At 68.0% G+C, this 56002-nt stretch carries 52 protein-coding genes and 2 pseudogenes (1 of these 54 cut by a window edge); 33 read left to right on the top strand and 21 right to left on the bottom strand.

The window, feature by feature from the left end; all coding sequences use genetic code 11:
• Positions 1-910, top strand: the 3' portion of a protein-coding gene (gene coaBC, locus ACK5M9_RS10800; protein ID WP_416893161.1) for a bifunctional phosphopantothenoylcysteine decarboxylase/phosphopantothenate--cysteine ligase CoaBC. 353 nt of this gene lie to the left of the window's left edge; the window shows 910 of its 1263 coding nt (coding positions 354-1263); the start codon falls outside the window, past its left edge; the stop codon is at positions 908-910.
• A gap of 130 nt (positions 911-1040) precedes the next feature.
• The gene (gene metK / locus ACK5M9_RS10795; protein ID WP_416893160.1) at positions 1041-2252 is read left to right on the top strand and encodes a methionine adenosyltransferase; all 1212 of its coding nucleotides are present in this window, start codon (positions 1041-1043) and stop codon (positions 2250-2252) included.
• Here the strand turns inward: metK and ACK5M9_RS10790 are convergent.
• On the bottom strand, positions 2236-3213 hold the full coding sequence (locus ACK5M9_RS10790; protein ID WP_416893159.1) for an alpha/beta hydrolase: 978 nt from the start codon (positions 3211-3213) through the stop codon (positions 2236-2238). The genes metK and ACK5M9_RS10790 overlap by 17 nt on opposite strands.
• On the opposite strand from ACK5M9_RS10790, the gene ACK5M9_RS10785 reads away from it, so the two are divergent.
• The 3 genes from ACK5M9_RS10785 (at position 3212) to ACK5M9_RS10775 (ending at position 7173) form a co-directional block, all read left to right on the top strand.
• A complete protein-coding gene (locus tag ACK5M9_RS10785; RefSeq protein WP_416893184.1) occupies positions 3212-3955 on the top strand; it encodes a lysoplasmalogenase in 744 nt (247 codons plus the stop codon). The genes ACK5M9_RS10790 and ACK5M9_RS10785 overlap by 2 nt on opposite strands.
• Positions 3956-4052: 97 nt before the next feature.
• Positions 4053-6008 (top strand): primosomal protein N', encoded by a 1956-nt coding sequence (locus tag ACK5M9_RS10780; protein WP_416893183.1) that lies wholly within the window; start codon positions 4053-4055, stop codon positions 6006-6008.
• A 433-nt stretch (positions 6009-6441) separates the two neighbouring features.
• Positions 6442-7173 carry a hypothetical protein gene (locus ACK5M9_RS10775; protein WP_416893182.1) on the top strand — a complete coding sequence of 244 codons (732 nt, stop codon included), beginning with the start codon at positions 6442-6444 and terminating at the stop codon, positions 7171-7173.
• A gap of 24 nt (positions 7174-7197) precedes the next feature.
• Here ACK5M9_RS10775 and ACK5M9_RS10770 read toward each other — a convergent pair whose 3' ends face one another.
• On the bottom strand, positions 7198-7689 hold the full coding sequence (locus ACK5M9_RS10770) for a hypothetical protein (RefSeq protein ID WP_416893187.1): 492 nt from the start codon (positions 7687-7689) through the stop codon (positions 7198-7200).
• A 73-nt stretch (positions 7690-7762) separates the two neighbouring features.
• On the opposite strand from ACK5M9_RS10770, the gene ACK5M9_RS10765 reads away from it, so the two are divergent.
• Complete coding sequence (locus ACK5M9_RS10765) at positions 7763-8032, top strand: hypothetical protein (RefSeq protein WP_416893186.1); 270 nt, start codon at positions 7763-7765, stop codon at positions 8030-8032.
• Between the two features lie 399 nt (positions 8033-8431).
• On the opposite strand, the pseudogene ACK5M9_RS10760 reads toward ACK5M9_RS10765, so the two are convergent.
• Positions 8432-8650 (bottom strand): annotated as a pseudogene (locus ACK5M9_RS10760) (PE domain-containing protein); the annotation flags it as partial.
• A 308-nt stretch (positions 8651-8958) separates the two neighbouring features.
• Here ACK5M9_RS10760 and ACK5M9_RS10755 point away from each other — a divergent pair.
• From ACK5M9_RS10755 to ribD, 5 genes are read left to right on the top strand one after another with little or no spacing between them, the layout of a single operon-like run.
• Complete coding sequence (locus tag ACK5M9_RS10755; protein ID WP_416893158.1) at positions 8959-9444, top strand: MarR family winged helix-turn-helix transcriptional regulator; 486 nt, start codon at positions 8959-8961, stop codon at positions 9442-9444.
• Positions 9445-9500: 56 nt separating this feature from the next.
• The gene (fmt, locus tag ACK5M9_RS10750; protein WP_416893157.1) at positions 9501-10436 is read left to right on the top strand and encodes a methionyl-tRNA formyltransferase; all 936 of its coding nucleotides are present in this window, start codon (positions 9501-9503) and stop codon (positions 10434-10436) included.
• Positions 10433-11920 carry an RsmB/NOP family class I SAM-dependent RNA methyltransferase gene (locus tag ACK5M9_RS10745; RefSeq protein WP_416893156.1) on the top strand — a complete coding sequence of 496 codons (1488 nt, stop codon included), beginning with the start codon at positions 10433-10435 and terminating at the stop codon, positions 11918-11920. Before fmt ends, ACK5M9_RS10745 begins: the two co-directional genes overlap by 4 nt.
• Positions 11921-11930: 10 nt before the next feature.
• Entirely contained in the window at positions 11931-12626 is a 696-nt protein-coding gene (gene rpe / locus ACK5M9_RS10740; RefSeq protein WP_416893155.1) for a ribulose-phosphate 3-epimerase, read from the top strand.
• Positions 12626-13648, top strand: coding sequence for a bifunctional diaminohydroxyphosphoribosylaminopyrimidine deaminase/5-amino-6-(5-phosphoribosylamino)uracil reductase RibD (gene ribD / locus ACK5M9_RS10735; RefSeq protein WP_416893154.1), 1023 nt, complete (start codon positions 12626-12628; stop codon positions 13646-13648). Before rpe ends, ribD begins: the two co-directional genes overlap by 1 nt.
• On the opposite strand, the gene ACK5M9_RS10730 is transcribed toward ribD, so the two are convergent.
• Entirely contained in the window at positions 13629-15263 is a 1635-nt protein-coding gene (locus ACK5M9_RS10730; RefSeq protein WP_416893153.1) for an MFS transporter, read from the bottom strand. The genes ribD and ACK5M9_RS10730 overlap by 20 nt on opposite strands.
• A gap of 5 nt (positions 15264-15268) precedes the next feature.
• Positions 15269-15979: an LppX_LprAFG lipoprotein gene (locus tag ACK5M9_RS10725; protein ID WP_416893152.1), complete on the bottom strand. Its 711-nt coding sequence runs from the start codon at positions 15977-15979 to the stop codon at positions 15269-15271.
• Between the two features lie 75 nt (positions 15980-16054).
• Between ACK5M9_RS10725 and ACK5M9_RS10720 the strand changes: the two genes are divergently transcribed.
• From ACK5M9_RS10720 to ACK5M9_RS10680, 9 genes are all read left to right on the top strand, one after another.
• Positions 16055-16675, top strand: a complete 621-nt coding sequence (locus ACK5M9_RS10720) for a riboflavin synthase (RefSeq protein ID WP_416893151.1) — start codon at positions 16055-16057, stop codon at positions 16673-16675.
• 79 nt (positions 16676-16754) lie between these two features.
• On the top strand, positions 16755-18032 hold the full coding sequence (locus ACK5M9_RS10715; protein ID WP_416893150.1) for a bifunctional 3,4-dihydroxy-2-butanone-4-phosphate synthase/GTP cyclohydrolase II: 1278 nt from the start codon (positions 16755-16757) through the stop codon (positions 18030-18032).
• Between the two features lie 114 nt (positions 18033-18146).
• The gene (gene ribH / locus ACK5M9_RS10710) at positions 18147-18629 is read left to right on the top strand and encodes a 6,7-dimethyl-8-ribityllumazine synthase (RefSeq protein ID WP_416893149.1); all 483 of its coding nucleotides are present in this window, start codon (positions 18147-18149) and stop codon (positions 18627-18629) included.
• A complete protein-coding gene (locus ACK5M9_RS10705; protein ID WP_416893148.1) occupies positions 18626-19096 on the top strand; it encodes a PH domain-containing protein in 471 nt (156 codons plus the stop codon). Before ribH ends, ACK5M9_RS10705 begins: the two co-directional genes overlap by 4 nt.
• Before the next feature lie 61 nt (positions 19097-19157).
• Positions 19158-21113 carry an excinuclease ABC subunit UvrC gene (uvrC, locus tag ACK5M9_RS10700; protein WP_416893147.1) on the top strand — a complete coding sequence of 652 codons (1956 nt, stop codon included), beginning with the start codon at positions 19158-19160 and terminating at the stop codon, positions 21111-21113.
• Positions 21110-21997, top strand: coding sequence for an RNase adapter RapZ (gene rapZ / locus ACK5M9_RS10695; protein WP_416893146.1), 888 nt, complete (start codon positions 21110-21112; stop codon positions 21995-21997). Before uvrC ends, rapZ begins: the two co-directional genes overlap by 4 nt.
• Positions 21994-23025, top strand: coding sequence for a uridine diphosphate-N-acetylglucosamine-binding protein YvcK (gene yvcK, locus ACK5M9_RS10690; protein WP_416893145.1), 1032 nt, complete (start codon positions 21994-21996; stop codon positions 23023-23025). The genes rapZ and yvcK overlap by 4 nt, the downstream gene beginning before the upstream one ends.
• Positions 23022-23999: a DNA-binding protein WhiA gene (whiA, locus tag ACK5M9_RS10685; protein WP_416893144.1), complete on the top strand. Its 978-nt coding sequence runs from the start codon at positions 23022-23024 to the stop codon at positions 23997-23999. The genes yvcK and whiA overlap by 4 nt, the downstream gene beginning before the upstream one ends.
• Before the next feature lie 145 nt (positions 24000-24144).
• Positions 24145-25527, top strand: coding sequence for a WS/DGAT/MGAT family O-acyltransferase (locus tag ACK5M9_RS10680; RefSeq protein WP_416893143.1), 1383 nt, complete (start codon positions 24145-24147; stop codon positions 25525-25527).
• Position 25528: 1 nt separating this feature from the next.
• Here the strand turns inward: ACK5M9_RS10680 and ACK5M9_RS10675 are convergent, their stop codons facing one another.
• From ACK5M9_RS10675 to ACK5M9_RS10665, 3 genes are all read right to left on the bottom strand, one after another.
• Complete coding sequence (locus ACK5M9_RS10675; protein ID WP_416893142.1) at positions 25529-26800, bottom strand: alpha/beta hydrolase fold domain-containing protein; 1272 nt, start codon at positions 26798-26800, stop codon at positions 25529-25531.
• 41 nt (positions 26801-26841) lie between these two features.
• A complete protein-coding gene (locus ACK5M9_RS10670; RefSeq protein WP_416893181.1) occupies positions 26842-27585 on the bottom strand; it encodes a 1-acyl-sn-glycerol-3-phosphate acyltransferase in 744 nt (247 codons plus the stop codon).
• A 245-nt stretch (positions 27586-27830) separates the two neighbouring features.
• Entirely contained in the window at positions 27831-28454 is a 624-nt protein-coding gene (locus ACK5M9_RS10665; RefSeq protein WP_416893141.1) for a beta-xylosidase, read from the bottom strand.
• A 281-nt stretch (positions 28455-28735) separates the two neighbouring features.
• On the opposite strand from ACK5M9_RS10665, the gene gap reads away from it, so the two are divergent.
• The 3 genes from gap to tpiA are packed head-to-tail and all read left to right on the top strand — an operon-like array spanning position 28736 to position 31789.
• Positions 28736-29755, top strand: coding sequence for a type I glyceraldehyde-3-phosphate dehydrogenase (gene gap / locus ACK5M9_RS10660; RefSeq protein WP_416893140.1), 1020 nt, complete (start codon positions 28736-28738; stop codon positions 29753-29755).
• Positions 29756-29757: 2 nt separating this feature from the next.
• Entirely contained in the window at positions 29758-30990 is a 1233-nt protein-coding gene (locus tag ACK5M9_RS10655; RefSeq protein ID WP_416893139.1) for a phosphoglycerate kinase, read from the top strand.
• A gap of 13 nt (positions 30991-31003) precedes the next feature.
• Positions 31004-31789: a triose-phosphate isomerase gene (tpiA, locus tag ACK5M9_RS10650; RefSeq protein WP_416893138.1), complete on the top strand. Its 786-nt coding sequence runs from the start codon at positions 31004-31006 to the stop codon at positions 31787-31789.
• A 65-nt stretch (positions 31790-31854) separates the two neighbouring features.
• On the opposite strand, the gene secG is transcribed toward tpiA, so the two are convergent.
• The 8 genes from secG to tkt form a co-directional block, all read right to left on the bottom strand.
• Positions 31855-32088, bottom strand: coding sequence for a preprotein translocase subunit SecG (secG, locus tag ACK5M9_RS10645; RefSeq protein WP_416893137.1), 234 nt, complete (start codon positions 32086-32088; stop codon positions 31855-31857).
• Between the two features lie 324 nt (positions 32089-32412).
• Positions 32413-33198 carry a PIG-L deacetylase family protein gene (locus tag ACK5M9_RS10640; protein WP_416893136.1) on the bottom strand — a complete coding sequence of 262 codons (786 nt, stop codon included), beginning with the start codon at positions 33196-33198 and terminating at the stop codon, positions 32413-32415.
• Positions 33199-33269: 71 nt separating this feature from the next.
• The gene (locus ACK5M9_RS10635) at positions 33270-33671 is read right to left on the bottom strand and encodes an ATPase (RefSeq protein ID WP_416893135.1); all 402 of its coding nucleotides are present in this window, start codon (positions 33669-33671) and stop codon (positions 33270-33272) included.
• A 116-nt stretch (positions 33672-33787) separates the two neighbouring features.
• Positions 33788-34531, bottom strand: a complete 744-nt coding sequence (gene pgl / locus ACK5M9_RS10630) for a 6-phosphogluconolactonase (RefSeq protein WP_416893134.1) — start codon at positions 34529-34531, stop codon at positions 33788-33790.
• Positions 34528-35439, bottom strand: coding sequence for a glucose-6-phosphate dehydrogenase assembly protein OpcA (gene opcA / locus ACK5M9_RS10625; protein ID WP_416893133.1), 912 nt, complete (start codon positions 35437-35439; stop codon positions 34528-34530). The genes pgl and opcA overlap by 4 nt, the downstream gene beginning before the upstream one ends.
• A 37-nt stretch (positions 35440-35476) precedes the next feature.
• Positions 35477-37042: a glucose-6-phosphate dehydrogenase gene (zwf, locus tag ACK5M9_RS10620; RefSeq protein ID WP_416893132.1), complete on the bottom strand. Its 1566-nt coding sequence runs from the start codon at positions 37040-37042 to the stop codon at positions 35477-35479.
• Positions 37039-38157 (bottom strand): transaldolase, encoded by a 1119-nt coding sequence (tal, locus tag ACK5M9_RS10615; protein WP_416893131.1) that lies wholly within the window; start codon positions 38155-38157, stop codon positions 37039-37041. The genes zwf and tal overlap by 4 nt, the downstream gene beginning before the upstream one ends.
• Positions 38158-38172: 15 nt before the next feature.
• Positions 38173-40266 carry a transketolase gene (gene tkt / locus ACK5M9_RS10610; RefSeq protein ID WP_416893130.1) on the bottom strand — a complete coding sequence of 698 codons (2094 nt, stop codon included), beginning with the start codon at positions 40264-40266 and terminating at the stop codon, positions 38173-38175.
• A gap of 292 nt (positions 40267-40558) precedes the next feature.
• On the opposite strand from tkt, the gene ACK5M9_RS10605 reads away from it, so the two are divergent.
• Entirely contained in the window at positions 40559-41467 is a 909-nt protein-coding gene (locus ACK5M9_RS10605; protein ID WP_416893180.1) for a heme o synthase, read from the top strand.
• Between the two features lie 70 nt (positions 41468-41537).
• On the opposite strand, the gene ACK5M9_RS10600 is transcribed toward ACK5M9_RS10605, so the two are convergent.
• On the bottom strand, positions 41538-42530 hold the full coding sequence (locus ACK5M9_RS10600; RefSeq protein ID WP_416893179.1) for a quinone oxidoreductase family protein: 993 nt from the start codon (positions 42528-42530) through the stop codon (positions 41538-41540).
• A gap of 19 nt (positions 42531-42549) precedes the next feature.
• Between ACK5M9_RS10600 and ACK5M9_RS10595 the strand changes: the two genes are divergently transcribed.
• Positions 42550-43389, top strand: coding sequence for a hypothetical protein (locus ACK5M9_RS10595; RefSeq protein WP_416893129.1), 840 nt, complete (start codon positions 42550-42552; stop codon positions 43387-43389).
• Here ACK5M9_RS10595 and ACK5M9_RS10590 read toward each other — a convergent pair.
• The 4 genes from ACK5M9_RS10590 to mptB form a co-directional block, all read right to left on the bottom strand.
• Positions 43339-44286: a COX15/CtaA family protein gene (locus tag ACK5M9_RS10590; RefSeq protein WP_416893178.1), complete on the bottom strand. Its 948-nt coding sequence runs from the start codon at positions 44284-44286 to the stop codon at positions 43339-43341. The two genes, ACK5M9_RS10595 and ACK5M9_RS10590, sit on opposite strands and share 51 nt — an antisense overlap.
• 125 nt (positions 44287-44411) lie before the next feature.
• Entirely contained in the window at positions 44412-45182 is a 771-nt protein-coding gene (locus ACK5M9_RS10585) for an ABC transporter permease (RefSeq protein ID WP_416893177.1), read from the bottom strand.
• Between the two features lie 14 nt (positions 45183-45196).
• On the bottom strand, positions 45197-46150 hold the full coding sequence (locus ACK5M9_RS10580; protein WP_416893128.1) for an ABC transporter ATP-binding protein: 954 nt from the start codon (positions 46148-46150) through the stop codon (positions 45197-45199).
• The gene (gene mptB / locus ACK5M9_RS10575) at positions 46147-47877 is read right to left on the bottom strand and encodes a polyprenol phosphomannose-dependent alpha 1,6 mannosyltransferase MptB (protein WP_416893127.1); all 1731 of its coding nucleotides are present in this window, start codon (positions 47875-47877) and stop codon (positions 46147-46149) included. The genes ACK5M9_RS10580 and mptB overlap by 4 nt, the downstream gene beginning before the upstream one ends.
• A gap of 85 nt (positions 47878-47962) precedes the next feature.
• Between mptB and ACK5M9_RS10570 the strand changes: the two genes are divergently transcribed.
• From ACK5M9_RS10570 to ACK5M9_RS10535, 8 genes and pseudogenes are all read left to right on the top strand, one after another.
• Positions 47963-48742, top strand: coding sequence for a helix-turn-helix transcriptional regulator (locus ACK5M9_RS10570; protein WP_416893176.1), 780 nt, complete (start codon positions 47963-47965; stop codon positions 48740-48742).
• Positions 48739-51312, top strand: a complete 2574-nt coding sequence (gene sufB, locus ACK5M9_RS10565; protein ID WP_416893126.1) for a Fe-S cluster assembly protein SufB — start codon at positions 48739-48741, stop codon at positions 51310-51312. Before ACK5M9_RS10570 ends, sufB begins: the two co-directional genes overlap by 4 nt.
• Positions 51309-52502, top strand: coding sequence for a Fe-S cluster assembly protein SufD (gene sufD / locus ACK5M9_RS10560; protein WP_416893125.1), 1194 nt, complete (start codon positions 51309-51311; stop codon positions 52500-52502). The genes sufB and sufD overlap by 4 nt, the downstream gene beginning before the upstream one ends.
• The gene (sufC, locus tag ACK5M9_RS10555; RefSeq protein WP_416893124.1) at positions 52499-53314 is read left to right on the top strand and encodes a Fe-S cluster assembly ATPase SufC; all 816 of its coding nucleotides are present in this window, start codon (positions 52499-52501) and stop codon (positions 53312-53314) included. The genes sufD and sufC overlap by 4 nt, the downstream gene beginning before the upstream one ends.
• A gap of 1 nt (position 53315) precedes the next feature.
• Entirely contained in the window at positions 53316-54569 is a 1254-nt protein-coding gene (locus ACK5M9_RS10550) for a cysteine desulfurase (protein WP_416893123.1), read from the top strand.
• A pseudogene (gene sufU / locus ACK5M9_RS10545) lies at positions 54566-55046 on the top strand (Fe-S cluster assembly sulfur transfer protein SufU); the annotation flags it as partial. The gene ACK5M9_RS10550 and the pseudogene sufU, both read left to right, overlap by 4 nt.
• Positions 55030-55398: a metal-sulfur cluster assembly factor gene (locus tag ACK5M9_RS10540; RefSeq protein WP_416893122.1), complete on the top strand. Its 369-nt coding sequence runs from the start codon at positions 55030-55032 to the stop codon at positions 55396-55398. The pseudogene sufU and the gene ACK5M9_RS10540, both read left to right, overlap by 17 nt.
• Before the next feature lie 67 nt (positions 55399-55465).
• Positions 55466-56002 (top strand): PE family protein (locus ACK5M9_RS10535; protein ID WP_416893121.1); only part of this gene is annotated, 537 nt, incomplete at its 3' end.

Here is a 56002-nt window from a genome sequence, read left to right as displayed (position 1 = left end):
GGCAATGCACACCGAGATGTGGACGCACCCGGCCACCGCCGACAACGTCGCCGCCTTGCGCCGCCGGGGCGCGGTGGTTCTGGAGCCGGCATCCGGGCGTCTGACCGGCGCGGACAGCGGCGCCGGCCGCCTGCCCGAGGCAGAGGAGATCACCACCCTCGCGCAGCTGCTGCTGGAACGCCCGGATGCCCTGCCCCACGATCTGGCGGGCCGCAAGGTGCTGGTGACGGCGGGGGGCACCCGCGAGGCGATCGACCCGGTGCGCTTCATCGGCAATCGCAGCTCCGGCAAGCAGGGCTACGCGGTGGCCCGGGTGGCCGCCCAGCGTGGCGCCGAGGTCACGCTGATCGCCGGGCATACCGTCGGGCTCATCGACCCGGCCGGCGTCGACGTGGTGCGGGTGAGTTCGGCGCAGCAACTCGGCGACGCGGTATCCGAGCATGCCCGGGAGGCGGACGTACTGGTGATGGCCGCGGCGGTCGCGGATTTCCGGCCGGCACAGGTGGCCACCGCAAAAATCAAGAAGCGTGCCGGTGAGCAGGCCGTGCCGCCGCCGATAGACCTGCTGCGCACCGGCGACGTGCTGGCCGCGGCGGTGCGGGCGCGCACGAACGGGCAGCTGCGGGCTATGCGCGCCATCGTCGGCTTCGCCGCGGAAACCGGCGACGCCGATGGAGACGTGTTGTTCCACGCCCGCGCGAAACTCGAACGCAAGGGCTGCGATCTGCTGGTCGTCAACGCGGTGGGCGAAGGCAGGGCATTCGAGGTGGATAGCAACGACGGCTGGCTGCTGGCGTCCGACGGCACCGAATCGGCGCTGCGCCACGGGTCGAAGACGCTGATGGCGAGCCGTATCGTTGATGCCATTGTCACAGTGCTTTCCCGGGACGGCGGGCGAAGCTGCGGCTAACGTGTACCGGGCAGCGCGACCGTAGACCCCCGGGTTTGTGTGGCGCCGGGATGGTCCGGTTTGCTAGGGGCAAGGCAATAATTCGACTGACTAACGGTCGGGCCGGGAACGTCAGGAAAGGACGGACAGGGTGAGCGAGCGAGGTCGGCTATTTACCAGCGAGTCGGTGACCGAGGGGCATCCGGACAAGATCTGTGACGCGATCAGCGACTCGGTGCTCGACGCGCTGCTTGCCGACGACCCGCGCTCCCGTGTCGCCGTCGAGACACTGGTGACCACCGGGCAGGTCCATGTCGTCGGGGAGGTGACGACGACGGCGAGGGAGGCGTTCGCCGGCATCACCAACATCGTGCGCAAACGCATCCTCGACATCGGCTACGACTCGTCCGACAAGGGCTTCGACGGCCAGACGTGCGGGGTGAACATCGGTATCGGCGCCCAGTCGCCCGATATCGCGCAAGGGGTCGACACCGCGCACGAGGCGCGCGTCGAGGGTGCCGCGGACCCGCTGGACTCCCAGGGCGCGGGCGACCAGGGCCTGATGTTCGGTTACGCGATCGACGACACCCCGGAACTGATGCCGCTGCCGATAGCCCTGGCCCACCGGTTGTCCCGGCGGCTGACCGAGGTGCGCAAGAACGGCACCCTGCCCTACCTGCGACCGGACGGCAAGACCCAGGTCACCATCGCCTACGAGGACAACGTTCCGGTGCGGCTGGACACCGTGGTCGTCTCCACCCAGCATGCCGACGGCATCGATCTGGTCAACACCCTGGACCCCGATATCCGCCGGCACGTCCTGGACACCGTGCTGACGGATCTGGCCCACGAAACGCTGGACTCCGCGTCGACGCGGGTGCTGGTCAATCCGACGGGAAAGTTCGTCCTGGGCGGTCCGATGGGTGACGCGGGGCTGACCGGTCGCAAGATCATCGTCGACACCTACGGCGGCTGGGCCCGCCACGGTGGCGGCGCGTTCTCCGGCAAGGATCCCTCCAAGGTGGACCGGTCGGCGGCGTACGCGATGCGCTGGGTGGCCAAGAACATCGTCGCGGCCGGCCTCGCGCAGCGGGTCGAGGTGCAGGTGGCCTACGCGATCGGCAAAGCCGCCCCGGTGGGGTTGTTCATCGAGACCTTCGGCACCGAGACGATCGACCCGGTGAAGATCGAGAAAGTCGTCCCCGAGGTGTTCGATCTGCGGCCCGGAGCGATCATCCGCGACTTGGATCTATTGCGGCCGATCTATGCGCAGACCGCGGCCTACGGTCATTTCGGACGTACGGACGTCGAGCTGCCCTGGGAGCGGCTGGACAAGGTCGACGACCTCAAGCGCGCGATCTGACCCCCAGCGCCGCGCGCAACGCCGCCAACCCCCGGTCCATCGCCGCGGTGGCGGCAGGCACCACGCCGGCGTAGCCAAGATAGCCGTGCACCATCGTCTCGGCGTTGTGCACCTCGACCGGGACACCGGCGGCGGTCAGCAGTTCCCCGTACCGGATGCCGTCGTCGCGCAGCGGGTCGTGCCCGGCGACGGCGATGTAGGCACCCGGCAGGGCGGACAGATCCGCCGCCCGGCCCGGCGCCATCCCGGCCGGCGGATCGGACATGTCGGTATCGCCGGCGTACCACCGGGAGAAGTCGGCGACGGCTTTGGCGTCCAGGATCTGCGCGTCGGTGTTCTCGGTGAACGACGGCAGGGTGGCATCCCACATCGTGGACGGATACCACAGCAGCTGGAAGGTGATCGGCGGCGCGCCTTCGTCACGGGCGCGCTGGGCGGTCACCGCCGCGATGGTGCCCCCCGCGGAGTCGCCGGCCACCGCGATGCGGCTGGGATCGGCGCCGATCTCTGATGCGTGACCGGCAACCCACCGCGTCGCCGCCCAGGCGTCCTCGATGGCGGCCGGGTAGGGGTGTTCGGGAGCCAACCGGTAGTCCACGGACACCACGATCACACCGGCTCCGGCGGCGTGCTGACGTGCCGTCCCGTCGTGGGTGTCCAGATCGCCCATCACGAACCCGCCGCCGTGGAAGAACAGCACCACCGGGGCTGGCATACCACGCCCGGAATCGTCCGGCGGCCAATATATCCGGATGCCGATCCGGCCGGCAGGCCCCTCGATCGTCCGGTCCTCGACCCGCATGTCCGGATGCAGTGCCCGGCGCGGCAGGTCGCGCAGGCGTTGCCGGGTGGCCTCGAGTCCGTCTTCGGTCGATAGCCGAAAGGGGACGGCATCCAGTACCTTCAGCAGGATGGGGTCGACACCCGGTTTCTCAGCGGCGGCGTTGTCCAAGTCGGGCATGGACGTACCCTACGCATCCCGGTTGATGGTTCGCGGCTGGGTGGCCGCCGGGTGGGCGGGGATCGCCTACGGCGTCTCCCTGACGGTGATCGCGCTGAGGTCGTCGCCGGGGAGCGAGCTGACCGGGAACTGGGTTCTGCAGCCGTTGTTCAAGGCGTCGATGGCGTTGCTGCTGACGCTGGCCGCACTGGCCCATCCGGTGGCACGGGAGCGCCGCTGGCTGGTGCCGGCGCTGCTGTTCTCGGCCGTCGGCGACTGGCTGCTGGCGATCCCGTGGTGGACGATGTCCTTCGTCCTGGGGCTGGGATCGTTCCTGCTGGCGCACATCTGTTTTCTGGCTGCGTTGTTACCCCATGCCGCGGTATCGCGGACGAGGGCGGGCGCTGCCGCGGTGATGGTGGCGGCCTCGGTTTCGATGCTGGTCTGGTTCTGGCCGCATCTGGACAGCGGCACCGAAAATCTGACCATTCCGGTCACCGTGTACATCACGGTGCTGTCGGCGATGGTGTGTACCGCGCTGTTGGCGCGACTTCCGACCATCTGGACCGCGGTGGGTGCGGTGTGCTTCGCGGTGTCGGATTCGATGATCGCGATCGGACGGTTCATCCTGGGTAGTGAGGCGCTGGCGGTGCCCGTCTGGTGGTCCTATGCGGCGGCCGAAATCCTGATCACGGCGGGGTTCTTCTTCGGCCGCAGCGACGTCGACGATGCTGCCGGTGGCGCTGCATCGCATCCGCAGTGACCGGAACCGCCTTTTGACTTCGAAGACATCCGACGGCGCATCCCGGGGTGTCACCCGGATCCCGGCCGAGGTGGAACCCATTGCGCGGGTGCTGCCGATGCTGTCGGTGCCGCACCTGGATCGTGGGTTCGACTACCTGGTGTCGCCCGAACAGTCCGACGATGCGCAGCCCGGCGTGCGGGTTCGGGTCCGCTTCCATGGCCGGCTGGTCGACGGCTTCGTGCTGGAGCGCCGCCACGACACCGATCACCGGGGCAAGCTGGGCTGGCTCGATCGAGTGGTGTCGGCCGAAGTCGTGCTGACTCCGGAGATCCGCCGGCTGGTCGAGGCAGTGGCGGCCCGCTACGCCGGCACTCGGCCGGATGTGCTGAGGCTGGCGATCCCCGCCCGGCACGCCGGAGTGGAGAAAGAGGCCGGTGTTGCTGCGGTTCCGGCGTCGGTGCGCCCGGTGGACCCGGCTGGCTGGGAGACCTACAGCCGTGGCGGCGGGTTCCTGGCCGCCCTGACCGAATCGCGTGCCGCCCGGGCGGTATGGCAGGCACTGCCCGGCGAACAGTGGGCCCACCGATTCGCCGAGGCCGCCGCGCACACCGTGTCCGCCGGCCGTTCGGTGTTGGCGATTGTTCCCGATCAGCGGGATCTGGATGCGTTGCGGGAGGCCATGGTTGCCCACATCGACGGCACCAGTGTGGTGGCGCTGTCCGCCGGGCTGGGCCCCGCAGCGCGGTATCGCAGATGGCTGGCCGCGCTGCGCGGCGGTGCGCGGGTGGTGATCGGCACCCGCAGTGCGGTGTTCGCCCCCGCGGTCGATCTGGGGTTGGTCCTGGTCTGGTCCGACGGCGACGACAGCCTGGCCGAGCCGCGGGCGCCCTATCCGCACGCGCGGGAGGTGGCGATGCTGCGCGCGCACCAGGCCCGGTGTGCGGCCCTGATCGGCGGCTACGCCCGCACGGCGGAAGCTCACGCGCTGGTGCGCAGCGGTTGGGCACACGACGTGGTGGCCCCCAGGCCGGTGGTGCGCTCGCGTGCGCCCCGTATCGCGGCGCTCGATGGCAGCGCCTATATCGACGAGCGTGACCCGGCGGCACGTACTGCGCGCCTGCCTTCGATCGCGTTGCGCACGGCACGGGTCGCGCTGCAAGCCGGCCTGCCGGTGCTGGTCCAGGTGCCGCGACGGGGGTACGTGCCGTCGCTGGCCTGCGGTGGCTGCCGGGCGATAGCCCGCTGCCGCCAGTGCACCGGGCCGCTGTCGCAGACCCAGCGGGATGGCGCCGCGGTGTGCCGGTGGTGCGGACGGATCGACACCGCGTCGCGGTGCGCGCGCTGCGGTTCGGCGGCGCTGCGGGCAGTCGTCGTCGGCGCCCGTCGCACGGCTGAGGAATTGGGCCGGGCGTTCCCCGGCACACCGGTGGTGACGTCGTCGGGCGACCTTGTCGTTTCCGAGGTGCCCGCCCGCGCCGCCCTGGTGGTCGCGACGCCCGGAGCCGAACCCCGCGCGCCGGGCGGATACGGGGCGGCGCTGCTGCTCGATACCTGGGCATTGCTCGGGCGGCAGGACCTGCGGGCAGCCGAGGAGGCGCTGTGGCGGTGGATGGCCGCAGCCGCGCTGGTGCGATCTCGGGGGGACGGGGGAGTGGTCAGTGTGGTTGCCGAATCTTCGCTCCCGACAGTGCAATCGTTGATCCGGTGGGATCCGGTCGGTCACGCCGAGGCCGAGCTTGCGGCCCGGACGGCAGTCGGCCTGCCACCGAGCGTGCACCTTGCTGCGCTCGACGGCACCCCGCGCGCTGTGAGCGCGCTGCTGGCCGAGGCACGGTTGGACGATCACGAGTTGCTCGACGCCGAGTTGCTCGGTCCGGTGGAGTTGCCGGTGGGTGCGCGGCGGCCGCCGGGAATACCCGGCGACGTCGCCGTCACCAGGATGCTGGTGCGTGTTCCGCGGGAGCAGGGCGCGGTCCTGGCGGCTTCCCTGCGGGGTGCGGTCGGGGTGCTCAGTGCCCGGCAGAGCGGTGATCCGGTGCGGGTCCAAATCGATCCGTTGAACATCGGCTGAGGGATCTGGCGGTTCGAAATTTTGAGCACCGGGAAACGACGGTCGGGCCGGATCACGGCCCCGGCCGGTGAATCCGGAGACGATTTGCGCCAACGGGTGGCCGGATTCACTAAGCTGATCGGGCAGTACACGGGCAATACACGATGACGAAAGTTGAGTTCGTACCGTGAGTGACGACGTCCGCGACGACGACCTGGCAGTGACGGATTCCCTCGGGGAATCCGACGCGACGGTCGACGTCCACGCCACTGACGAGACGCAGATGGCCATACCCGTCGTCAGGCCCCCGGTGGATGAGTATGCCGTTGACGAGACGCGGATGGCCATCCCTGTCGTCAGGCCTCCGGCGGATGTGCATGCCGTTGACGAGACGCGGATGGCCATCCCTGTCGTCAGGCCTCCGGCGGATGTGCATGCCGTTGACGAGACGCGGATGGCCCTGCCGGTTACGGATTTCCCGATCACCGACGTCCACACCGGTGACGCGCTTGAGGATCTCGCACCTGCCGATGCCGACTTCCTCGACGTCGCAGATGCCAGCGACATCACCGACATCACCGACGTCATCGCGGTTCCGGTCCCCGATGACACCCGGACCGGTGCGACCGAGGTCCTGGCGCCCGCGGGTCGTTCAGCCCGGCCAACGCTGAACCGGCCGGGTGCTTTCTGGCAGCGCCGAATCTACGTGGGACCGGTCTCACTGGTTCTGGCCGTTCTGCTAGTGGCCACCGGTTGTTCCGCGACGTGGCTGTATGCGCAGTATTATCGGCCCGACCAGCAGACGAGCCACGCCGTCCGGCGGGCGGCGATCGACGCGGCCACCGATGGCACAGTTGCGTTGCTGTCGTACTCGTCCGACACCCTGGAGCAGGACTTTGCTGCCGCCAGGTCGTACCTGTCCGGGGACTTCCTGTCCTACTACAAGCAGTTCACCCAGCAGATCGTGATGCCCTCGGCCACACAGAAGTCGCTGAAGACGAGCGCCCGGGTCGTGCGCGCCGCGGCGCAGGAGTTGTATCCGACGTCTGCGGTCGTGTTGCTGTTCGTCGATCAAAGTACGACGGACAACGACGATTCCACGCCTGCGATGGAGGCCCGCAGCGTCGTGGTGAATCTGGCTTTAATCGACGGGAAGTGGCTGATCACCAAGTTCACCCCCGTGTAGTGGGTTTGACGGCCACGCGGTGTGTCAGTTGGTGATCGAGTCTGCCAGCGTCCGTGCGCCGGTAATCGCCGCAAACTGCGCGAGCCCACCGAATCTGGTGCCGCCCAGCGTCAGTTCGATGGGGCTTTCGTTGTCCAGCAGGGTGATCGGCACCGTCGCGGTAAGCGGATGCGGTGGAACGAGCAGCCCGTCGAACGGCACATGAGCCACGACCGGGATCTTGACCGAGCCCAGGACGGGCAGGTCGAACTTCACCGGCAGCGGCATATCGACGAGCACTTCGCCGTTGAGCAACCCGTCGAGGATCAACGCGGGCGAATCCAGCACACCGCCGAGGATCATTGCCGGGTTGGTGGTGGCCACTCCGGTTCCGATGATCTTTGCGGCGGTGGCCAACCCGTCGAGCGCGCCGACCGGTGCGCCGGCCACAGCGAACAGCAGCGACACCGGTAGGCCGAAATTCGCGGAGACCTGCGGGGTACCACTCGGCGGCGGGAAGCTGATCTCGGTCGTCACGGTCGTCGATATATCGACATCGAACAGCGTGGTCAAGAAGCTGCCCAGGTTGGGTCATCTGCGCCGGAATGGAATGACCGATCATGAGGGTGCTCAGTCCGGTCATTTGCTGGCCCGGCAGGCTCAGGATCGGCAGCAGGTTGCGCACTGCCCCGAACAGCGTGACGTCGGCCAGATCGCCACTGCCCAAGCCGCCCAGGAAGAGGCCGAGGGCCGCGTCCGTTCCGTCGGTGACGGTGCCGTTGTAGTCGCCCGCGTTGATCGCCTCGACTACCTGTCCCCAGTCGGCGGGCAGGTCGGTCAGGGCACCCTGGAAGTCGACACTGAAGGCGAGAATCGATGAACTCGTCAGGCGCTGCGTGCCGGTCAGCCCGTCGAGGAAGATCTGCCCGTAGTAGGCGGGGTTGAAGGCGGACAGGCCGGCGACGGTGTTCTTGATGGTCAGCGGAATCCGTGGGATTTCCGAAGGCAGGTTTGCCAAAGCCACGCCGATGTCCGGACCTCCGAGGTTCGCATAGCCCTGCTGGTTGGCGATGACCTGCCGCAGGATCGGGAATGGGTCCGATGCGAAAGCCCGGTTCAGGGCTGCCACATTGGTTTCGGTGTTGACGAACAGTCGCCGCCAGGCCTGCCCGGGCGCATAGGGTGGCGGGGTGTCCGCGGCCGGCAGGGTCCGTTCCGCGTTGGCCAGCTCGGTACCGAGGTAGGAGGCCGCACTGTGACCCAACAGTCGCGTGAAATCGGCATAAAACAGTGCTGCCCGAGCATTGGTGGCTTGAAATTCTGAACCGTACGATTCGAACAGCCGCGACACCGCCGCCGATACTTCATCGGCCGCCGCGGCGGCGACGATGCTGGTCCGGGCTGCGTATGCGGCAGCGACCCGGCTCAGGGCCGACTCGATGCCCGCCAATTGCCCGGCGGCGGCACTGATTGCTTCGGGTGAAACTCCGACCGGCATCACTCCTCCCGTCTCGGGCCCGTCGCCCCACGCCCGTCGCCCGCCGCCTGCCTTCTCGACTCGCGGTCACTCCCTGTCGACCGGCCCGTCACCAGGATATTGCAAAACCGCCGGACCCGATCGATGCGGCGTGTCCCATGCGATGTCGTGAACGGTTCACCGCCATCGACAGGGAACTCCCGGTGGATTCCAGCCGTGACTGCCCCCTGGATTGTGACGTGCCGGAAACGGTTCATCGGCTCGCGCGCCTACAATGCGTGCAGCCCACAACCGCGAATCGCCCGCATGCACAGGAAAGGTGCCACGCCATGCCGACCAGTGACTCGACGACGGCGGACGAATCGCTGGATGCGATTACCGAGTCGCTACTGACTGCGTCCCGGCTGCTGGTGGCGATGTCGGCCCGGTCGATCGGGCACGTCGAAGACACGATGACCATCCCGCAATTCCGCACTCTGGTGATTCTGTCCAACCGGGGTCCGGTGAACCTGGCGACGCTGTCGAGTCTGGTGGGCGTGAAGCCATCGGCGACCGGCCGGATGGTCGACCGCCTGGTCGGCACCGGCATGATCGACCGCCGGCAGCATCCCAAATCGCGGCGGGAGCTGCTCGTCGCGTTGACCGACCAGGGTCGCAACCTGGTTCGCGAGGTGACCGGCTACCGGCGTGCCGAAATCGCCCGGGTCGTCGAGAAGATGCCGGAGGCCGAACGTCAGGGCCTGGTAGGTGCACTGCAGGCCTTCACCGCCGCCAGCAACGAACCCGACTTCCCGGTCGATGTCGACGAGGTGTAGGACGCTCCGGGTGCGTCCGGGATCCGGCCGGCCCGCGCCCTTTTTAGACTGAATCTGTGCGCATCGTCTTCGCCGGCACCCCGCAGCCCGCACTTCCCGCCCTGCGGCTGCTGGCCGAATCACCCGACCATTCGGTGATAGCGGTGTTGACCAGGCCTGACGCGGTATCGGGCAGACGTGGCAGGCCGATGCCGTCACCGGTGGCCTGCGAGGCGCTCGACCGCGGCATTCCCGTGTTGCGGCCGGCGCGCCCCAACGCCGAGGAGTTCGTCGCCGAACTAGCCGACTTGGCGCCCGAATGCTGTGCGGTGGTGGCCTACGGGGAGCTGCTCGGCGCGGGCCTGCTGGCCGTCCCCCCGCGCGGCTGGATCAACCTGCACTTCTCGCTGCTTCCGGCGTGGCGCGGTGCGGCACCGGTGCAGGCCGCGATTGCCGCTGGGGACACGGTCACCGGGGCGACTACGTTTCAGATCGAGCCGAGCCTGGACTCCGGGCCGGTTTACGGTGTGGCCACCGAGGCCATCCGCCCGGCCGACACTGCCGGTGATCTGCTCGACCGCCTTGCTGTTTCGGGCGCCGAACTGCTCTCGGCCACCCTGGACGGTATCGCCGCGAAATCGTTGACACCGCAGCCCCAGCCGGTCGAGGGCATCAGTCTGGCCCCGAAGATCACCGTGGCGCAGGCGCGGGTGAGCTGGGATCTGCCTGCGCACGCCGTTGAACGCAGGATCCGCGCGGTAACCCCTAATCCGGGGGCCTGGACGCTCATCGGTGACCTGCGTGTCAAGGTCGGGCCGGTGCGGATCGGTGGCCGGCAGGCGCCGGAGTCGTTGGGGCCGGGCAACATCCACGTCGATCGCAAGAACGTGTGGATCGGCACGGCCTCGGATCCGGTGTGCCTGGGTGAGATTCAGCCACCCGGTAAAAAGCCGATGACCGCCGCCGATTGGGCGCGGGGGGCCCGGCTCGATGCCGATGCCCGGGCGTCATGACGTCGTCCGCGGGCAAGCCGTACAGGAAACGGCCGGACCGCAAGCAGTCCCGGCCGGACCGCAAGCAGTCAGGGCCCAACGGCGGGCAGACCCGCCAGCGGCGAACGGGCCGGGCGCGCCGCAAGCCGCTGGACCCCGCGCGCCAGGCCGCCTTCGACGCGTTGCGGGCGGTGAGTGCCCGTGACGCCTACGCCAACCTGGTGCTGCCCGCCCTGCTGCGCGAACGCGGTATCGGCGGACGTGACGCGGCATTTGCCACCGAACTGACCTACGGCACCTGCCGGACCCGCGGGTTGCTCGACGCCGTCATCGGCGCGGCCGCCGGACGGGCGCCGGAGACCATCAGCCCGGTTCTGCTCGACCTGTTGCGCATGGGCGCCTACCAGCTGTTGCGAACCCGGGTGGACGCACACGCCGCGGTTTCCACCACCGTGGAACAGGCCGGTATCGAATTCGACTCGGCCAGAGCGGGATTCGTCAACGGCGTGCTGCGCACCATCGCCGGCCGGGATGAACGGTCCTGGGTGGCGGAACTCGCACCGGACAACGACCCGGTCGGCCGTACGGCGTTCGAACACGCACACCCGCGGTGGATCGCCCAGGCATTCGCCGATGCGCTGGGCACCGCCGCCGGAGAACTGGATGCGATGCTGGCCAGCGACGACGAGCGGCCCACGGTGCATTTGGCGGTCCGGCCCGGCGTGCTGTCCGTCGCCGAACTGGCCGAACGGGTCGGTGGCACGGTCGGTGAGTATTCGCCGTACGCGGTCTACCTGACCGGAGGCGGCGACCCGGGATCGCTGGACCCGGTTCGCGACGGGCAGGCGCTGGTGCAGGACGAGGGCAGCCAGCTGGTGGCCCGGGCGCTGACACTGGCGCCGGTCGAGGACGACGGCGGGCGCTGGCTCGACCTGTGCGCCGGGCCGGGCGGCAAGACGGCGCTGCTGGGTGCGCTCGCGGCGGAATCGGGTGCCCGGGTGACGGCCGTGGAGCCGACCCCGCACCGCGCCGACCTGGTGGTGGCCAACACCGGCGGGTTGCCGGTAGAGGTGCTGCGGGCCGACGGGCGCGACTCCGGTCTCGAGCCGGGCTTCGACCGGGTGCTGGTCGACGTGCCCTGCACGGGGCTGGGTGCGCTGCGCCGGCGGCCGGAAGCCCGCTGGCGGCGTCAGGCATCCGACGTCCCCGCCCTGGCCAGATTGCAGCGCGAATTGCTGGCCGCCGCCATCTCGTTGGCCCGCCCCGGGGGCGTGGTGCTGTATGCGACGTGTTCACCGCACCTGGCCGAGACGGTGGCGGTGGTCGCCGACGCACTGCGCCGCCATCCGGTGACGGCTTTGGACACCGGGCCGCTGTTCGCGCCGGTACCGCCGGATTCCTCCGGCGGATCGGCGGGCGGGCCGCATGTCCAGCTGTGGCCGCACCGGCACGGCACCGACGCGATGTTCGCAGTCGCGCTTCGCCGGCTCCCCGAACGTCAGTAAGGTGTCGCCCATGGGTTCTAGGGGTGGACCGCTGATCGCACCGTCGATCCTGGCGGCTGATTTCGCGCGGCTCGGCGAGGAAGCCGCCGCGGTGGACGGCGCCGACTGGCTGCACGTCGATGTGATGGACAACCATTTCGTGCCGAACCTGACCATCGGCCTGCCGGTGGTCGAGAGTCTGCTGGCGGTCACCGCCATACCGATGGATTGCCATCTGATGATCGAAGACCCGGACCGGTGGGCGCCCTCCTATGCCGAGGCCGGCGCCTACAACGTCACCTTCCATGCCGAGGCGACCGCCAATCCCATCGGGGTGGCCCGCGACATCCGGGCGGCCGGCGCCAAGGCCGGTATCAGCGTCAAGCCCGGCACCCCGCTGGAGCCGTATCTGGAAATCCTGCCGCACTTTGACACCCTGCTGGTGATGTCCGTCGAACCCGGATTCGGTGGGCAGAGTTTCATCCCCGAGGTGCTGACCAAGGTACGCACGGTGCGTCGGCTGGTCGATGCCGGAGAGCTGAGAATCGTGGTCGAGATAGACGGCGGCGTCAATGCGGACACCATCGAGCAGGCCGCCGAAGCCGGTGTCGACTGTTTCGTCGCCGGATCCGCGGTGTACGGCGCCGAGGATCCGGTTGCCGCGGTGGCGGCACTCCGGCGGCAGGCCGAATCCAGGTCGCCTCATCTGAGCCGCGTGAACCGCTGATGACCGGCGCGGAGCAGGTCAAGAACCTCGACGAGGCGATGCGCCTGGCGATTGAGGAGTCCTACCGGGTCAAGGGCACAACGTATCCCAATCCTCCGGTGGGAGCGGTCATCGTCAACCAGGAGGGCCGGGTCGTCGGTGCTGGCGCCACCCAGCCGGCCGGTGGCGACCACGCCGAGGTCATCGCATTGCGCCGGGCGGGCGGCGCGGCAGCCGGCGGTATCGCGGTGGTCACGATGGAGCCGTGCAACCACTACGGCAAGACACCGCCCTGTGTGAACGCGCTGATCGAAGCCAGGGTGGCTATCGTGGCCTACGGGGTCGCCGACCCGAACGGCATCGCCGGCGGCGGAGCCGGCCGGCTGAATGCGGCCGGAGTCCAGGTGCGCTCGGGTGTACTCGCGGACGCGGTCACCACCGGTCCGCTGCGGGAGTGGTTGTACAAGCAGCGCACCGGGCTTCCGCACGTAACCTGGAAGTACGCCACCAGCATCGACGGGCGCAGCGCGGCGGCGGACGGTTCCAGCCAGTGGATCTCCAGCGATGCCTCCCGAGCGAATCTGCACCGCCGGCGGGCGATCGCCGACGCGGTGATGGTCGGCACCGGAACGGTGCTCATCGACAATCCGGCCCTGACCGCCCGGAACGCGGACGGGTCACTCGCCCCGCAGCAGCCGTTGCGGGTGGTGGTCGGCCAGCGTGAGATACCCCCGGACGCAAAGGTGCTCAGCGCGGATTCCCGCACCACCGTGATCCGCAGCCGGGAGCCCGCCGAGGTCCTCAGGGCGCTCGCCGACCACACCGACGTCCTGTTGGAAGGCGGTCCGACCCTGGCCGGGGCTTTCCTGCGGGCCGGGGCGGTCAACCGGATCCTCGCCTACGTCGCCCCGATCCTGCTCGGGGGCCCGGTGACCGCCGTCGACGACATCGGGGTATTGAACATGGCGCAGGCGCTGCGCTGGCAGTTCGACAGTGTCGAGAAGGTCGGCCCGGATCTGCTGCTCAGCCTGGTCGCTCGGTAGCCGCCACCTGCGCCTGCGGCGTGATCCCGGGCGGCCCGGAGGCAGCCTGCTCCCCGGTGTCGGCGTGCTTGTGGCGGCCGCCGATCAACAGACCCAGCAGGGCCCCGAGAATACAGATGGCAACGGTCACCTTGAATATGTCGCTGTACATCAACGCGAAGGCATGCAGGTAGATCTGCCCCTGGGCGGCGACGCGCTCCAGCATGGTCGCATCGGGGGGGATGGCCGCGGTCAGGCCGGCGAGTATCTGGTTGAACCGGTACAGGCCCCAGGCGGTCAGTGCGGCGACTCCGATCAACATGCCGGTCATCCGGGCGACCACCACCGATGCGGATGCGATTCCGTGCTGAGCGGCGGGAACCACGCGCAGCACGGCCGCCGACAGCGGGCCGATCACCAGCCCCAGGCCCAGACCGGTGATCAGCAGATCGGAGTGCACAGCGGGCACGGTGAACAGCCCGAAGATATCGTGGCGCCGGCTCATCAGGTCGGTCCGCCAATAGGAGATGAGCCAGTACCCACCGGCGGCGACCAGCATTCCGACGAATGCCACCGCGCGGTCACCGACCCTGGTGGCGATCCAGCCGCCGAGCAGCGCACCCGTGGGCAGGCCGATCAGGAACCACAGCAGCAGGCCGGCCGCCTGCGTCTGGTTCATCATCAGCACGCCCTGACCGAACAGCTCCACGTTGACCAGGGTCACCATCAGTGCCGCGCCGGCGCAGACCGAGGAGCCCAGCGCCGCCAGGAAGGGGCGGAACCGCACCCCGGCCGGTTCGATGAGGCGGGTGCGGGCGAGCCGTTCCCAGGTGAAGAACCCCGCGGCGGCCACCACCGCCCCGATCACCAGCGGCAACCCGTAGCTCGGCAGCACGTGCTTTCCGTCGGGGCTCGGGTTGTACAGCCCGATGACGGCCAGGCCCAATGCCACGGCCAGCAGCAGGCCGCCGACGATGTCCACCCGCTCCGGATTTGCGCTGCTGTCGTGCGAGGGCAGGCTGAAGTGGATCATGACCATCGCGATCAGGGTCAGCGGGACGTTGATCCAGAACACGTCCCGCCAGTCGTGGAACAACCACACCACGAAGATGCCGTAGAGCGGACCCAGCACGCTGCCCAGTTCCTGCGCGGCGCCGATACCGCCGAGCACGCCGGCCCGGTTGCGCGTCGACCACAGATCGGCGCCCAGGGCCAGGGTGACCGGCAACAGGGCGCCGCTGGCGATGCCCTGAATGGTGCGGCCCGCGATCAGCACGTGGAAGGCCCGGTTCGGGTCCGGGTCGAGCAGCACGTAGTCACCGGCTTCCAGCGTCCAGGAGCCGATCTGGACCGACAGCGCGGTCACTATCGAACCGACGATGAACGTGGCCAGGCTGGCCTGCAGGACCAGCTTGCGCCCGAACCGGTCCGAAGCCCTGCCGAGCAGCGGCATCGCGGCGATGTAGCCCAGCAGGTACAGCGTGACGATCCAGGTGATCCGCTGCAGCTGGTTCACCGGGATGCCGACGCTGTTCATGATGTCGCGCATGATGGTGACCACGACATAGGTGTCCAACGCGCCGAGCAGCACCGCCAGGCTGCCTGCGCCTATCGCGATTCGACGTCCTGCCTGCATGGTCGTCAGTTCAGCGGGGGTTTGGTGACCTGGACCGGCTGGCCCCAGTTCGACAGTGTCATCTGCACGGAGTTGCCGGTGCCGCGTTCCAGCAGGGCCTGTGCCAGCTGATGGTCACCGGCCTCCTGGATCCACACGGTCGCCGGTACCGGTTCGGACGCGCTGAATGGCGGTGCGATCGCGTTGACCGCCTCGGGGCTGGCCTTTCCGCTGATCCGGATGGTGTCCTGCCCGTTGATGTTTTCTCGTCCCTCGGCCTTGGCGTCGGTGAAATTGGACAGCACGTTGGCCAGGCCCTTGTCCTGGCTGAGGATCTGGGAGACGTCGTAGACATCGGAGGCCTTGCCGAAATTGGACCACCGGTTCGGGGTGAGGGTGGCATACAAGGTTCCGTCGAGAACCACGAAGCCGGCCTCGAAGGCCGTTCCGGCCATGTTGAGCTTGACGTCGCCTTTGGCGGCGGTCGGGTCGGTGGTGAGGTCACCCTCGAGCGAGCTGATGGACAGGCCCGGGATCTCGCCGTTGACCGTGAGGACGATGTGCGCGCTCTTGACGGCGCGGGTGGTGTCGATGGACTGGGTTATCAATGCCTGCGCGTCCGGCAGGGGGCCGCCACTGTCCTTTTTGTGCGCGGAGCATCCCGCGACCAGGGTTGTCGCGGCGCATATCGCAATGAGGGCAGCGAAAAGACGACGAATGTTAGCCATACCCTGCATGGTAGAGGGTGTTGCGGGATTGGCCCGGTAGCCAGGCGGGTGCACACGGCGTGTGGTGTTCATTAACCTGGTGCGATGTTCACCGGGATCGTCGAAGAACTCGGCGTGGTAGACGGGCTGGAATCGCTGGCAGACGCCTCGCGGCTGACGATCCGCGGCCCGATCGTCACCGCCGACGCCGTCCGCGGCGATTCGATCGCGGTGAACGGGGTGTGCCTGACGGTTGTCGAAGTCCTGTCCGACGGCAGGTTCACCGCCGACGTGATGGCCGAGTCACTCGACCGATCCAACCTGGGGGCATTGCGGCCGGGATGCCGGGTGAACCTGGAGCGGGCGGCCGCGGTGAAGAGTCGGCTGGGCGGGCACATCGTGCAGGGGCACGTGGACGGCACCGGTCTGATCGTCGCCCGCGTGCCCTCGGAGCACTGGGAGGTGGTGCGCGTGGAGATGCCCGCCGCCGTCGCCCGCTACGTCGTGGAAAAGGGGTCGATCACCGTCGACGGGATTTCGCTGACGGTTTCGGGCCTGGGTGCGCACCCGCGCGACTGGTTCGAGGTGTCGCTTATCCCGACCACCCGTGAGTTGACCACATTGGGTTCGGCCCCGGTGGGCACCCCGGTGAACCTCGAGGTGGACGTGATCGCCAAGTACGTCGAGCGGTTGCTGCACGTGCCGCCCTCCGCGCATGGCCGATAACCGCGCTCCGGTGGTGGTTCATACTGAATACGGCACGGCGCTTCTCGTGGGCGCAGGCATTGACAGCAAGGTAGCAACGATGACGAGGCTGGATTCCGTCGAAACGGCGGTTGCCGACATTGCGGCGGGCAAGGCCGTGGTCGTCATCGACGACGAGGAACGCGAGAACGAGGGCGACCTGATCTTCGCTGCCGAGAAGGCGACCCCGGAACTGGTTGCCTTCATGGTTCGGTACACCTCGGGGTACCTCTGTGTGCCGTTGGACGGTGCGACCTGCGACCGGCTCGGTTTGCTGCCGATGTACGCGGTGAACCAGGACAAGCACGGCACCGCCTATACCGTCACCGTCGACGCGAAGGACGGGGTGGGAACCGGTATATCCGCTTCGGATCGGGCGACGACGATGCGGTTGCTGGCAGAGCCGGCGAGTGCGGCCGGGGACTTCACCCGGCCGGGGCACGTGGTTCCGCTACGGGCCAAGGACGGCGGGGTCCTGCGGCGCCCCGGTCACACCGAGGCGGCGGTCGACCTGGCTCGGATGGCGGGACTGCAACCGGCGGGTGCGATCTGCGAGATCGTCAGCCAAAAAGACGAGGGGTCGATGGCCCAGACGGACGAGCTGCGGGTCTTCGCCGACGAGCACGGGCTGGCCATGATCACCATCGCCGACCTCATCGAATGGCGGCGCAAGCATGAGAAGCACGTCGAGCGCATCGCCGAGGCCCGGATCCCGACCCGGCACGGCGAGTTCCGGGCGATCGGCTATTCCAGCATCTACGAGGACGTCGAACACGTCGCGCTGGTCCGCGGTGAGATCGCCGGTCCCGATGCCGACGGCGACGATGTGCTGGTCCGGGTGCACTCGGAATGCCTGACCGGTGATGTATTCGGGTCGCGACGTTGCGATTGCGGCCCGCAGTTGGATGCGGCGATGGCGATGGTCGCCCGGGAGGGGCGAGGTGTGGTGCTGTACATGCGCGGCCACGAAGGCCGCGGTATCGGGCTGATGCACAAGTTGCAGGCCTACCAGCTGCAGGATGCCGGCGACGACACCGTCGACGCGAACCTCAAGCTCGGGTTGCCCGCCGACGCCCGGGATTACGGGATCGGCGCGCAGATCCTGGTAGACCTCGGCGTTCGCTCGATGCGGCTGCTGACCAACAACCCCGCCAAGCGGGTCGGCCTGGACGGGTACGGGCTGCACATCCTTGAGCGGGTAGCGTTGCCGGTCCGGGCCAATGCGGAGAACATCCGCTATCTGATGACAAAACGCGACAAGATGGGCCATGACTTGGCGGGTCTCGACGATTTCCACGACTCCGCGCACTGGTCCGGTGAATTCGGCGGTGCGCTGTGATCTTTCGCGTTTGCCGCGATGTGATGGGGGTACCGCCCGCGTGCGGGGGAGAGTGGCGCCAATGACTCGCGCCGGCGACGATGCAGAGCGTAGCGATGAGAAGGAGTGGCGCCAATGACTCCAGCATCGGGAGCGCCCGACATCCCCGAGCTCGATGCGGCGGGTCTGCGGCTGGGGATCGTGGCCAGCACCTGGCACGACGAGATCTGCGATGCGCTGCTGGCCGGCGCCCGCCGGGTTGCCGCGGACGCCGGAGTGGGCAAACCGACGGTGGTGCGGGTTCTCGGAGCCATCGAAATTCCGGTGGTGGCCCAGGAGTTGGCCCGCAACCATGATGCGGTTGTGGCCTTGGGTGTGGTAATCCGTGGTGAGACACCACATTTCGATTATGTATGCGATGCAGTGACCCAGGGCCTGACCCGGGTTTCGCTGGATGCCGCCACTCCGGTTGCCAATGGGGTGCTGACCACCGACACCGAGCAGCAGGCGCTGGACCGGGCGGGGCTGCCGTCGTCCGCGGAGGACAAGGGTGCCCAGGCGACTGCCGCGGCGCTGATCTCCGCACTTACCCTGCGCGATCTGCGTGGCCGGTCATGATTGCCGAATCCGATTCCGACGAGTGGGATTTCGTCTGCCGTCCGCACTGGACGCCGATATTCGCCTATGTCGCGGCGGTTTTGATCATTTTGGCGCATGTCGGGGGCGGACTCGCGCTCAAGATCGGGTCCAGCGGCGTCGTGTTCCGGACTGCCGACCAGGTTGCGATCGCGCTGCTGGGTGTGGTTCTGGCGGGTGTTGTGCTGCTGTTGACCCGCTCGCGGCTGCGGGTGGGGCCGCGGGGTGTTTCGGTACGGAATACCGTGGGGGAAAGGCTCGTACCATGGGCCGACCTGGTCGGCGTGTCGTTTCCCGTCGGCAGCCGGTGGGCTCGAGTCGACCTGCCCGACGACGAGTACCTGCCGGTACTGGCCATCCAGGCCGTGGACAAGGATCTTGCCGTGGAGTCCATGGACGAACTCCGCGCGCTGGTTGCCCGGTACCGGCCCGATTTGGATGCCCGGTGAACACTCTCGGATCGGCTGGCGGGCGCCGCTGCGAGGACGGCTAGCGGCTAGCCTGGAAGATGTGCCAGACCCAGCCACCTACCGGCCCGCGCCCGGGTCGATCCCGGTCGAGCCCGGCGTGTACAGGTTCCGGGATGTGCATGACCGCGTCATCTACGTGGGCAAGGCCAAGAATCTGCGCACTCGGCTGACGTCGTACTTCGCCGACATTGCCGGCCTGCACCCGCGCACCCGGCAGCTGGTGACCACCGCGGCCAAGGTCGAGTGGACCGTGGTGAACACCGAAGTCGAGGCGCTGCAGCTGGAATACAACTGGATCAAGGAGTTCGACCCCCGTTTCAACGTCCGCTACCGCGACGACAAGTCGTATCCGGTGCTGGCCGTGACCGTCGGCGAGGAGTTCCCGAGGCTGATGGTCTACCGCGGGCCCAGGCGCAAGGGTGTGCGCTACTTCGGGCCGTACGCACACGCCTGGGCGATCCGCGAGACCGTGGATCTGCTTACCAGGGTGTTTCCCGCGCGAACCTGTTCGAACGGAGTTTTCAAGCGGCACAGCCAGATCGATCGTCCCTGCCTGCTCGGCTACATCGAGAAATGCTCAGCGCCGTGTGTCGGCCGGGTAACCGCCGAGCAGCACCGCCGGATCGTCGAGGATTTCTGCGACTTCCTGTCCGGCAGAACCGATCGGTACGCCCGCGAGTTGGAACGCCAGATGAGCACCGCAGCCGAGCAACTCGATTTCGAGCGGGCCGCGCGGCTGAGGGACGATCTGTCCTCCCTCAAGCGGGTGATGGAGAAGCAGGCGGTGGTGCTCGGCGACGGTACCGACGCCGACGTCATGGCGTTCGCCGACGATGATCTCGAGGCGGCGGTACAGGTATTCCACGTGCGCGGCGGACGGGTTCGCGGCCAGCGTGGGTGGATCGTCGAAAAATCAGGTAACCCCGACGATTCCGGTGCCCCGTTGTTGGTGGAGCAGTTCCTCACCCAGTTCTACGGGGACCAGGCCGAGTTGAGCCGCCAAACAGGCGCAGCGACAGACGAATCGGCCAACCCGGTGCCTCGCGAAGTGTTGGTTCCGGCGCTGCCGGCCAACCACGGTGAGCTCGCCGATTGGCTGTCCGGTCTGCGTGGCACCAAGGTAGCTCTGCGGGTGCCGCGGCGCGGCGACAAGCGCACTCTCGCCGATACGGTGGAACGCAACGCACAAGAAGCCCTGCAGCAGCACAAGCTCAAACGGGCGAGCGACTTCAACGCCAGATCCGCTGCCTTGCAGAACATCCAGGAATACCTCGGCCTTCCCGCCGCTCCGCTGCGGATCGAGTGCGTCGACATCAGCCACGTGCAGGGTACCGATGTCGTGGGCTCGCTCGTGGTGTTCGAGGACGGTTTACCGCGAAAGTCGGACTATCGGCACTTCGCGATCAAAGAAGCTGCCGGGCAAGGACACTCGGATGATGTCGCTTCCATCGCCGAAGTCACCCGCCGTCGTTTCCGCCACCGTCACAGTAGTGCCGGTGACGCGAATACGATGAACGCGGAAGGGAAATCGCGCAGGTTTGCCTACCCGCCGAACCTCTACGTCGTGGACGGCGGGGCGCCGCAGGTCAATGCCGCCAGTGCCGTGCTCGGAGAACTCGGCATCACCGATGTCGCCGTCATCGGCTTGGCCAAACGGCTGGAAGAGGTCTGGGTGCCCTCGGAACCGGATCCGATCATCATGCCGCGCAACAGCGAGGGACTGTACCTGCTGCAGCGGGTGCGCGACGAGGCTCACCGATTCGCCATCGCCTACCATCGCAGCAAACGATCCAAACGAATGACCGCCTCGGCACTGGACTCGGTGCCCGGATTGGGCGAGCATCGACGGAAGGCGCTGGTGACTCACTTCGGATCGATAGGCCGGCTCAAGGAGGCCACCATCGACCAGATCACCGCAGTTCCGGGTATCGGTGTCGCAACGGCCGCCGCCGTTCTCGAAGCCCTGCGCCCCGACTCGACGGGAGCCACTCGATGACGGACTCCGAGGATGCACCCGGCGGAATCGACGTGGTGCTGGTAACCGGATTGTCCGGTGCCGGCCGGGGTACCGCGGCCAAGGTTCTGGAGGATCTGGGCTGGTATGTCGCCGATAACCTGCCGCCCCAGTTGATCACCCGCATGGTGGATTTCGGTTTGGCGGCCGGGTCGCGGATCACCCAGCTGGCCGTCGTGATGGACGTGCGATCCCGTGGATTCACCGGCGACCTCGATGAGGTGCGCAATGAGCTGGCCACCCGCTACATCACACCGCGGGTGCTGTTCCTGGAGGCCTCCGATGACATGCTGGTGCGCCGTTACGAGAACAACCGCCGCAGCCACCCCCTGCAGGGCGAGCAAACCCTCGGCGAAGGGATAGCCGCCGAGCGCCGGATGCTGGCGCCGGTGCGCGCCACCGCAGACCTGATCATCGACACCTCCACGCTGTCGGTGCGCGAACTACGGGAGAGCATCGAGCTCGCGTTCGGTGGCAGCGCCGCCGCGACCACCAGCGTCACCGTCGAATCGTTCGGCTTCAAGTATGGCCTGCCGATGGACGCCGACATGGTGATGGACGTCCGATTCCTGCCCAACCCGCACTGGGTGGACGAATTGCGCGCGCTCACCGGCCTGCATGAGCCGGTAAGCGACTACGTGCTCGGTCAGCCCGGTGCGGCCGAATTCCTGGAGACCTATCACCGGCTGCTGTCGCTGGTGGTCGAGGGCTATCGACGCGAGGGCAAGCGCTACATGACGGTCGCGGTCGGCTGCACCGGGGGAAAACACCGCAGCGTGGCCATCGCCGAGGCGCTGATGCGGGTGCTGGCGGCGGATCCGCAACTGGTGGTGCGGACACTGCACCGGGATCTGGGCCGCGAATGACCCACAGCATTGTCGCGCTGGGTGGCGGGCACGGCCTGTACGCGACGCTGTCGGCGGCGCGCCGGCTCACTCCGTACGTCACCGCTATAGTGACCGTCGCCGATGACGGCGGCTCCTCGGGCCGGCTTCGCGGCGAGCTCGACGTGATACCGCCGGGGGATCTGCGAATGGCACTGGCGGCGTTGGCATCCGACAGCCCACACGGGAGGTTGTGGGCGACCATCCTGCAACACCGATTCGGCGGCAGCGGTGCACTGGCCGGGCATCCGATTGGGAATCTGCTGGTGGCCGGCCTCTCGGAGGTACTGGCCGATCCGATCGCGGCACTCGACGAGATCGGGCGCGTTCTCGGAGTCAACGGCCGGGTGCTGCCCATGTGCCCGATCGCCCTGCACATCGAAGCCGACGTGTCCGGCCTGGAGTCCGATCCGCGGATGGTCCGGCTGATCCGGGGGCAGGTGGCGATCGCCACCACGCCGGGAAAGGTGCGCCGCGTTCGGTTGCTGCCTGCCGACCCCCCGGCGACCCGCCAGGCCGTCGACGCCATCATGTCCGCCGATCTGGTGGTCCTGGGGCCCGGATCCTGGTTCACCAGCGTGATTCCGCATGTGCTGGTTCCCGGCCTGTTGCGGGCGCTGCGGGCGACCGCCGCGCGCAAGGCGCTGGTGCTCAACCTGGTGGCCGAACCCGGGGAAACCGCCGGTTTCTCGGTGGAACGTCACCTGCATGTGCTGGCCCAGCACGCTCCCGATTTCACCGTCGACGACATCGTCATCGACGCCGGACGGGTACCGAGCGACCGGGAGCGTGACCAACTCCGCCGCACCGCAACCCTGCTCCGGGCGCAGGTCCACTTCGCCGATGTGGCCAGACCTGGTACACCTTTACATGACCCGGGGAAGCTGGCGGCCGCCCTGGACAGCATTGGCGACACCGGGCCTACCGGGCCTTTGGTGGCGACCACCGAGGAGATGCCGATCGACGGTGGTCGCGGGAACCGACCAAGGGGTGACAGCACGTGGCGATGACGACCGAAGTCAAGGATGAGCTGAGCCGTCTGCCGGTCAAATCGGTCAGCGCGCGCCGCGCCGAGGTCACTTCGCTGCTCAGATTCGCCGGTGGGTTGCAGATCGTATCCGGCCGGGTGATCGTCGAGGCCGACCTCGAACTGAGCAACATTGCCCGCCGGCTGCGCAAGGACATCTTCGATCTGTACGGCTACACCGCCGTCGTGCATGTGCTGTCCGCCAGCGGTATGCGCAAAAGCACCCGGTACGTACTGCGGGTGGCCAATGACGGCGAAGCGCTGGCCCGCCAGACCGGGTTGCTGGACATGCGGGGCCGCCCGGTGCGCGGACTGCCCGCCCAGGTTGTCGGCGGCAGTGTTGCCGATGCCGAAGCCGCGTGGCGGGGTGCATTTCTGGCCCACGGAGTGCTGACCGAACCGGGCCGCTCCTCGGCCCTGGAAGTGAGCTGCCCCGGGCCGGAGGCAGCGCTGGCTCTCGTCGGCGCGGCCCGCCGGTTGGGGGTCGGCGCCAAGGCCCGCGAGGTGCGCGGCGCTGACCGGGTGGTGGTGCGCGACGGCGAGGCGATCGGTGTGCTGCTGACCCGAATGGGCGCCCAGAACACCCGGGTGGTGTGGGAGGAGCGCCGGCAGCGCCGCGAGGTCAGGGCGTCGGCCAATCGACTGGCGAATTTCGACGACGCCAATCTGCGCCGCTCCGCGCGGGCCGCGGTGGCCGCGGCCGCCCGGGTTGAGCGTGCGCTGGAAATCCTCGCTGACACCGTGCCCGATCATCTGGCCACGGCCGGCCGGCTTCGTGTCGAGCACCGTCAGGCGTCGCTGGAGGAACTCGGTCGGCTCGCCGATCCGCCGATGACCAAAGATGCGGTTGCCGGCCGTATTCGGCGGCTGCTGTCGATGGCCGATCGCAAGGCCAAGGCGGACGGCATTCCCGACACCGAGTCGGCGGTGACACCGGACCTGCTGGAGGATGCCTGACCCGATGCTCCGGCCAGAGTCGGGGCGGGCTGGGCTCGCGAAATCCGGTTCCGGGCACACTCACCCGGGTCCGCCGTGGCATTCGGCGCCGTGAGATTTCCCGATGCGCTGGCTTCTTTCGGCGACGGGACGCTACCGTCGTGGCATGAAACGGCTCTCGAGTGTCGACGCGGCGTTCTGGTCAGCGGAAACACCAGGCTGGCACATGCATGTGGGTGCGTTGGCGATCTGCGATCCTCGGAAGGCCCCCGACTACAGCTTTCAGCTGCTTCGGCAGCTGCTCATCGACCGGCTTCCGGAGATCCCGCAGTTGCGCTGGCGGGTCACCGGAGCCCCGCTCGGCCTGGACCGGCCGTGGTTCGTCGAAGACGAAGAACTCGACATCGACTTCCACGTCCGTCGCATCGGTGTTCCGGCACCCGGTGGGCGCCACGAACTCGAGGAACTCGTCGGACGCCTGATGTCCTACAAGCTGGACCGCTCCCGGCCGCTGTGGGAGCTGTGGGTGATCGAGGGTGTCGAGGGTGGCCGTATCGCGACACTGACCAAGATGCATCATGCGATCGTCGACGGTGTTTCGGGGGCCGGGCTAGGCGAGATCCTGCTGGACATCACCCCGGAGCCGCGGCAAGCGCAGAAGGAGACCGTCGGATTCGTCGGATTCACCATCCCGGGTGTGGAACAACGCGCGATCAGCGCCCTGGTGAACGTCGGGATCAAGACGCCGTTCCGCATCGCCCGGTTGCTGGAACAGACCGTCCGGCAGCAGGTGGCGGTGCTGGGCGTCGCCAACAAGCCGCCGAGCTACTTCGACGCCCCCATGACCCGATTCAACGCCTCGGTATCGCCGCACCGGCGGATCACCGGCTCCCGTGTCGAACTCGACCGGGTCAAAGCCGTCAAGGATGCCTTCGGTGTCAAGCTCAACGACGTCGTGCTCGCGCTGGTGGCCGGCGCGGCTCGCGCCTACCTCCTCGAACGCGACGAGTTGCCCTACAAGCCGCTGATCGCCCAGATCCCGGTGTCCACCCGCACCGATGAGACCAAGGAGGACATCGGCAATCAGATCAGTTCGATGACGGCTTCGCTGGCCACCGATGTGGACGATCCGGCCGAACGGCTCAAGGCGATCCACGAAAGCACCCAAAGCGCCAAGGAGATGGCCAAAGCGCTGTCGGCGCACCAGATCATGGGCCTGACCGAGACCACCCCGCCGGGCCTTCTTCAGCTGGCGGCCCGCGCCTACACCGCTACCGGTCTCTCACACAACCTGGCGCCGATAAACCTGGTGGTCTCCAACGTTCCGGGGCCGTCCTTTCCGCTGTATATGGCCGGCGCCCAATTGGATTCGCTGGTACCGCTGGGCCCACCGGTGATGGACGTCGCGCTCAACATCACCTGCTTTTCCTACCGGGATTCCCTTGACTTCGGCTTCGTCACCACACCCGAAGTGGCCAACGACATCGACGATATGGCCGATGCCATCGAGCCGGCACTGGCCGAGCTCGAACGTGCCGCGGGTTTGTGACTCAGCGGCCACCGCGCTTCGTGTGGACCCAGGACAGGAATCGGGTGACCGCCTCGGCCGATCGGTTGGCCCGCGGCGACCCGAAGATGTCGAATGCGTGCTGCGCGTTGGGTAGTTCGGCATAGGCGACCGGGGCTTCGGATACCGAACGCAGCGCGGCGACGACTTCGCGGGCCTCGCCGACGGGGATCAGCGAGTCGTTGGTTCCGTGCAGGACGAAGAACGGCGGTGCGTCGACCCGCACGTGAGTGATCGGCGAGGCTTGGACGTAGACGTCGCGGTGCGTGCTGAGCTTCTTCTTGACGACCAGCCGGGCGAGAACCTTGAGGAACTCCGGTCGTCCGGGCTCGTCGATGGAGAACCAGTCGTAGCGGCCGTAGAACGGCACCGCGGCCACCACTGAGGTGTCGCCCTCCTCGAAACCCGGCTGGAATCGGGGGTCATTCTGCGTCAGGGCTGCCAGGGACGACAGATGGCCGCCGGCCGAACCGCCGCTTATCGCAACGAAATCCGGGTCGCCACCGTAGCCGGCGATATTCTCCTTGACCCACACCAACGCGCGCTTGACGTCGACGATGTGATCGGGCCAGGTGTGCCAGGGCGAGACCCGGTAGTTCATCGAGACACATATCCAGCCGCGTTCAACCAGATGTTCCATCAACGGATACGCCTGGGGGCGACGCCATCCGATGACCCACCCGCCGCCGGGCACCTGCAGCAGCACTGGAGCCTTGCCGTCCCGGGGCAGGTCGGGGTGGCGCCAGATGTCGGCGAGGTTGGAACGCCCGTGCGGGCCGTAGCGCACGACGTTCTCTTTGGCGACGTAGCGCCGCCGGGACGTGGCGGTGCGCAGCAGCGTGCCGCGCCAGGCCGGCTGTGTCGGGGCTATCGGACGGGTGCGCGAGTCGTCGGCGTCGTCCGGTCCCAGTGCTTCGGCCAGGGCGGTCTGGAGTATCGGGCCGGGAGTCTTGACACTGCGGTAGGCGATCGTGCCCAGCACCGCCCAGGATGCGGCCGTGATCGCCAGCGCCAGTCGGCCTTTCGGTCCGCTGAACGCGCCGCGGCGGCCGCGGCGCACTGCGTCGATCGCGGAAACGCCCGCATACAGTGCGGGCAGCTCGGAGGTCGGCCAACCCGGCCAGAACTCGAACACAGATGCCCATGGATTTCGGGAGATCGGGCGTAAACCGTTGGCGGCGTTGACGAATTCCACGATCGCTCGGGTTAGTGGACGGGGCCGGCGCAGTTGTTGCCGCAGGGGGCGGATGCTCATGAGCGGCTCGGGCCCGGAGTGTCTGCGAAAGATGTCATTGCTCAACCCAGGATCGGGAATCGACGTGCCGCGGCGAGCTTGTTGAGGCCCTCTTGCATCGCCGATCGCACGCGCCGGTCGACGTCGTCGATGTCGGGCTCGTCACCGAATTCCCTGGCGATATCGATAGGTTCCAGCACCTGTGTCACGATTTTGCTGGGCAGCGGCAGATTCGGCGGGATCGCGGTGGCCAGGCCGAACGGAAACCCGAAAGACAGCGGCAGGATCTCGCTGCGCAGCAAACGCTTGAGGCCGAGTTGCCGGGCGAGCCAGGTGCCGCGGCTCAGGTACAGCTGGGTTTCCTGGCCCCCGATGGACACCATGGGCACGATCGGCACTCCGGCCTCGATGGCGGTGCGCACGTAGCCCTTGCGGCCGTTGAAGTCGATCAGGTGTTCTGCCGCCGTCGGCCGGTAGGCGTCGTAGTCGCCGCCGGGGAAGACCACGACCACGCCGCCGGAGCGCAGTGCCGCGGCCGCGTTGTCCCGGTTGGCCCGGATGTAGCCGACTTTCCGGAAGAGATCCCCGGTCGGGCCCATGAAGAGTATGTCGTGACTCAGTGTCAGCACCGGGCGTTGGAAGCCGAACTGCTCATAGAAGTCGACACTGAAGATGGGGACGTCCATCGGGAACTGGCCGCCCGAGTGGTTGGCGACGACCAGCGCGCCGCCGGGCGGGAACGCATCGAGTCCGTGCACTTCGCTGCGGAAGTACGTCTTGAGCAGTGGGCGCAGGATCGCGATCATGCGCTGGGCTGCGACGGCATCGAATTTTTCGATGTCGTTTTCGTCGATGTCGTTTTCGCTCACGTGAGCTCCTTCGCCGACGGGTGCTTGGCGTGTCGATCGTATCGACCGTTGCCGGGCGTCGGCCCCCCGCTACCGGGCGCGGCCGCCCCTCGCCGCCCTTGCTCTTCGTCGAGTGTGAAACCACTGCGAAGAATCGGCGGTTTTTCCGCAGTAGTTACACGCTCGGCGGCGGGGCGAGTCGGTCAGCGGCCTGCGGGGCCGGGCTGAACGGGCTGACCTGGTGCGGGTCCGCCGGATGGAGCTGGGCTGGTGGGAACGCCCTTGCCGGTCCCGGACATGTCGATGATCGGAGCGGTAGCAGGCAACGCTCCCAGATCCACTAGCGGAGTGCCCGCGGGTATTACCGGTGCGACCGGTATTGGTGCCCCGACGGGCAGGGGTGCGCCGATGGGCAGGGGAGCCCCGATCGGCAGGGGTGCGCCGACGGGCACCGGAGCTCCGATCGGTAGGGGTGCGCCGACGGGCACCGGAGCTCCGATCGGCAGGGGTGCGCCGACGGGCACCGGAGCTCCGATCGGTAGGGGTGCGCCGATCAGCGGTACCCCGGCCGGCACCGCGGCGCCGCCCGGCCCTGGAACCACCACCGGAACACCCGCCATGTCGGTTATCGCAGCGCTGGCCGGTGCGCACCCGGCGGCAGCACCCCCGGCCGATGGGACAGCTTCCCCTGCCTGTCCCTCGATGCACGCGGACCCGCCCGTCTTCAGCGGGATGGCCGTCGCGATCGGGCTAAGCGATATCGCGGCTCCGCACAACCCTGCGCTGACGGCAACTACTTTGATGGTGACGCGATCAAAGATTGTCATCAACGTCAACTCCTTGTACTCATGTCTTCGCAATCTGGTGGCTCGCTGCAGGACCGAAGTCATGCTCGAACGACGGGCCCAATTGTTGCCGCTGGGCGGGTACCGCCCGCTGCGGCGCACCGTGCCGTTTCCAAACGGTGACTTTGACGGCATCGGGCACTTGTTGACAGCGATACGACGCGGAGATGACCCGTGGCGGCCCGTGGGATCCCGGTGTCCGAACCGTCTAGGCTTACTGCGGGCACACAAGGGCGTGCCGGGGTGACGACAAGGAGAGATACGTGACGGTCCGTATTGGCATCAACGGATTCGGCAGGATCGGACGTAACTTCTACCGGGCCATTCTGGCGCAACGGGAGCAGGGTAAAGCCGACGTCGAGGTGGTCGCCGTCAACGACATCACCGACAACCAGACACTCGCCCATCTGCTGAAGTTCGATTCGATCCTGGGCCGGTTGCCCTACGACGTCACCCTCGACGGCGAGGACACCATCGTCGTAGGCCCGGCGAGGATCAAGGCGTTGGCGGTGCGCGAGGGCCCGGCAGCCCTGCCGTGGGGCGATCTCGGCGTGGACGTCGTGGTGGAGTCCACCGGATTGTTCACCAACGCGGCGAAGGCCCGGGGGCACCTGGATGCCGGCGCGAAGAAGGTGATCGTCTCCGCTCCGGCCACCGACGAGGACATCACCATCGTTCTGGGTGTCAACGATGACAAGTACGACGGCAGCCAGGACATCATCTCCAACGCCTCCTGCACCACCAACTGCCTGGCGCCGATCGCCAAGGTGCTCAACGACGAGTTCGGCATCGTCAAAGGCCTGATGACTACGATTCACGCCTACACTCAGGACCAGAATCTGCAGGATGCCCCGCACAAGGATCTGCGACGCGCCCGGGCGGCCGCACTGAACATCGTGCCCACCTCGACCGGGGCGGCCAAGGCCATCGCGCTGGTCCTGCCCGAGCTGAAGGGCAAGCTCGACGGGTATGCCCTGCGGGTGCCGATCCCGACCGGATCGACCACCGACCTCACCGTGGAGCTGGCGAAGCCGGGCACCGCCGCAGAGATCAATGCCGCGATGAAGGCCGCCGCCGACGGCCCGATGAAGGGCATCCTGAAGTACTACGACGCTCCGATCGTCTCCAGCGACATCGTCACCGATCCGCATAGCTCGATCTTCGATTCCGGTCTGACCAAGGTCATCGACAACCAGGCCAAGGTGGTGTCCTGGTACGACAACGAATGGGGCTACTCCAACCGCCTCATCGATCTCGTCGCTCTCGTGGGCAAGTCACTCTGACCGTGGCGGTCCCGACGCTGGAAGACCTTCTTGCCGCAGGGGTTTCCGGGCGCGGAGTGCTGGTGCGTTCGGACCTCAACGTCCCACTCGACGATAAGGGCAGTATCACCGACCCGGGCCGGATCACCGCATCGGTCCCCACCTTGACCGCATTGCTCGACGCCGGGGCCCGGGTGATCGTGGCCGCACATCTGGGCCGGCCGAAGGGCGGTCCGGACCCGAAATGTTCGCTGGCGCCGGTGGCCGCCGCGCTTGGCGAGCAGCTTGGCCGGCACGTGCAGCTCGCCGGTGACGTCGTGGGTGCCGACGCGCTCGCTCGGGCCGAGGGGCTCACCGACGGCGACATCCTGCTCCTGGAGAACATTCGCTTCGACAAGCGCGAGACCAGCAAGGACGATGCCGAACGTCTGGCTCTGGCCCGGCAACTTGCCGAATTGGTGAGTCCGGGAGGGGCTTTCGTATCCGATGGGTTCGGTGTGGTGCATCGCAAGCAGGCCTCGGTCTACGACGTCGCCGCGCTGCTTCCGCACTACGCGGGCACACTGGTCTCGGGCGAGATCGCGGTGCTCGAACAGCTGACCCGTTCGACGCAACCTCCGGCCGCCGTCGTCCTCGGCGGATCGAAGGTCTCGGACAAGCTCGGCGTGATCCAGAGATTGGCGACCAAGGCCGACAGCATCGTCATCGGCGGCGGCATGTGTTTCACATTTCTTGCGGCACAAGGGTATCCGGTGGGCAAGTCGCTTCTCGAAGAAGACATGGTGCAAACCTGCCGCGACCTGCTCGACACCTATCACGACGTGTTGCGGTTGCCGGTGGACATCGTCGCGACGGAGAAGTTCGCCGCCGACTCTCCGCCGCGCACGGTGGCCGTAGAAAAGATCCCGGATGACGTGATGGGCCTGGATATCGGGCCGGGCTCGGTCAAGAGGTTCGCTGCCCTGCTGGGCAACGCCCGGACCGTTTTCTGGAACGGCCCGATGGGGGTGTTCGAGTTTCCGGCCTATGCCGAAGGCACCCGAGGTGTTGCCGAGGCGATCGTCGGGGCGACGGCCAAAGGCGCGTTCAGCGTGGTCGGCGGGGGTGATTCGGCCGCCGCGGTCCGTGCGCTGAACATTCCGGAAAATGCCTTCTCGCATATCTCCACCGGCGGTGGCGCATCGCTGGAATACCTTGAAGGAAAATCGCTTCCGGGCATCGAAGTGCTCGGCGAGCCCCAACCCGCTCAAGACTGAGGAGCGCAGACTCATGAGCCGCAAGCCGCTGATCGCCGGCAACTGGAAGATGAACCTCAACCATTTCGAGGCTATCGCGCTGGTGCAGACGATCGCATTCGCCTTGCCCGACAAGTACTTCGACAGGGTGGACGTGACGGTGATTCCACCGTTCACCGATCTGCGCAGTGTGCAGACCCTCGTCGACGGCGACAAGCTGCGACTGACCTACGGGGCGCAGGATGTCTCACAGCATGACTCCGGCGCCTACACCGGTGAGATCAGCGGGTCCTTCCTGGCAAAGCTGGGCTGCACCTTCGCCGTCGTCGGGCACTCCGAGCGCCGGACATACCACAATGAGGACGACGCCCTGGTGGCCGCGAAGGCCGCGGCCGCGCTCAAGCACGATCTGACGCCGATCGTCTGTATCGGCGAGCACCTGGAAGTCCGTGAGGCCGGAAATCATGTGGCGCACAACGTCGAGCGACTCCGTGGTTCGCTGGCGGGGCTCTCGGCCGAGCAGATCTCCAAAGTGGTGATCGCCTACGAGCCGGTTTGGGCGATCGGCACCGGTCGGGTTGCCAGCGCTGCCGATGCCCAGGAGGTGTGTGCGGCGATTCGCGAAGAGCTGGGTTCACTGGCGTCCGCTCCGATCGCCGAGACGGTGCGGGTGCTCTACGGCGGTTCGGTGAACGCCAAGAACGCCCGCGATCTCATCGCTTCGGACGACATCGACGGCGGTCTGGTGGGAGGGGCGTCGCTGGACGGGGAGCAGTTCGCGATGCTGGCCGCGATCGCCGCGGGCGGGCCGCTGCCCTGACCCGATGCGCTAACCGGACGCCAACCCCGGAGGCGAGAGCCGCCTGGCGCCGGCTCGGCGATGTGTCACTGGTATTTGATCATCAACGCCACGCCGATGATCGACACCAGCCAGATCCCGGTGATGAACAGGGTCAATCGGTCGAGGTTCTTCTCCACCACCGTCGACCCCGACAGACTCGACTGAACACCGCCGCCGAACAGCGTAGACAGACCACCACCCTTGGCGCGGTGCAGCAGCACCAGCAACACCACCAGCAGGCTGGTGATCACCAGGGTGATCTGCAGTGCCAATTCCATGATGGGCAGCTTACCGAACAGTCGATGGTCCGCCGCTCACCGCCCGGCGCCCCGCCCGCAGCCCAGAGCCCAGGGGCCCGAGCCGACCTCGGTCTTCCCGCCGGGTGCGACAGCACGTTAACGCTGGGCGTCGATCGTGGCTGAGGGGTAACGCTCGGCGTCGGGGGGCAGGGGGGCAGGGGGCGGGGCGTCCGTCTTCCCGCCGGGTGCGACAGCACGTTAACGCTCGGCGACGAGCGTGGCTGTGGGGTAACGCTCGGCGGCGGGGGGCGTCGAGCGTGGCTGTGGGGTAACGCTCGGCGTCGAGGGGGCAGGGGGCAATCCCTAGCCCGGCGCGGCATCGAATATGTCATCGAGCACCGTTCCCGGCGCGGCTGTGGGATCGACGAACCATTCGTAACGGAAGAACAGGCCGACGACCTGTGGCGGCATCTTGCGCAGCAGGCCGAAAAGTCGCGCGCCCAGGCCGTTGCCGATCTGCGAACGGTGGGCACCCAGAGCATCGCGCTTCTGCCGGGCGAACCGGTGGACATCGACGCGGTGGGTGATGGTGGCGCGGGGCGCATACGCTCGGGAAACCACTGCGGGTTCGTAGGGTGCGGGGAGTCGCAACAGGGCGCAAAGCCGGCAGATTCGACGGAGCACTTCGCGGGGCATCGTCACTTCGAGTACCCGCGGGGTTCCGGCCAACTCGGCGGCCAGCCGCCCGACGCGATGTACCTGAACATGGTCGCGGTGACCGTACCCGCCGTTGGCTTGGTAGCTGATCAGCAGCGGCGCCCGCTCGGAGCCAAGAATCCCGGCCAGCCGGTGTGCGGCCTCGGCGACGTCAGCGCGGGCGAACCGGACCCGGCCGGGCGGGTCCGGGAAAAATACCGGGCCGTAGCCGCTGTCGGCGTAGCCCAGGAACTCGACCCGATGCACCCCGAGAATGTGTGCGCTCAAACGCAATTCGTCGATTCTGGTGCTGTCCGGCGCGCTGTCCATTCGCCCGTCGGTCGCCGTGACCACCACCACCCGGTGACCGGCAGCGGCCGCCTTGGCCAAGGTGCCGCCGGTGAGGATGACCTCGTCGTCGGGATGGGCATGGAACGCGACGACGGTGGCCATGGATGCAGTATGACGGCCGGGTGGCACCCGCGGGGCGTGGCCCCGCGCGGTCACGGCCAGTGCCGCGGCGCCTAGTGAACGCCGCGGTTGCGCAGCTTGTCGAATACGCCGCGGACCACGTGATCGGTGACGTTGATCGGCGCCATCATGGTTTCGCCCCAGCTCACCAGGTGGTCCAGGCGCGCCAGGATGGCTTCCACCGGTTCGAGAACCGTCACCAGCCGTTTGGCGAGGTCATCGAGGCTGGACAGGGTGCCATCAAGATGGTCCAGGCCGCCCTCCAGCCGCGCGACGGTGCTGTTGAGCGTCGACAGCGAGCTATTGAGCTCGGTCAAGGAGGAACCCAGGCCGTCGAGGACGTCTTCGACCTGCTCCACCGTCTTGTCCGCGTTCAGTGCGGCTTGGGTGAGCGTCTTCATTCGTTGCCGAGCCGGGGTCGGGCGGCCACCGCTTCTGTCTGCCATGATCGCCATTATTGCCCCCTTCGGCGTCGGGCGATACCGCCTTGGTGAAGCGGGTTGGTATCGCCAGGCGCCCAGCCCCATTGCCCACCGCCGATCGCTGACCGCCGACAGCTGACAGCCGACCGCTACAGCTTGGCCGCGGCGGTCTCGTCCAGCAGCCACAACGTCCTGTCGAGTCCGACCGCTCCGGCGGCCGGCACCGAAACCGGGTCGGCGCCGCCGACCGCCGCGGCCACCGCGTCGGCCTTGCCGGCTCCCGACACCATCAGCCAAACTTCGCGCGAGCGTTGGATTGCCGGTAGCGTCAAGGTGATTCGGCGCGGCGGGGGTTTGGGGGAGTCGTCGAGCGCTACCACCATGCGGCGGGTTTCGCGCACTGCCGGGGTGCCCGGAAACAACGAGTTGACGTGCCCCTCGGGCCCCATGCCCAGCAGGTGGACGTCGAAGTTCGGCGCTGGGTCGCCGGGTTCGGCACAGGAGGCCAGGGTCCGCTCGTAGGCGCTCGCGGCGGCCTCGATATCGTCGCCGAACTCACCGCCGGCAGCGGCCATCGGGTGCACCTGGCCGGCGGGTATGTCGATGTGGTCGAGCAATGCTGCGTGCGCCTGCTTCTCGTTTCGCTCGTCGTCGCCGGCGGCGACGTAGCGGTCGTCTCCCCAGAACAGGTGCACCTTGGACCAATCGACGTGCCCGGCCGACGCCGGGCCGGCCAGGTAGCGCAGCAGCCCTATCCCATTGCCGCCACCGGTCAGCACGATCAGCGCCCGCCCCCGCGAAGCGACCGCGGACCCTATCGTCGAGATCAGCCGCCGGCCCGCCGCCTCGACCAGGGCGGCGCCGTCGGCAAACGTCTCGATTTCAGCGGTCACCCGTACTGGACCTTCTCGATGCCTGCCAGCGCGGTCGGGTAGATCTCGTCGGCATCGAGCCGGCGCAGGTCTTCGGCCAGGCATTCCCCGGTTACCCGGCGAGGCAACGGAACCAGCGCGTCGGGTTTGGCCGTGCGGGAAAGCGTCGCCGTGGTGCCGTCCTGGGGCCGGCTGAGCTCGATGGTTTCGCTCTTGCGCACCAGTCGCACCCGGAGTTCGCCGACCTCGCGGCGTACCGGTCCGTCGATGCGGCTGGCCAGCCAGCCCGCCAGAATGTCGAGCGCGGGCTCGGTGGGCAACCCCGAAACCAGCGCCGACTCGATCGGCTCGTGCGGCGGCAGGTCGACCGCCGACGCCAGCAGTGCCCGCCAGTAGGTGATGCGGCTCCAGGCCAGGTCGGAGTCGCCCGGGGTGTATCCGGCAAGCCGGCTCTTGATGGCCGACAGCGGATCGGCGGCGTTGGTGGCATCGGTGAGGCGGCGAATGGCCAGCTTGCCCAACGGATCCTGGGCAGGTGCCGCGGGAGCGACATCGGGCCACCACACCACCGCCGGGATGTCGGGGAGCAGGAACGGCACCACCACACTGTTGGCGTGTGCCGCCAGCGGCCCGGACAGCCGCAGGATCACCACCTCGCCGGCCCCGGCGTCACCGCCCACCCGTAACTCGGCATCCAGCCGCGGCTTCTCGACGGATCGGTCGGCGGTGATCGTCACGATGACGCGGCTGGGATGTTCGTGACTGGCGTCGTTGGCGGCCTGGACGGAATCCTCCAGCACGGCTTCGCTGTCGGGTGCGATGATCAGGGTCAGCACCCGGCCCATGGTGATGACACCGGCCTCTTCGCGCAGGGCGCCGAGTTTCTTGTTCACCGCGGTGGTGGTGGTGTCGGGTAGTTCGACGATCATCTGCGCCCCTGTTCTTCAGCGCCGGTGGTATTGCACGTCATGGCCGCCGCCATTGCCGGCCGGTGCGGCGCAGCATCTCGAACGCCGAATCCGGGCCCCAGGTGCCCGCCTCGTACGGGTCCGGCTTTCCGTGCGCGGCCCAGTGTTCCAGGGCGGGATCGAGTATTTTCCAGGCCAATTCGACCTCTTCGTCGACCGGGAACAGTGAGGGTTCGCCGAGTAGCACGTCGAGGATCAGCCGTTCGTAGGCTTCCGGCGATTCCTCGGCGAATGCCGAGGTGTAGGAGAAGTCCATGTTGACGTCGCGGACCTCCATCGCCGACCCCGGCACCTTGGAGCCGAACCGCAGGGTGATGCCCTCGTCGGGTTGCACCCGGATCACCACCGCGTTGGCGCCCAGTTCGTCGGTCATGGTGGCGTCGAATGGCAGATGCGGCGCCCGCTTGAACACCAAGGCGATCTCGGTGACCCGGCGGCCCAGTCGTTTGCCGGTCCGCAGGTAGAACGGGACGCCCGCCCAGCGGCGGGTGTCGACCTCGACGGTGATGGCGGCAAAGGTCTCGGTGACCGAATCCGCGGCGAACCCGTCCTCTTCAAGCAACCCCACCACCTGCTGGCCGCCCTGCCAGCCGGCGGTGTACTGGCCGCGGCTGGTGGTTGCCTCCAGCGGTTCGGCCAGGCGCGTTGCCGACAGCACCTTGATCTTCTCGGCCTGTAACGACCGCGGGTGGAAGCTGACGGGTTCTTCGATCGCGGTGAGCGCCAGCAGTTGCATGAGGTGGTTCTGGATCACGTCGCGGGCCGCGCCGATTCCGTCGTAATAGCCGGCGCGGCCGCCCAATCCGATGTCCTCGGCCATGGTGATCTGTACGTGGTCGACGTAGTGGGAATTCCAGATCGGGTCGAACAGCTGATTGGCGAACCGCATTGCCAGGATGTTCTGGACGGTCTCCTTGCCCAGATAGTGGTCGATCCGGAACACCGATTCCTCGGGAAACACCGAGTTGACCGATTTGTTCAGCTCCCGGGCGCTCTCGAGGTCGTGGCCGAACGGCTTCTCGATGACGACCCTGCTCCACCGGTTGCCCCGCGAGCGAGCAAGACCGGACTTGTGCAGTTGCGCACAGACCACCGGGAAGGACTTCGGTGGGATCGCCAGGTAGAACGCGTGGTTGCCGCCGGTGCCGCGCTCGGCATCCAGCTTCGCCAGTGTTTCGGCAAGTTGAGCGAAGGCCTCGTCGTCATCGAACGATCCCGGTACGAAACGGAATCCTTCGGCCAGCCGATCCCACTTCTCCTGTCGAAACGGTGTCCGGCAGTGCTGCTTGACGGCGTCGTACACCACCTCGCCGAAATCCTCGTGGTCCCAGTCGCGCCGCGCGAAGCCCACCAGGGCGAAGGTGGGTGGGAGCAGCCCGCGGTTGGCCAGGTCGTAGATCGCGGGCATCACCTTCTTGCGCGCCAGATCGCCGGTGACCCCGAAGATCACCATGCCGCAGGGGCCGGCGATGCGCGGCAGTCGCATGTCCTGGCGGTCGCGCAACGGGTTGCGCCACTGCCCGGGGTCTGTCGCGGCGTAGCCGCCCGAGTCGGCAGGGCTCATGCGGCCGCGTTGTCGAGTTGCTCCTGAGTCGCGTGCAGAAGCTCGTTCCAGGCGGCCTCGAACTTCTCCACGCCTTCTTCCTCCAGCAGCGCGAACACTCCCGGCAGGTCTATCCCGATGGCGTCGAGCTTGTCGAACACCGTTCGTGCTTCGACGATGGCCCCGGTGACGGTGTCACCGGCGATGATTCCGTGGTCGGCGACGGCGTCGATGGTCTTCTCGGGCATGGTGTTGACCGTGTTGGCCGCGATGAGTTCGGTGACGTAGAGCGTGTCGGAGTAGTCGGGGTTCTTGACGCCGGTCGATGCCCACAGGGGCCGCTGCACCCGGGCGCCGTGGGCCTTGAGTGCCCGGTAGCGCTCACCGGCCTCGAAGACCTCCAGATAGGCCCCGTAGGCCAGCCGGGCGTTGGCGACGCCCGCGTGCCCGCGCAGCAACAGTGCCTCGTCGGATCCGATGGCCTCCAGACGCTTGTCCACCTCGGTGTCCACCCGGGATACGAAAAAGGATGCCACCGAATGGATTCTGGACAGATCGTGGCCGGCCTCGCGGGCCTTCTCCAAGCCGGCCAGGTAGGCGTCCATCACCTCGCGGTGCCGTTCGACCGAGAAGATCAGGGTGACGTTGACCGAAATGCCTTCGGCCAGGGCCGCGGTGATGGCCGGCAGGCCCGCCTTGGTGGCCGGGATCTTGATCAGCAGATTGGGCCGGTCGACGATCTTCCATAGTTCGATGGCCTGCAGGACGGTTTTCTCGGTTTGGTAGGCCAGCCGCGGATCGACTTCGATGGAGACCCGGCCGTCGACCCCGGCGGAAGCCTCCCACTGCGGGGCCAGTACGTCGCAGGCGTTGCGGACGTCGTCGGTGGTGACGGTGCGGATGGTGGCGTCGACGTCGGCGGCGCGCCCGGCCAGCTCGGCGATCTGGTCGTCGTAGGCGTGTCCGTCGGACAGCGCTTTCTGGAAGATCGACGGGTTGGTGGTGACGCCGACGACGCTGACGGTGTCGATGAGCTCCTGCAGGTTGCCCGACTTCAACCGGTCGCGGGACAGGTCATCGAGCCATACCGATACTCCCGCGGCGCTGAGTGCGGCAAGGTTGGGGTTCTGGGTCATCGGACTCACCCTCTTTCAGTTGTCGAGTGCTTCTTGGGCGGCCGCAGCGACGGCTTCGGCGGTGAACCCGTACTTGTGGAACAAGGTTTTGTAGTCTGCGGATTCCCCGTAGTGCTCGATCGACACGATTTTTCCGGTGTCGCCGACCAGCCGGTGCCAGGGTTGTGCGATGCCGGCCTCGACGGCCACTCGCGCGGACACCGTCGGGGGCAACACCGCGTCACGGTACTCGCGTGGCTGCGCGTCGAACCACTCCACACACGGCATCGACACCACACGCGCCAGAATATCCCTGTCCGCCAACAACTTTTGCGCCTCGACGGCGAGTTGCACCTCCGAACCGGTGGCGATCAGCACCACGTCCGGGTCGTCGGCGGCCGGACCGTCGCCGAGCACGTAGCCGCCCCGGGTTACGCCTTCCTGACCGGTGCCTTCCAGTACGGGGACGCCCTGGCGGGTCAGGATCAGGCCCACCGGGCCGCTGGTTGCGCCGCGGGACAGGATCGTTCGCCAGGCATAGGCGGTCTCGTTGGCGTCCGCCGGTCGTACCACCGACAGCCGGGGGATTGCGCGCAGTGCGGCCAGATGCTCGATCGGCTGGTGCGTCGGACCGTCCTCGCCCAGCCCGATCGAGTCGTGCGTCCACACGTAGACGGGGTCGATGTCCATCAGCGACGCCAGCCGCACCGCTGGGCGCATGTAGTCGGAGAACTGCAGGAAGGTGCCGCCGTAGGGGCGGGTGGGGCCGTGCAGCACGATGCCGGACAGGATGGCGCCCATCGCGTGTTCGCGAATACCGAAGTGCAGTGTGCGACCGTACCAGTCGGCGGTGTAGTCGTCCGTCGAAATCGAGGGTGGGCCAAAGGAGTTCGCGCCCTTGATGGTGGTGTTGTTGCTGCCCGCCAGGTCGGCCGAGCCGCCCCACAGTTCCGGCAGCTCGGGCCCGAGAGCCGACAGCACCGCACCCGAGGCGGCCCGGGTGGCCAGCGCCTTTGATCCGGGTTCCCAGCTCGGCAGCCGGGCGTCCCAGCCGTCGGGCAACTGCTGTGCCAGCAGCCGGTCCAGCAGGGCCTTGCGGTCCGGCTCCCGCCGGGCCCAGGCGTCGAAGCCGCCCTGCCAGGCCTCGTGGGCTTGCTTGCCGCGCGCCACCAGCCCGCGGGTATGGGTGATGACGTCCTCGCTGACCTCGAATGTCTTGGCGGGGTCGAAGCCGAGTGCTTTCTTGGTGGCCGCCACCTCGTCGTCACCGAGTGCCGCGCCGTGCACCTTGCCGGTGTTCATCATGTTCGGCGCGGGATAGCCGATGATGGTGCGCAGCGAAATGAATGACGGCCGGTCGGTTTCGGCTTTCGCGTTGGCGATCGCCTCCTCGATCCCGGCGACGTTCTCCCCGCCCTGCACCTCCTGGACATGCCAGCCGTAGGCGCGGTAGCGCGCCGAGGTGTTCTCGCACAACGCGATTGCGGTGTCGTCCTCGATGGAGATCTTGTTGTGGTCGTAGAACACGATGAGGTTGCCCAACTGCTGGACCGCGGCCAGCGACGACGCCTCGGAGGTCACCCCCTCTTCGATGTCGCCGTCGGAGGCGATCACATAGATGTGGTGGTCGAACGGGCTGGCGCCGGGTTCGGTGTCCGGATCGAACAGTCCGCGCTCGTAGCGGGCCGCCATCGCCATCCCGACGGCCGATGCCAGGCCCTGGCCCAGCGGGCCGGTGGTGATCTCGACGCCGGCGGTGTGCCGGAACTCCGGGTGACCCGGTGTCTTGGAGCCGTGGGTGCGCAGCGCCTCGATATCGGACAGCTCCAGGCCGAATCCGCCCAGGTAGAGCTGGATGTATAGAGTCAGGCTGCTGTGCCCCGCCGACAGGACGAAGCGGTCCCGGCCCAGCCAGCCGGTGTCGCCGGGATCGTGCCGCATGGCGCGCTGGAACAGGGTGTAGGCCAGCGGGGCCAGACTCATGGCCGTCCCGGGGTGGCCGTTGCCCACCTTCTGGACGGCGTCGGCGGCCAGCACCCGGGCCGTGTCGACCGCGGCCGAGTCGAGCGGCGACCAGTCGCCGGGGTGGTGCGGTTGGGTGAGTGCGGAGAGCTCTTCGCGAGTGGTCACTAGTTCGGTCCTCGGTTCAGTCCACCGGCCAACGTCGTCAAAACTGATCACGTCCACCCTAGTGCGCAGGGCCGACGGCAGCGGGTTCGCATCGCGGGGCGTTGCGGGGAATCCGCTCGAATCGACCCTGCGGCGCAGCGGCGGCGGCGGCGTCTACCATCGTGCGTATTAGGAAGTTGGCCCTGCTGCGAATTCACCGAGGAGTTGATGCGTGAGCGTTCGCGGGGACGCCGCACCGGGCCGGACAACGAGCCCGGAGACAGACTCGGAGACCGGCGGGGAAACCGTCGGCGTGGCCGGCGGCTCGGTGCGACACCGGATCGCCGGGACGGTGCTCGCCTACCTGGCGCTGACCAAACCCCGGGTGATCGAGCTCCTGCTGGTGACCGCGATTCCGGCGATGCTGCTGGCCAACCGCGGCAGCGTCGAGCCCCTGGTCATCTTCAACACCCTGTTCGGCGGCATGATGGCCGCCGGCGGCGCCAACACGCTCAACTGCGTGGCCGACGCCGACATCGACAAGGTGATGAAACGGACCGCGCGGCGGCCGCTGGCGCGCGCCGCGGTGCCCCGGCCCAATGCGCTGATTTTCGGCCTGGTGCTGAGCGTGGGTTCGTTCCTCTGGCTGTGGTGGACGACCAATCTGCTGTCCGGGCTGCTGGCCGTCGCCACCATCTCCTTCTACGTCTTCGTCTACACGCTGCTGCTCAAGCGCCGGACGTCGCAGAACGTGGTGTGGGGCGGGGCGGCGGGATGCATGCCGGTGATGATCGGCTGGTCGGCCGTCACCGGCACGCTGGGGTGGCCGGCCCTGGCGATGTTCGCCGTCATTTTCTTTTGGACACCGCCGCACACCTGGGCGCTGGCGATGCGCTACAAGGAGGACTACCGGGCGGCCGGTGTGCCGATGCTGCCCGCGGTGGCCACCGAACGTCAGGTCACCACGCACATCGTGGTCTACACCTGGCTGACGGTGCTGGCGTCGATGGTCCTCGCGCTGGCGGCGGGCTGGCTCTACGCTGCGGCAGCCGTAGTGGGCGGGGTGTGGTTCCTGACGATGGCCTACCAGTTGCACGCCCGGGTCCGCGCGGGTGAGCCGGTCAAGCCGCTGCGATTGTTCCTGCAGTCCAACAATTACCTGGCGCTGGTGTTCTGCGCGCTGGCCGTCGATTCGGCGCTCGCGCTGCCGACGCTGTTCTGACGCCGCAACGCCGCAACGCCGCAACGTCGCGGCAGCATGGCCGGTCGCCCCTGGCCCCGGCCGGTGCCGTCTACGGCAGCAGCACGATCGAACCGGTCGTCCGGCGGCCCTGCAGGTCCTGGTGGGCGCGGGCCGCCTCGGCCAGCCGATAGCGGCCGCTGACCTCGATGTTCACCGTCCCGGCACCGATCGCCTCGAAAAGCTCGCCAACGCGCCAGGAGAACTCGCCGGCGGCCCGGATGAAGTGGACCAGCGACGGCCGGGTCAGATACACCGAACCGGCACGATTGAGACGCTGCGGGTCCAGCGGGGGAACAGGCCCGCTGGCGGCGCCGAACAGTGCCAGCGTCCCGCGCGGGGCCAGCGCGGCCAGGCTGGCGTCGAACGTGGCCGCGCCGACACCGTCGTACGCCGCGGCCACCCCGGCGCCGCCGGTGAGTTCGCGGATCCGCCGGCCGAACCGGTCGGGATCGTCGGGGTAGGAAAGCACCTCGGCTGCCCCGGCCGCCCGGGACAGTCGTTCCTTGTGCGGTGTCGACACCGTGGTGATCACCCGCGCTCCCAGGTGCGCGGCCCACTGCGTCAGGATCAAACCCACCCCGCCGGCCCCCGCATGGATCAGCACGTCGTCCCCGCGCCGCACCGGGTATACCGACTTCAGCAGGTAGTGCGCGGTGAGTCCCTTGAGCAGTGCCGCGGCGGCCACCTCGGAGCTGACGGCGCCGGGCACAACAGTGGTGAAATCCGCGGGCGCGGTGCAGAATTCGGCATACCCGCCGTTGACCGAGGCGCAGGCGACCCGGTCGCCCACGCGGATGGCGTTGTCGACGCCGCCGCGCCCCACCTCGGCTCCCACGGCCACCACGGTTCCGCACACCTCCGAGCCGACCACGAACGGCAGCGCGCGCGGGTATTGCCCCGAGCGGAAGTAGGTGTCGATGAAGTTCACGCCGATGACCTCGGTGCGGATCAGCACTTCACCCGGGCCGGGTTCGGGTTGGGCCACGTCGGTGTAGCGCAGGACTTCGGGGCCGCCGGTTCGGCTGACTTCGACCGCATGCATGCCGATATCATGCCCGGACATGAAACTCGCCCGGCCGGACATCTTCCATCCGCGCATCGTGCTGGCCGGTTCGCGGCGGTATCCCGACAGTGACGGCGACGACGCCGGGTTGACCGAAGCGCTGCGACACCGCGGCCTGCATGCCCGGTGGCTGCCCTGGGACGACCCGCAGATTGACGACGCACACCTGGTGATTTTGCGCGCGACCGGCGATGTCTCCACTGGGCTCGACGAATTCCTGACGTGGACTCACCGGGTGGCGAATCTGCTCAACCCGGCCGATGTGGTCGCCTGGAACATCCGCTGCGGCTATCTCGACGATCTGGTGAATCGGGGGGTGCCGGTGGTGCCGGGTTCGGTCTGTGCGCCGGGCAGCCCGGTCGCGCTGCCGGATGCCGGCCCGGTGTTCGTCGGCCCGGCGATCGGATCGGGGAGACGACGTTTCGGCGACCGACGCGCGGCCGCGGCCCACGTCGCCCGATGCCACGAAGCCGGCCGCAGCGTGCTCGTGCAGGCCGGCGGCTCGGCGCCGCGGACCGTGCTGATCTTTCTCGGCGGCAAGCCGTCGCACGCCTTCACCGAGCATGCCGACGGGCTGCGGCAGGGCGAACTCGACTTCGAGCTGTGGGACGCCGGTGCGGCGGCGCTGGCCGCGGCGGCCGGCCCCGCCGAGCTGCTCTATGCCGGCGTTCACCTGATCGGTGACCGGGTGCTGGAACTGCAACTGGTGGACCCGTCCCTGGGCTGGCAGCACCTGGACCTCGGCACCCGAGAGCGTGCCCAGCGGGAATTCGCGGTGGCCGTGGAGTCAGCGTGCGAGCGGCTGGGGCTCGGCCCGCTCTCCCGTCGACGCCCATAATGCCGCGGTGGCTGCCGTGCAGGCCGCGGCGCCGGCGACGTGAATGGCGACCAGGGTGGCCGGCACCCCGGTGTGGAACTGCACAACGCCCACCGCCGCCTGGGCGGACACCAGGGCGATCAGCACACCGAGTCGCCGCATGGTCTCCCGCCCGGCGCGCACCGCCGCCAACCCGAAACCCAGGCCGACCAGCAGGGCGAGGTAGGAAACCAGCAGCGACGAATGAATGTGCGTCATGGTGGTGATCTCGACTTCCAGCCGCGGCACGGTGCGGGCCGGGCTGCGGTCGCCGGCGTGCGGGCCGGCCGCGGTCACCAGCGTTCCGGTCACCAGCACCGCCGCCAGGTTCACCGCGCTCAGGGCGGTGAGCAGCCGCAACGGCCCGGCCACCCGGTGATGGGTCGCGGTGTTCTCCGCGGGGTTGTCGGGCTCGCCGACCTTGACGTAGAGCAGTACCGCAAGCCACACCATGGTCATCGAGGTCAGCAGGTGGACCGCCACCGTCCACCACAGCAGCCCGGTGCGCACGGTGATGCCGCCGATGATCGCCTGCAGGACCGTCGAGGCGGGCATCAGCCACGCGTAGACCAGCACCTCGGTGCGCCGCCGGGCCCGGGTGACGGCCAGCACCGCCAACACCGCGGCGATGACCACCAGGAAGGTGACCATCCGGTTGCCGAATTCGACGGCCTGGTGGATTCGCGGGACCTCGGCCACCGCGACCGGGGTGAAGCTGCCCGGGAAGCACTGCGGCCAGGTCGGGCAGCCCAGCCCCGAGGCGGTGACGCGGACGATCGCGCCGGTCACCGCGATGAGGCCCTGGGTGAGGATCACCGCCGCGGCGGCCAGGCGCTGGGTGCGCGGGCCGGGTTCGGGGAGCAGGTCCACCAACCGCATCAGTGTTCGTCCGACAGCCACCGCTGAATCGTAGCGACGGTCCCGGCCCAACCTGCCGCGAGCGTAACGTGGTTGCGGTTTTGGCCAGGATTTTTCGCACTGGCGTTACGCTCGCGGCGGGCTGATCAGACGAAGCGGAACCAGCGCCGCGCGGCCACCGCTGCCACCGCACCCCACACCGCCAGTACGACGATCCCGAACCAGTCCACCGACAGGCTCATGGCCTGCGACAACGCTTCGGTGAGCGCCCCGGAGGGGGTCACCCGCGCGAACCACCTGGCCGCCGTCGGCACCATGTCGGTCTCCAGGGTCAGCGCGCCGAAGCCGGCGAAGGCGAACCACACCAGGTTGGCCAGCGCCAGGGCGACCTCGGCGCGCAGGGTGCCGCCGAGGAGCAGGCCCAATGCGGCGAATGCGGCCGTGCCCAGCGCGATCACCCCGGCGCCCAACCCCAGGGCCGCCAACGGCGGTCGCCAGCCGAGCACAAAGCCGATCGCACCCAGGATCACCGATTGCAGGAACACCGTGCACACCACCGCCAGGGACTTGCCGGCGATGATGCCCCACACCGGCAGCGGTGTGGCGCCGAGCCGCTTGAGCGCCCCGTAGCGGCGATCGAAGGCAACGGCGATGGCCTGGCCGGTGAACGCCGTCGAGATCACCGCCAGCGCCATGATGGCCGGGACGAACACGTTCGCGCGGTGCGGGCCGAATGAGCCCAGCGGCAGCACGGTGAGTCCGATTAGCAGCGTGATCGGGATGAACATCGTCACCAGCAGCTGCTCGCCGTTGCGCAGCAGCAGCTTCAGCTCCAGGCCTGTCTGCGCGGCCAGCATCCGCGATACCGCACTGGGCCGGGGGTCCGGGACGAAGGTGCCGGGCGGGAACGTGGGCACGGTGTCGGGTGCGTTCACTGCCGCAACCTCCTGCCGGTGAGATCGAGGAAGACGTCCTCGAGGCTGCGCTGCTCCACGCGCATGTCGGTGGCCAAGACGTTGATCTGTGCGCACCACGAGGCGACGGTCGACAGCACCTGCGGGTCGACCGTGCCCTCGACCAGATATTCCCCCGGGGTGCGCTCGGTGGCCCGGTAACCCTCGGGCAGGGCCGCGGCCAGCAACGTCAGGTTCAGCCGCGGCGGGGCGCTGAATCGCAGCTGGCCCTGGGCGTCGCTGCGCATCAGCTCCGCCGGAGTGCCCGCGGCAACCATCGCGCCGTGGTCGATGATCACCAGCCGGTCGGCGAGTTCCTCGGCCTCCTTGAGCTGGTGGGTGGTCAGCACGACGGTGACGCGGTCGCGGCGCAGGGCATCGATCAGCTCCCACACCAGCAGCCGTGCGTGGGCGTCCATGCCGGCGGTGGGTTCGTCGAGGAACACCAGTTCCGGCCGGCCGACCAGGGCGCAGGCCAGCGCCAGCCGCTGCTGTTGTCCGCCGGAGAGTCGCCGGTAGGTGGTGCGTGCGGCTTCGGTCAAGCCCAGGGTTTCCAGCAGCCAGTCCGGGTCCAGCGGGTCGGCCGCGTAGGAGGCCACCAGCTTGAGCATCTCGCCGGCGCGGGCCGTCGGGTAGCCGCCGCCGCCCTGCAGCATCACCCCGATGCGCGGGCGCAGGCGGGCGTTGTCGGCGATCGGGTCGAGTCCCAGTACCTCGATGCTGCCGGAGTCGCGGTGCACGAAGCCTTCGCACATCTCGACGGTGGTCGTCTTGCCGGCGCCGTTGGGGCCGAGTAGCGCGAACACCTCCGCTGTGTAGACATCGAGATCGAGGCTGTCGACGGCTTTGACGGTGTCCTCGGCCTTCGAAAACGTTTTGCAGACCCCGCGTAGCCGCACTGCGATGTCGCGGTCCGGAGGGGCTGGGCTCATGTGGAGTCAGCGTAGGCGTCGGGTGTGGGCGCCGGCAGCGAGGGCTGGGCCGGCGGTTGGGCGGTGCTCGGCGACGCATCGCAGGGTGCGGCGCCGCTCGGGGATGCCGGCCCCGGTGCGGGCTCGTCGTCCTGGGCCGGCAGCGGTTTCCACGGCAACCGGTTGTAGGTCAGCGCGATCAGCACCGCGACGATGAGAGCGCTGGCCACGGTGGCGTCGACGATCTGGAACAGCGCGAAGCGGTCGCCGTTGGCGGTGGGCCCGAAAATACCGACGACGAGGGTGCTCAGGATCGCCACAACCCGGAATCCGTGCCGGGTTGCCCAGGCGGCCAGCGGAACGATGGCCCAGAGCAGATACCAGGGCTGCACGACGGGGAACAGCGCCACCGTCAGGCCCAGCACCACCCCGAGGCCGCCGATGGGATGCAACCGGCCCAGGAAGACCGACAGCAACAGCCAGCTGACGATCACCATGATGGCCAGCACGCCGATCGAACGGGTCAGCGCCAGCACGGCGGTGGTGTGATCTCCCAGGCCCAGCAGAATGCCGGCCTGCCCGGTGCCCAGGGCCAGCAGTGTCGGGGGCGACATCCAGCTGCGTACGACATTGGCGGTGCCGAGCGTGTAGATCCAGCCGAACCCGAGCCCGCTGGTCTTGCCGACGATGCCCATCACCGCCAGCGTCAGTGCGGCCATCCCGGTGCCGGACACCAAAAGTGCCCTGAGAGTGCCGCCCAGCCTGTAGGCCAAGGCCATCGTGACGAAGCCCAGGGCCAGCAGGGACGGCAGCTTCACCTGCGAGGACAGGGCGATCAGGACGGACCCGGCCAGGAATGTTCCCAGGGGCCGCCAATCGGGTCCCGGCCGCCACGCGGCGGGCAGAAAGGGTTCCGCGTCGAGGCCGCGCAGCGCGAATTCGGCGCCGGTCAGCATCAGGCCCAGCATCAGTGCTTCGTTGTGGATCCCGGCGACCAGGTGCATCAGTAGTAGCGGGTTGGTGGCCCCCAGCCACAGCGCGCTCACCTCGGCCACCCCGCATCGCTGGGCCAGCCGGGGGATCGCCCAGACCATCAGCGCGACCCCGGCCAGGACGAGCAACCGGTGACAGAGCACGGCGGCGACGATATTCTCTCCGGTCATCGCCGATAGTCCGCGTCCCATCCACAGGAACAGCGGACCATAGGGCGCCGGCGTCTCGCGCCAGAGGCTGGGAACCGACAGGGTGAACACATGCCCCAACCCGAGGCCAGCGGCCGGGCCCACCTGATACGGGTTGAGCCCCTCCAGGGAGATCTGGCTCTGGGCCAGGTAGGAGTACACGTCCTTGCTGTACATCGGGGGGGCGATCAGCAGCGGCAGCATCCACAGCAGCAGGGTGCGGTCCAACTCCCCGCGCGACATCTGCCGGCGGCCCGTTGTGAAGCGGCCCAGCAGCAGCCAGGCCAGTGCCATCATGACCGCCCCGGTGGTGGTCGTCGTCAGTGCGACCGTCTGAATGCGTGAGGGCAGGTCGAGCAGGCGCACCCCGAACGTCGGATCCTGGACGACGGGCCGGGCGCCGGCGCCGAGGGCGCCGATGGCCATCAGCATGGTGCCGGTGGAGCCGAACAGCCTGGTGCGTCTCAGCGCCCAGCGTTCGGCGGCGTTGAGTGGCTGGCCCACCGTCTGTTCGTCGCCGTGCAACGCGGCGATCGATGAGCTCAACGTGTGGTGGCGCTCTGCCATCAGAGCAGCCTAGCCTCGGGAGATCGACGCGTGATCCCCGCGGTCGGGCTGTGACCAGCGCAACCCCTTTGATTGGGCACCCTGCCTGGACCCTCCGAAGGAATTGCGTCACACTGGTGTTGTGAAAATCAGATCCGGGCTGGCTGCCGCTGTTTCCGCGGCGGGGGTTGGCGGTCCGGACCGCGACACCCGGCATGCGATCGTGGCTCTGCTGCTGGAATCCGGGTCGATCACCGCCACCGAGATCGGGGACCGGTTGGGTCTATCGGCCGCCGGAGTTCGGCGCCACCTCGACGTATTGATCGACGCCGGCGACGCCGAGTCGGTGGCCGCCGGCGCCTGGCAGCAGGTCGGGCGCGGACGCCCGGCAAAACGCTACCGGTTGACCGCCGACGGGCGGGCCAAGCTCGAACACTCCTACGACGACCTGGCCGCCGCCGCCATCCGCCAGCTGCGCGAAATCGGCGGCGAGGATGCGGTGAAGACGTTCGCCCGGCGCCGTATCGACGCGATCCTCTCCGGTGTCGCACCCGCGGACGGCCTCGATGATGCCGCGGTGCAAGCGGCCGCCGAGCGGGTCTCCGAGGCGCTGACCGACGCCGGCTACGTCGCCACCACCACCCGGGTGGGCGGGCCGATCCACGGTGTGGAAATCTGCCAGCACCACTGCCCGGTGTCCCATGTCGCCGAGGAGTTCCCGGAGTTGTGCGAAGCCGAGCAGCAGGCGATATCGGAGGTGCTCGGCACCCACGTGCAGCTGCTGGCGACGATCGTCAACGGCGACTGTGCCTGCACCACCCACGTACCCCTGGCGGCGTCCGGCCCGCGCCGCGTCCCAACCAGCATCGAAGGAGCGTCTCGATGACACTCGAAGCCGCGAGAAGCGCCGAGCCCCTGACTCAGGAGCAGGCGATCGATTCGCTGGGCCGGTACGGCTACGGCTGGGCCGACTCCGACGAGGCGGGCGCCGGTGCGCAGCGCGGCCTGTCCGAGGCCGTCGTCCGCGACATCTCGGCCAAGAAGAACGAGCCGGAATGGATGCTCAAGACCCGGCTGCGGGCGCTGGACATCTTCGACCGCAAGCCGATGCCGGGCTGGGGTTCGGACCTGGGCGGCATCGACTTCGACAACATCAAGTACTTCGTGCGCTCCACCGAGAAGCAGGCCGCGTCCTGGGACGATCTGCCTGCGGACATCAAGAACACCTACGACCGGCTGGGAATTCCGGAGGCGGAAAAGCAGCGGCTGGTCGCCGGGGTGGCAGCCCAGTACGAATGCCTCGCCGGCGACACCGCGGTGTGGACGGCCAATCGCGGCGAGGTCCCCATCAAGGATGTCGCGTGCGGTGACCGGGTCTTCGCCTACGACGAGGCGGGCGCGCGGTTCGTGGTGGCACCGGTCAAGGCATCGGCGCAGACCGACACCCGGTTGACGCACGAGGTCAGGACCACTCGCCGGAGCATCCGGGCCACCGACAATCACCCGATGCTGGTGTTGCGCGACGAGCGCAAGCCGGGGCGTCAGCGTGCCCGCTTTGCTCACCGGTGGGTCACCGTCGGCGAGATCCGGCCGGGTGACTTCATCGCTGTACCGCGAAAGTTGCCCGATTTCGGTGCCGCGGCCGAACTTCCGGGTGTCGCGGGGATGGCGACGCCTGCGCTGAGTTCCGTCGACCTGATGTGGCTGCTGGGTCTGTATGTCGGCGACGGGAACCTGGACCTGTCGGTGAAGACCTACCGCGTTCAGTTCGCAATTCCGGCAACCGATGTCGAGTTGCGGGCAGAAGTGACCCGGGTGGTCGACGAGCTGTTCGGGCTCCGCTGCATCGAGGCCGACGAGTACCGCATCGTGGTCAACTCGAAGGCGTTGACGGAGTGGATGGTCGCGTTGGGCTTCAACGGGCTATCGCTGACCAAGCGAGTGCCCGACTGGGTCTACGGCCTGCCCGCCGACCAGCGACTGGCCTTCCTCGGCGGCTGGGTCGACGCCGACGGATACATCGGAGCGGACAAGAGCAGCTCGGTACTGTTGACGTGCGCCAACGAGCCGTTGATCAATCAGGCCCGCGAACTGGCCGAGTTGTCGGGATTACGTGCCGGTGGACCGTGGTCGTTCACCCAGCCCTACCGCCACGCACCAGAACGGATGCAGATTGCCTGGCGCCTGGGCATCTCCGGTGATTTCGAGCGGCTCGGCTGCCGCAATCGGAAACGGACCGCCCGCTTCGGACGCCGCAGCTACCCGCATTCGTCGAATAGCGCACACGGGACGACGATCCGGGCGCATACCGACGAATGGCTCGGCTTCGAGCGGGTGACGTCGATCGAACCGTACGCTGTCGAGCCGGTGTACGACATCGAGGTCGACGGCCCACACAACTTCGTCGCCGAGGGTCTGCTCGTGCACAACTCTGAGGTGGTCTACCACCAGATCCGCGAGGATCTGGAGGCCCAGGGCGTCATCTTTCTGGACACCGACACCGGGCTGAAGGAACACCCGGAGATCTTCCAGCAGTACTTCGGCACCGTGATCCCGGCCGGGGACAACAAGTTCTCCGCGCTCAATACCGCGGTGTGGAGCGGCGGTTCGTTCATCTACGTCCCGCCGGGCGTGCACGTCGACATCCCGCTGCAGGCCTATTTCCGGATCAACACCGAGAACATGGGCCAGTTCGAGCGGACGCTGATCATCGTCGACGAGAATGCCTACGTCCACTACATCGAGGGCTGCACCGCACCCATCTACAAGTCGGATTCGCTGCACTCGGCGGTGGTCGAGATCATCGTGAAGCCCGGTGGCCGCTGCCGGTACACCACGATCCAGAACTGGTCGAACAACGTCTACAACCTGGTCACCAAACGCGCGCGGGCCGAAGCCGGCGCCACCATGGAATGGGTCGACGGCAACATCGGGTCGAAAGTGACCATGAAGTACCCGGCGGTGTGGATGACCGGCGAGCACGCCAAGGGCGAGGTGCTTTCGATCGCGTTCGCCGGGCAGGACCAGCACCAGGACACCGGGGCCAAGATGCTGCACCTGGCGCCGAACACCTCGAGCAACATCGTCTCCAAGTCGGTGGCCCGCAGCGGCGGCCGCACCTCCTACCGCGGCCTGGTTCAGGTCAACAAGGGCGCCAGCGGGTCGCGTTCCAGCGTGAAATGCGATGCGCTGCTGGTCGATACGGTCAGCCGCAGCGACACCTACCCCTACGTCGACATCCGTGAGGACGACGTCACCATGGGGCACGAGGCCACCGTGTCCAAGGTCAGCGAAAACCAGCTGTTCTATCTGATGAGCCGCGGACTCACCGAGGACGAGGCGATGGCGATGGTGGTGCGAGGCTTCGTCGAGCCGATCGCCAAGGAACTGCCGATGGAGTACGCGCTGGAACTCAACCGGCTGATCGAATTGCAGATGGAGGGTGCGGTCGGATGACCGCGAAGAATCTGGCCGCGGCAGTGGAGATGCCGCCGGGATCATCTCCCGCGCTGAACAAGGGGGAGCAGTTCTGCTCCTTCGACGTCGACGCGTTCGAGGTGCCGCACGGTCGCGATGAGATCTGGCGGTTCACCCCGCTGCGGCGGCTGCGCGGGCTGCACAACGGTTCGGCGTTCGCCACCGCCAACCCGGCCATCACCGTCAGCGAACACCCCGGTGTCCGCACCGAGACCGTGCGCCGCGGCGACGAGCGGCTCGGCCGCGGCGGAGCACCCACCGACCGGGTTGCCGCCCAAGCGTTTTCCTCGTTCAACTCCGCGACACTGATCACCATCGAGCGCGACACCCACGTTGCCGAACCGATCGTCGTCGCCGTCACCGGCCCGGGCGAGGGCGCGGTGGCCTACGGGCACCTGCACGTCCGCGTCGAGGAGCTCGCCGAGGCGGTCGTCGTCATCGACCTGCGGGGCAGCGGAACCTATGCCGACAACGTCGAATTCGTGCTCGGCGACGCCGCGAAGCTCACCGTCATCTGGATCGCCGACTTCGCCGCCGACACCGTGCACCTCAGCGCCCACCATGCCCGCCTGGGCAAGGATGCCGCGCTGCGCCACTTCTGCGTCACCCTGGGCGGCGAAGTGGTCCGGATGGCGGCCAATGTCCGGTTCGCCGGCCCCGGTGGCGCCGCGGAGATGTTCGGGCTGTATTTCGCCGACGACGGCCAGCACCTGGAATCCCGGCTGCTGGTGGACCACGCCCAGCCGGACTGCACCTCCAACGTCCTGTATAAGGGTGCGCTGCAAGGCGATCCGGCGTCGACACTGCCGGATACGCACACCGTGTGGGTGGGTGACGTGCTGATCCGCGCGGCGGCCACCGGCACCGACACCTTCGAGATGAACCGCAACCTGGTGCTCACCGACGGCGCCCGCGCCGATTCGGTGCCCAACCTGGAGATCGAAACCGGTGAGATCGCCGGGGCCGGGCACGCCAGTGCGACCGGGCGTTTCGACGACGAACAGCTGTTCTACCTGCGCTCGCGCGGGATTCCCGAGGACCAGGCCCGCCGACTGGTGGTCCGCGGCTTCTTCGGCGAGATCATCTCCAAGATCGCGATACCCGAGATCCGCGAGCGCCTGACCGATGCCATCGAACGCGAACTGGAAACCACGGAAAAGACCTCATGACGATTCTGGACATCAAGGACCTGCACGTCAGCGTCGCCAACCCGAACGCCGGCGCCGGCGACTCCGACCGCGAGATTCCCATCCTCAAGGGTGTGGACCTGACCGTGAAATCCGGTGAGACCCACGCCCTGATGGGGCCGAACGGCTCCGGGAAATCCACGCTGTCCTACGCCATCGCCGGCCATCCCAAATATGCCGTCACCTCCGGATCGATCACGCTGGACGGCGTCGACGTGCTGGCCATGAGCGTCGACGAACGCGCCCGGGCCGGGCTTTTTTTGGCCATGCAGTACCCGGTCGAGGTGCCCGGCGTCTCGATGTCGAACTTCCTGCGCACCGCCGTCACCGCCGTCCGCGGCGAGGCGCCCAAGCTGCGGCACTGGGTCAAGGAAGTCAAGGCGGCGATGACCGCCCTGGAGATGGACCAGACGTTCGCCGAGCGCAACGTCAACGAGGGCTTCTCCGGCGGGGAGAAGAAGCGCCACGAAATCCTGCAACTCGGGCTGCTCACACCCAAGATCGCCATCCTCGACGAAACCGACTCGGGCCTGGACGTTGACGCGCTGCGGATCGTCAGCGAAGGCGTCAACCGCTACGCGCAGACCGGCTGGGACGACGGCACCGGGCAGTCGGTGTCCGGCGGCGTGCTGCTGATCACGCACTACACCCGGATCCTGCGCTACATCCACCCAGAGTATGTGCACGTCTTCGTCGGCGGCCGCATCGCCGAATCCGGTGGGCCGGAGCTGGCCGACGAACTCGAACAGAACGGCTACGAACGCTTCACCCAGCCGGCGGCAACCGGAGCCTGACATGACGAGTTCGGTCACCCCGCTCGACGTGGCGGCCATCCGCGCCGACTTCCCGATCCTGCAGCGGGTGATGCGCGGCGGAAATCAGTTGGCCTACCTGGACTCCGGCGCGACATCGCAACGGCCGGTGCAGGTGCTCGACGCCGAACGCGACTTTCTGCTCACCTCCAACGGCGGCGTGCATCGCGGCGCCCACCAACTGATGGAGGAGGCGACCGACGCCTACGAGCAGGGCCGCGCGGATATCGCGGCCTTCGTCGGCGCCGACCCCGACGAGCTGGTGTTCACCAAGAATGCGACCGAATCGCTGAACCTGGTGGCATACGTGCTGGGGGACAGGCGTTTCCGCCGTGCACTCGGCCCCGGCGATGTCATCGTCACCACCGAGCTCGAACACCATGCGAACCTGATCCCCTGGCAGGAGCTGGCTCGCCGCACCGGTGCCACCCTGCGCTGGTACGGCGTGACCGACGACGGCCGGATAGACCTGGACTCGCTGCGCCTCGACGAGACCGTGAAGGTGGTCGCCTTCAGCCATCATTCCAACGTCACCGGGGCGCTGGCGCCGGTCGACGAACTCCTGTCGCGGGCAGAAACCGTCGGGGCCCTGACGGTCCTGGACGCCTGCCAGTCGGTGCCCAACCGGCCGGTGGACCTGCACGGGCTCGGCGTCGGCTTCGCCGCCTTCTCCGGGCACAAGATGCTGGGCCCCAACGGAATCGGTGTGCTCTACGGCCGGCGGGAACTGCTCGACACCCTGCCGCCGTTTCTCACCGGCGGGTCGATGATCGAAACGGTCACCATGGAGTCCGCGACCTATGCGGCCGTCCCGCAGCGCTTCGAGGCGGGAACGCCGATGACCTCGCAGGTGGTCGGACTGGCCGCCGCCGCACGCTATCTCGATGCCATCGGAATGCGTGCCGTCGAGGCCCACGAACGCGACCTGGCCGCCCGGGCGATCGACGGGCTCTGCGGTATCGACGGTGTCCGCATCATCGGGCCGACGTCGATGGACGATCGGGGCTCGCCGGTGTCGTTCGTCGTCGACGGGGTGCATGCGCATGATGTCGGCCAGGTGCTCGACGACGACGGTGTGGCGGTGAGGGTCGGCCATCATTGTGCGTTGCCGCTGCATCGCAGGTTCGGTCTGGCGGCCACCGCACGGGCATCCTTCGCGGTGTACAACACGGCCGAGGAGGTCGACCGGCTGGTGGCCGGTGTCCGGCGGTCGGTGGAATTCTTCGGGAGAGTGTGACGGTGCGAATGGAGCAGATGTACCAGGACGTGATCCTGGACCACTACAAGCACCCGCACCACCGCGGGCTGCGGGAACCGTTCGGCGCCCAGGTGTTTCACGTCAACCCGGTCTGCGGCGACGAAGTGACCCTGCGGGTGGCGCTATCCGCCGACGGCGCGACGGTGGCAGACGTCTCCTACGACGGGCAGGGCTGTTCGATCAGCCAGGCGGCGACGTCGGTGCTGACCGAGCAGGTGATCGGACAAAGCGTGCCGGAGGCGCTGCGGACCGTTGCGGCGTTCTCCGAGATGGTGTCATCGCGGGGCAGCGTCGACGGCGACGAAGACGTCCTCGGCGACGGGATCGCGTTCGCCGGAGTGGCCAAATATCCCGCCCGGGTGAAGTGCGCCCTGCTGGGCTGGATGGCGTTCAAAGATGCAGTGGCGCAAGCGACGGCAGCCGCCGAGGAGGTTGACAGATGAGCGAAACAACCGTGCCGCAGGGTGCGGCCGGCATGTCGGACGAGGACCTGCTCGCCGAACTCGACGAAGCGATGCACGACGTCGTCGACCCGGAACTGGGGATCAACGTCGTCGACCTCGGCCTGGTCTACGGGCTGAATCTGGCCAAGGGGGAGGCCGGGACGGTCGCGCTGGTCGACATGACACTGACCTCGCCGGCGTGCCCGCTGACCGACGTCATCGAAGACCAGTCGCGATCGGCGCTGATCGGCACCGGCCTGGTCGACGAGTTGAAGATCAACTGGGTGTGGAATCCGCCCTGGGGGCCGGACAAGATCACCGACGACGGCCGCGAACAATTGCGGGCACTCGGTTTTACCGTCTAACCTTTCCTGAAGAGTTTCGTCCGTTTCCTCGGCTTGCCTACAGGGCTGCCCACTTGAAGGGGTTGTCGTGTCTTTTGTTGTTGTTTCCTCGGATGTGCTGTCGGCTGCTGCGGGGCGGGTGGCGGGTATCGGTGCTGCTCTGGATGAGGTGAATGCTGCTGCTGCGTCGGTGACGACATCGTTGGCCGGTGCCGGGGCGGATGAGGTGTCGGCGGCGGTGGCTGCGGTGTTCTCCGAGTTCGGGGTGGCCTATCAGGGTGTGGCTGCGCAGGTGGCGGGGTTTCAGCAGGTGTTTTCGGCGTCGTTGGCCGGTGCGGGGTCGTTGTATTCCGGTGCGGAGGCGTTGTCGGCGGAGTCGCTGGTGGATCAGGTTTTCGCGCCGATCAACGAGCCGTTTGTGACCTATACGGGGCGGCCGCTGATCGGTGATGGGGCCGATGGGACTGCCGGCAGTGTCAATGGTGGGGCTGGGGGCTGGTTGTATGGCAATGGGGGTGCGGGGTATTCGGCGACCGCTGCGGGTGCCCCGGGTGGTGTGGGGGGTGCGGCGAGCCTGTGGGGCAACGGCGGTGCCGGGGGCGCAGGGGGTGCCGGTGGGGCCGGG

The sequence above is a fragment of the Mycobacterium sp. genome, assembly GCF_047975165.1.
In the GTDB taxonomy this organism is placed as follows: domain Bacteria; phylum Actinomycetota; class Actinomycetes; order Mycobacteriales; family Mycobacteriaceae; genus Mycobacterium.
Note: the sequence above shows the minus strand (reverse complement) of the source record. Positions and strands in the feature narration are given on the sequence as shown.

Excerpts from the sequence above, each read along its gene's own strand:
- ACK5M9_RS10550 (WP_416893123.1), top strand. The coding sequence starts at position 53,316 with ATGACGAGTTCGGTCACCCCGCTCGACGTGGCGGCCATCCGCGCCGAC.
- secG (WP_416893137.1), bottom strand. The coding sequence starts at position 32,088 with ATGGAATTGGCACTGCAGATCACCCTGGTGATCACCAGCCTGCTGGTG.
- ribD (WP_416893154.1), top strand. The coding sequence starts at position 12,626 with ATGACCGGCGCGGAGCAGGTCAAGAACCTCGACGAGGCGATGCGCCTG.
- ACK5M9_RS10765 (WP_416893186.1), top strand. The coding sequence starts at position 7,763 with ATGACCGATCATGAGGGTGCTCAGTCCGGTCATTTGCTGGCCCGGCAG.
- yvcK (WP_416893145.1), top strand. The coding sequence starts at position 21,994 with ATGACCCACAGCATTGTCGCGCTGGGTGGCGGGCACGGCCTGTACGCG.
- ACK5M9_RS10780 (WP_416893183.1), top strand. The coding sequence starts at position 4,053 with ATGCTGTCGGTGCCGCACCTGGATCGTGGGTTCGACTACCTGGTGTCG.
- ACK5M9_RS10725 (WP_416893152.1), bottom strand. The coding sequence starts at position 15,979 with ATGCAGGGTATGGCTAACATTCGTCGTCTTTTCGCTGCCCTCATTGCG.
- ACK5M9_RS10640 (WP_416893136.1), bottom strand. The coding sequence starts at position 33,198 with ATGGCCACCGTCGTCGCGTTCCATGCCCATCCCGACGACGAGGTCATC.
- ACK5M9_RS10665 (WP_416893141.1), bottom strand. The coding sequence starts at position 28,454 with ATGACAATCTTTGATCGCGTCACCATCAAAGTAGTTGCCGTCAGCGCA.
- sufC (WP_416893124.1), top strand. The coding sequence starts at position 52,499 with ATGACGATTCTGGACATCAAGGACCTGCACGTCAGCGTCGCCAACCCG.
- opcA (WP_416893133.1), bottom strand. The coding sequence starts at position 35,439 with ATGATCGTCGAACTACCCGACACCACCACCACCGCGGTGAACAAGAAA.
- tpiA (WP_416893138.1), top strand. The coding sequence starts at position 31,004 with ATGAGCCGCAAGCCGCTGATCGCCGGCAACTGGAAGATGAACCTCAAC.
- ACK5M9_RS10675 (WP_416893142.1), bottom strand. The coding sequence starts at position 26,800 with ATGAGCATCCGCCCCCTGCGGCAACAACTGCGCCGGCCCCGTCCACTA.
- tal (WP_416893131.1), bottom strand. The coding sequence starts at position 38,157 with ATGACCCAGAACCCCAACCTTGCCGCACTCAGCGCCGCGGGAGTATCG.
- ACK5M9_RS10720 (WP_416893151.1), top strand. The coding sequence starts at position 16,055 with ATGTTCACCGGGATCGTCGAAGAACTCGGCGTGGTAGACGGGCTGGAA.
- ACK5M9_RS10775 (WP_416893182.1), top strand. The coding sequence starts at position 6,442 with ATGGCCCTGCCGGTTACGGATTTCCCGATCACCGACGTCCACACCGGT.
- ACK5M9_RS10595 (WP_416893129.1), top strand. The coding sequence starts at position 42,550 with ATGAAACTCGCCCGGCCGGACATCTTCCATCCGCGCATCGTGCTGGCC.
- ACK5M9_RS10580 (WP_416893128.1), bottom strand. The coding sequence starts at position 46,150 with ATGAGCCCAGCCCCTCCGGACCGCGACATCGCAGTGCGGCTACGCGGG.
- ACK5M9_RS10590 (WP_416893178.1), bottom strand. The coding sequence starts at position 44,286 with ATGCGGTTGGTGGACCTGCTCCCCGAACCCGGCCCGCGCACCCAGCGC.
- ACK5M9_RS10755 (WP_416893158.1), top strand. The coding sequence starts at position 8,959 with ATGCCGACCAGTGACTCGACGACGGCGGACGAATCGCTGGATGCGATT.
- whiA (WP_416893144.1), top strand. The coding sequence starts at position 23,022 with ATGACGACCGAAGTCAAGGATGAGCTGAGCCGTCTGCCGGTCAAATCG.
- ACK5M9_RS10785 (WP_416893184.1), top strand. The coding sequence starts at position 3,212 with ATGGACGTACCCTACGCATCCCGGTTGATGGTTCGCGGCTGGGTGGCC.
- ACK5M9_RS10705 (WP_416893148.1), top strand. The coding sequence starts at position 18,626 with ATGATTGCCGAATCCGATTCCGACGAGTGGGATTTCGTCTGCCGTCCG.
- mptB (WP_416893127.1), bottom strand. The coding sequence starts at position 47,877 with ATGGCAGAGCGCCACCACACGTTGAGCTCATCGATCGCCGCGTTGCAC.
- sufD (WP_416893125.1), top strand. The coding sequence starts at position 51,309 with ATGACCGCGAAGAATCTGGCCGCGGCAGTGGAGATGCCGCCGGGATCA.
- ACK5M9_RS10790 (WP_416893159.1), bottom strand. The coding sequence starts at position 3,213 with ATGCCCGACTTGGACAACGCCGCCGCTGAGAAACCGGGTGTCGACCCC.
- rpe (WP_416893155.1), top strand. The coding sequence starts at position 11,931 with ATGGGTTCTAGGGGTGGACCGCTGATCGCACCGTCGATCCTGGCGGCT.
- ribH (WP_416893149.1), top strand. The coding sequence starts at position 18,147 with ATGACTCCAGCATCGGGAGCGCCCGACATCCCCGAGCTCGATGCGGCG.
- ACK5M9_RS10540 (WP_416893122.1), top strand. The coding sequence starts at position 55,030 with ATGAGCGAAACAACCGTGCCGCAGGGTGCGGCCGGCATGTCGGACGAG.
- zwf (WP_416893132.1), bottom strand. The coding sequence starts at position 37,042 with ATGAGCCCTGCCGACTCGGGCGGCTACGCCGCGACAGACCCCGGGCAG.
- sufB (WP_416893126.1), top strand. The coding sequence starts at position 48,739 with ATGACACTCGAAGCCGCGAGAAGCGCCGAGCCCCTGACTCAGGAGCAG.
- rapZ (WP_416893146.1), top strand. The coding sequence starts at position 21,110 with ATGACGGACTCCGAGGATGCACCCGGCGGAATCGACGTGGTGCTGGTA.
- ACK5M9_RS10635 (WP_416893135.1), bottom strand. The coding sequence starts at position 33,671 with ATGGCGATCATGGCAGACAGAAGCGGTGGCCGCCCGACCCCGGCTCGG.
- ACK5M9_RS10670 (WP_416893181.1), bottom strand. The coding sequence starts at position 27,585 with ATGATCGCGATCCTGCGCCCACTGCTCAAGACGTACTTCCGCAGCGAA.
- ACK5M9_RS10680 (WP_416893143.1), top strand. The coding sequence starts at position 24,145 with ATGAAACGGCTCTCGAGTGTCGACGCGGCGTTCTGGTCAGCGGAAACA.
- ACK5M9_RS10745 (WP_416893156.1), top strand. The coding sequence starts at position 10,433 with ATGACGTCGTCCGCGGGCAAGCCGTACAGGAAACGGCCGGACCGCAAG.
- ACK5M9_RS10730 (WP_416893153.1), bottom strand. The coding sequence starts at position 15,263 with ATGCAGGCAGGACGTCGAATCGCGATAGGCGCAGGCAGCCTGGCGGTG.
- ACK5M9_RS10600 (WP_416893179.1), bottom strand. The coding sequence starts at position 42,530 with ATGCATGCGGTCGAAGTCAGCCGAACCGGCGGCCCCGAAGTCCTGCGC.
- ACK5M9_RS10715 (WP_416893150.1), top strand. The coding sequence starts at position 16,755 with ATGACGAGGCTGGATTCCGTCGAAACGGCGGTTGCCGACATTGCGGCG.